The following is a 57,671-nucleotide window of genomic DNA, read 5'->3' on the forward strand; positions in this document are numbered from 1 at the left end:
GGGCTCGGGAGCGCGCCGGGCGGGCGGCGGGGCCGGTGGACGGGACCGCGGCCGGAACGGCGGAGGCGGGAGGAGCGGGCGGGCGCGCGGCCGGAGCGGCGGCAGCTGGAGGGCTCGATCGAGCGGACGGAGGAGTCGGCGACGCGGCGGGCGCGGATCCGCTCGGGTCGGCGGGTGACGCGGACCCGCGACCGGTGGGCGACGCGGACGTCGGGAGCCCCCGCGCGATCACGGCGGGCGGCGCCAGGAGGACGAAGGAGTCGTCGTCGGGGGCGGACGTCGGCGCGAGCACCTCGGCGAGCCGGCCGCCGATCATCGGCGCGGCCCGGGGCAGGCGCGGCGAGGCGAGCTCGGCGCAGTCGGGGCACCAGGAGGAGCGGCGCCGCTCCCGGCCGGGACGGTGGCGCTGCTCCTCGGGAGTGGCGACGAAGACGTGTCCGGCGTCGCAGAGCCAGCACAGGTACACGTCGGCCGCGGGCGGGATCTGGCTGAGCACGATGCCCTCGTTGTACTCGGGCCGGTACTGCCGCACCAGGACGGGGTAGGACGCCCAGGCCTCCCGGTAGGTGCCGACCGCGTAGGGGACGTCGGCGCCGCGCGAGAACCGCCGCCGCTGCCACCACCGCCCGATCGCCTCCGCCACCCTCCGCACGCTACGCGCGACCACCGACGCGGAAGCGGCGCCCGCATGCGCAGGCGGGATCTCGAGACGCCCTCCGGGCTGCTCCATCAGCATGCGCGGCGGAAGGGACTATCCGCCCGCGCGGCGTGCTCCCGGCCGACTGGGAGCGGCGGAGCCGTCCCTCGCCTAGTGTGCGGAGTCCTGCTCGTCGATGTCCGCGATCTCGGCCTCGTCCGGCTTGAAGGTCAGCGAGAACATGGCGATCGCGACGAGCACGACGATGAAGGCGACGCCGAACGAGATGAGCGCGACGACCGGCTCGCGGGTCGAGAGCATGACGACCAGGCCGACGAAGGCCGCCATCACCGCGGAGAAGCCGATGAGCTCGAGCGGGCGCAGGCGGTCCTTGCGGGTCGGCTGGAACGTGCGGGGCGTGAACTCGCCGGGGTCGCGCGCCGGGGCGGAGTCGGCCGCCGAGGCGCGGTCGGCGGGAGAGGCGGGGTCGGGCTGCTGGCCTTCGGCGGTCATCGGTCTCCTCCGGAGGTCGGTGTCGTGGGGGCGACGGGATCGTGTCCGGTGGCTGCGTCGGCGCCGGCGGCCCATTTGAGCGAGAACGCCGCGATGGCGAGGAAGACGGCGACCATCACGGCGTAGGCGCCGAGGAGGCCGACGGTGACGACGGGGTGGGGCGGGAGGAGTCCGAAGGCGGCGCCGAGCAGCATCGTGCCGACGCCGACGATCACGGAGTCGCGGGCGGCGAGGCCCTGACCGCGGCGGCCGCTCGAGAACTCGAGGAAGCCGGAGAGCAGCGCCCAGCCGGCGACGAGGGCGACGAAGGAGAGCAGGTTGGCGACCGGGAGCGCGACGAGCGCCGCGACTCCGGCGACCAGGGTGAGCACCGCGGAGCCGAGGGCGAGCGGGCGGGCCCGGCCGCTCCAGCTGCGGAGCCCGAGGGCGAGCGAGACGGCGCCGGTCGCGATCGCGAAGCCGCCGAAGACGGCGAGGCCGAAGGCGGGCCCGTGGTCGGGCGAGAAGGTGACGACGCAGCCGGCGACCGCCGCGATCACGGCGCGCGCGAGGGGCAGGGTCCACAGGCGGCGGTCGGAGTCGGCGGCGATGGCCACGGTCGAGCCTCTCTGGGATGGAGGGAGAAGGCGTCCGGGAGCGGACGGCTGGGCGCGCGACGGCACGGCGACGCGGACTCCAGCGATTTTACGCTCCCGCGGCTCCGCCCAGGCCCGGAGCGGGGCCGGGGGCGCAATCCGGGGCGAAGTCGCAGGCGGCTCAGCCGAGCCAGACCTCCTCCACCCGCGGGAACACGGCGTCGGCGGAGAAGCGCTCGCGGAAGCGCGCCCCGGCCTTCTCGACGACCTCGGCCCGGGCGTCCTCGTCGGTGATGAGCTCGGTCAGCGCGGCGGCGAGGCCCTCGACGTCTCCGGGCGCGACCACGCGGCCGCAGCCGTCGCCGAGGACCTCGGGGATGCCGCCGACCGCGGTCGAGACGACGGCCGCGTCGCGGGCGAGGGCCTCGAGGATGAAGATCGGCATCGCCTCGTCGCGCGAGGGCAGGACGGCGATGGACGCCTCGTCGAGCAGGGCGAGCAGGCGGGCGTTCTCGAGCGAGCCGAGGAACTCGATCCCCGGGACGCCGCGGTCGACGACCTCCGGCTCGCGGATCGGACCGGCGACCAGCAGGCGCCAGCCCTCCTTGCCCTCGACCTGCGCCCACGCCTTCTGCAGCACGTCGACGCCCTTGCGGTGGCTGACGACCCCGCCGAAGACGACGGTGCGGGTCTTCTCGCGCGGGGTGCCCTGCTCGAGCGCGTTGGGCACGAGGTGCACGCGCTCGGCGGGGACGTAGCGGCGGCAGATCGCCGAGGTCTCCTCCGAGAGCGAGATGATCTCGTCCGCGCTGCGCAGCACGTCCTTCACCAGGCGCGGGTGCGCGGCGGTGAAGGCGGCGAACTCGCTGCCGTGCAGGTGGGCGACCGTGCGCAGGCCCAGGCGGTGCGCGAGGCGGAGGAGGGACCCCTCGCGGAGGAACGAGCCGCGCTCCGAGAGGTGGACGACGATCACGGCGCTGGGCTCGCGTCGCGCGATCGCGACGATGCGGGCGGCGGCGCCGGCGGCCAGGCGGGCCGCGGCGACGTGCTCGCCCGGAGCGGTCCGGGAGGAGATCACCCGGACGTCCGAGCGCTCGAACGGCCAGCGCAGGTACCCGTTGACGACCTGCGTCATGCCTCCGGGGACCTCTCCGCTGCGGCCGACGTGGTACACCCGGGTCTTCGGGCCGGCAGGGACTGCCGCGGCGGCCGGGCGGCTGCGGGGCGGCACGGCGAGCAGCGCCTGGATGTCGTCGCGGACGCCGCGGAGGCGTCCGCGGGCGACGAGCAGCTTCTCGAGCAGCTCGCTCCGGCGGGCGACCACGGCGGAGAAGGTCTCGACGCCGGCGGCCGGGGTCGTCCGGGACATGTCGACCGTGACGTCGTGGATCCCGATGGTCTCGAAGTGGCGCGAGGCCTTCGTCGATCCGTCCATCTGCAGGCTCACCGGGGCCGCGCCCTCGGTGAACGCCATGATGATCACGTGCAGCCGGTCGCTCATCGCGACGCGGGCCGTGCGGTAGAGCTCGCGCAGCAGGATCTCGTGCTCGTCGTGGGTGTGCGCCGGATCCCAGTCGAGGATGTCCGCGTCGAGGTCGGCGGCGAGACGGCGGGAGCGCTCGGCGTCGACGGCGACCTGCGTGACCACGACGATGTCGAGGTCCTCGCGCTCGGCGAAGCCCTTGATCGCGGCCAGCCACTCCTGCTCGGGATAGGGGCGGGCGTCCACCTCGTGGTCCTCGCGGAGGGAGAGGACCAGCACACGCCGCTCCTCGTCGGGCTGCGCGGCGAACGCGGTCAGCTCCGCGTCGCTCGAGCCCTCGCCGTAGCCGAGGTCGGGCATGGCGGCGCCGACGCGCATGTAGCCGGCGGTCTTGTCGTCGCGCCAGCGGGTGTAGCTCGAGAGCGCCATCGAGGGCCACATGATCGCGCGGGGCAGCGGGGCGAAGTTGCGGGTGCCCACGCCGGCGCGGATCACGCGGCCGCCGCCGAGGCGCACCAGGGCGATGCCCGGGAGCATCACGAGGTGCTCCTTCATCCCGATCAGGGTCAGCTGGATCTCTCCCGGCTTGAACACCGAGTTCGCCCGGCCGGCGAGGGCCTCGCGGGCGAGCGCCGCGTACCAGCGCAGGAGCGAGCGGTACACCGTGTCGTCCGGGCCCAGGCGCAGGCCGTCGTCGTAGCCCCACGGCGAGTGGCCCACGTAGACGTGGAGCGGACCCGACTCGCGGAGCCAGTCGAGGAGCTGGCGGCGCAGGATGATGTCGCCGATGTTCTCGTACTGGCCGCGGCCGACGGCGAAGATCGATCGGGCAGGTGTCACGGGCGGGCCTTTCGGAGGGGTTCGCGTGGGGGTGACCGGTGCGGAGCGGGGATCGTCGCGGGTCTCCCCGGTCGATCCTCCTGCCGCGCTGCCGTCGTGGGCCGGGCCGGCCGGGCTCCGCAGGAGCGGGCTCGGGGCCGATGGCGCCCCGGGCAGACTAGCGCAGGCGGGCTCGGCGGCTCGAGGAGGAGTGCTCGCGTCAACAGCCGTTGGTGACCAGGAAGGCCTTGAGGAACGCGCCGGTCTGGTAGACGTACTGGTTCACCAGGTAGTCCAGGCCCATCGGCTCGCCCGAGGGCACCATCGAGAGCTCGCCGGAGTAGCAGCGCTCGATGATCATCTCGGCGCGCACGAGGTGGGAGGCGTTGGTGATCACGATGACGTGGTCCCAGCCGTACTGCTCGGCCATGTCGCGCAGCTGCCGGGCCTCTCCCTGGGTCGTGAGCGGGTCGGCGGAGTAGCAGAGGACGTCGCCGCCGGGCTCGTTGCACTTCTTGTACTTCTTGGCCTCGTAGGGAGCGTTCATCTCGCCGGGGCCGACCGAGAGCACCATCGTGTCCGTCGCCCCGGAGGTGATGATCCGGCGGGCGAACTCGACTCGTGCCCTCGTGGAGGGGCCCAGCACGAAGACCGCGTCCGCCTGCTCAGGGATCGGGTCGATCGGGGGCGTGACGTAGAGCGGGATCCCGGCGCCGAAGAGGGCGAGCACCACGAGGGGGACGAGCAGGAGCCGTTTGATCACGGTGCGAGCGCGGACCCGGGGGCATCTCGGGCGCTCCCGGGACGGCGGGGTGGACGGGCGGTCGCCGGTCGCGGTCGTGGCCGTGTCCATCGCGTCCTCCCTCTCGTCGGGACCGCCGCTCGCCCGCGGCGGGTGATCCGCGACGCGGGTGCGACGGCGATCACCAGTGGAGAGCCCATCATCGCAGTGTTTCGGCGAGGGGTCGGCCCGGTGAACGCCCGGTCAATTCTCTCGCCCAGCGGCCCGGCCCGGGGCCGTGTCCAGAGTCGCCGGGTAGGGTCGCCGTTCCTCGACCGAGCAGCACTCCCCCTCGTCCATTCCGCGGACGGGCATTCCCGGAGTCCCCTCCCGATCCGACATCCGCCCTCCGATCCGTCGTCGACAGCGCGTGTGACCGTTCCGTATACACGCATGCGCGGCGGTCCGCCAGTCCTTCAGCGGAATCGCTGATATAAGCCCGACCACCACGCCCGAATGGGGTACTACAACCTGAATCCGTCTCATCCAGCCATCAGTCGCAAGGCCCGTCTATAGCGTCGGGAGGACCAGCACCACCCCCTTGAGCAGCCCCATCGAACCGCCCCCGACGCCCCCTCGAAGACCCGGAGCCGATCGTGAATCCTCAGACGACGCCAGACCCGACCCGCCCTCGCCGACGACGCGCACGCCTCTCCCTCACCACCGCTCTGATCGCCGCTCTCGGCATCCTGGTCGCCCCCCTCACGGCGCCCGCCGCCTCCGCGGCCACTCTCGACCCGGGCGCCGGGCAGAGCACGCGGATCCAGGAGACGAACTCCTCGCTGACCTACAGCGGCTCGTGGCGCACGATGACGGGCGGCGACAGCGGCGGCGGGATCAAGTTCCTCAACAGCACCGGCTCCGTCTCGTTCAGCTTCCGCGGCACCGGCTTCAGCTGGGTCAGCCGCACCACCGCCTCCGCCGGCATCGCCACCGTCACGGTCGACGGCGCGAGCACCTCGGTCGACCGGTACACGAAGACCACGGCGTACCAGGTCCCGGTGTTCACGAAGAAGGACCTCGCCGACACCGTCCACACGGTCAAGATCGCCTGGAGCGGCACGGCCAACAGCTCCGCGAGCGACAAGAACCTGGTCATCGACGCGTTCGACATCACCCGCGCGACTCCCGCCACCGAGGAGCCGACCGACGAGACCGGCGGCGGCGAGGACGACGGCCCCGTGCTCGATCCTTCCGGAGCGACCAGCCTCCTCGTGCAGGAGACCGACCCCGCGCTGCAGTACACCGGCTCGTGGAGATCGATGGCGGGCGGCGACAGCGGCGGCGGGATGAAGTACCTGACCTCCGCCGGATCGGTGAAGTTCACCTTCGTCGGCACGTCGTGGCGCTGGATCAGCCGGAAGACCTCCTCCTCCGGCATCGCCGCGGTCTCGGTCGACGGCGGACCCGTCACCAAGGTCGACCGCTACAGCTCGACCGCGCAGTACCAGGTGCCGGTCTACGAGACGACCGACCTCGCCGAGGGCACGCACACCGTGACCATCTCCTACACGGGGACGAAGAACTCCAAGTCGACCGACAAGAACCTGATCATCGACGCGTTCGTCCTCGCCGAGGACGGCCTCGCGACCGACGCCGTGGAGCTCTCCCCCCTGACCGACGGCTACACCGTCGCCTGGGACGCGCCCTTCAGCTCGCGGGTCGTCTCGTACGACGTGCACCGCTCGAACGAGGACGGCTCCGGCGACACGGTCGTCGGCACCGTCGCCGACCCGGTGCGCCAGTACCGCGACGAGACCGCCGAGGCGGGACGCGCCTACACGTACACCGTCACGGCGACCGACGACGCCGGCCGCGACTCGCGGCTGAAGGAGTCGGCCACCACCTCGGCCGACATCCTCGCCTCCCGCGCCTCGCTGCTCGCGGCCTTCGACTGCCCCGCCGCCACCAAGACGGTGTCGACCTCGGCGCAGCTCGTCACGGCCCTGACCAACCCCTCCTCCGGCGACGTCATCCGCCTGGCCGACGGCGTCTACACCGGCAAGTTCGCCCTCCGCGGCACCGCCGCCCAGCCCGGCTCGATCTGGATCTGCGGCTCGCCCAACGCGGTCCTCACCTCCGGATCCACCTCGAGCGGCACCGCACTCATCCTGAACACGGTGAGCGACGTGCACCTCGTGGGCTTCTCGGTCCGCAGCTCCTTCCAGGGCATCCAGGTGCTCGCCAGCAAGGGCGTCCAGATGGCCGGCCTGACGGTGAGCGAGATCGGCTACGAGGCGGTCCACTTCCGCAGCCAGACCACCGACTCCCTGATCGTCGGCAGCACCATCCGCCGCACCGGCCTCGTCTCCGCCAAGTACGGCGAGGGCGTCTACGTCGGCACCTCCGACCGCAACTGGTGCGAGTACAACAGCTGCAACCCTGACCGCACGGCCCGCATCGCGGTCGTGGACAACGCGATCAGCGACACCGGCGCCGAGCCGATCGAGGCCAAGGAGGGCACCCTCGACGGCGACATCATCGGGAACACGGTCCTCGGCGGATCGCGGCTCGCCTCGGACGTCGTCTCGCTGATCCTGGTCTCGGGCAACAGCTGGCTTGCCGCGGGCAACTCCGCCGCGGGCACCACCACCTACGGCTACCAGGTGATCACCCGCGCCGACGGCTCGGGCAACGACAACACCATCAGCGGCAACCTCGCGCTGAAGACCAGCAACGCGGTGGTCTACCTCCACCAGCCGTCCAACTGGTCCACCAGCGGCAACACGCTGAGCTGCTCCAACTCCGGGAAGGACCTGATCGGGAACGTGGCCTGCACGCCGTGACCTGATCCGCTCCCCGCGCGCAGAACCGCCGCCGTCGTCCCCTCGACGGCGGCGGTTCTGCGTCTGCCCGCCTCCCGCCGACCACGCGGGAGTCGGCGGAGTCGCGCGCCAGTACGGCGACTTCTGCGGACTCGCGGGGTGAGCGGGCTCCCGGGAGCCGGTTCCGGCCACGGCGGGCGCTGGAGAGGGCTGGACGGGCCGGGCAGGTCCCGGGGAGTCGAGCGGGCCCGGACGGCGACGCCGCCTCCTGTCGAGTCCGCGGAAGTGGGCGGAGTCGCGCGCGAGTACTGCGACTTCTGCGGACTCGCGGGGTGAGCGGGCTCCCGGGAGCCGGTGAGGCACGTGATCAGGCCACGGCGGGCGCTGGAGACGCTGAGGAAGGACGGACCGGTCGGTCGGCCCCGGAGAGCCCGCGGGCCCGGACGGTGACGCCGCCTCCTGCCGAGTCCGCGGAGGTGGGCGGAGTCGCGCGCGAGTACCGCGAGTTCTGCGGGCTCGCGGAGTGAACGGGCTCGCGGAGGGGTGGAGGGGGCTGGAGTGCCGGCCAGGCGTCGGAGGGGCCGGCTGGGCCCGGAGAGAGGGCAGCCGGGCCCCCGCCGGGCACCGCGCAGTCCCCGGACGCGGAAGAGCGCACCGCGGCCGGGGCCGGGGTGCGCTCTTCCGCAGCGTGCGAGGACGCGATCAGACGATCGCGGGGGCCTTCTGCAGCTTGTGGCGGGCCAGGACGACTGCGCCGACCACGGGGGTGCCGGCGGTCTCGATCCAGTGCACGTCGGCGGCGGCCTGGGGCGAGTCGACCTTGCCCTCGATCAGGACGAGGACGGCTCCGTCGGCAACGCCGCGGAAGGTCGGCGACTGCTCGGTCGCGCCGAGGGTGCCGGTGACGATCAGGACGATGTCGTAGACCTTCTCGAGCTCCTCGACCAGCGCGCGGAGGGCGTCGGTCGGCATCGGCGTGCCGGCCTGGGCGCCGCCCGCGGGGAGCAGGTCGACGCGGTCGGTCGAGCGCTTGATGATCGCGTCGTCGAGCGAGGCGGCTCCGGCGAGCACCTCGCGCAGGCCCGGGCGTCCGCCCGAGGCGGAAGCGAGAGCCGAGCCCTCGGCGGTGCCGTCCACGATCACGACGGACGAGCCGAGCACGGCCAGCGCCTTGGCGAGCAGCACCGCGCTGGCGGTGTGCGGGGTCTTCTCGGACGCCGGGGCGATCGCGAAGGAGGAGTACGAGCGGGTGCGCGCGATGGCGGAGAGCTCGAACGCCACGGCCGAGTAGCGGGCCGGGATCTCGGTCGAGTTCAGCATCTCGTCGAGCTTGGTGGCCTTGACCGGGACGATGCCCAGCAGCGGCCGGTCGATCGCGGAGCGGACGTCGTCGCCGCTGCGGAGGCGGCGGTCGAGGGCGGTCATCACGATCGCCACTCCCACGCCGACCACGGCGCCGCCGAGGATGCCGAGCGCGAGCAGGACGAGGATGCCACCGGTGACCGGCAGCTCCGGCGGGAGCGCCTGGCTGAGCACCTGGAGCTGGATCTGCGGGACGGCGACGCCGTTCGTGGTGGTCGCCGGATCGGCGCCCTTCACGGCCGCGTCGAGCTGGGCGGCGATCGCGTTCGCGATGACCGCGGCCTGCTCGGGCGAGGGGTCGGTGGCCGAGATCGTGATGACCACGGACTCCGGCTCGGCGAGGACGGTCACGCGCTTGGCGAAGTCCTCGATGGGCTCGTCGATGCCGAGGCCGTCGATGACGCCCTGCAGGACGGTGTCCGAGGTGCCGAGGGCGACGGAGGTGACCGTGGCCTGGGAGGCGGCGCTGTTGGCCGCGACCCGGTCCGCGGTCGAGAGGACTCCGGACGAGGAGACCGCGACGTACACGCGTGCGTCCGCCTTGTACTGCGGGAGGAGGACGGCGTTGAGTACCAGGGCCGCCACGGCGCCGAGCAGAGCGAAGGCGACGATGTAGACCCACCTCCGGCCGATGCCGGCGAACAGTCCGTTCAAGGTCATGGTGTGTGGTGTCCCTTTCGTCGACTGCACCGGAGTGCAGGGGGTCTGACTGTAGCGTCGTGATGTGTCGTCCGCGTTGCGCGGAACCGGCCGCGAGGTTTCGCGCGGGAGCGGTGGATCAGAGGTGTGCCTGCAGGAAGGCGAGGATCGCCTTCTTGTTGTTCGGGGTGTTGTTCTGGAGCCCGTGGTGGCCGGAGCCGTCCACGCCGACCTCGGACGCCACTCCGGCGTCCTGCAGGGCGACCTGCATCGCGTCGGCCTGCTCGACCGGGACGAGCTCGTCCTCGGAGGTCAGCCAGATCTGCGGGGCGTCCGTGGAGTCGACCGAGGTGATCGGCGACGCGGGGATGCTCTGCGGGCAGGTCGTCGAGTCGATCTCGTCGCAGTCCAGGTAGGAGAGGATCTGCTCCTTCGCCTCGGGCACCGGCGTGCCCAGCGACATCCCGGTCTCGGTCATGTCGGCGACCGCCGAGAAGGCGACGACCGTCTTGACCCGCGAGCCCTCGGTGAGGGAGCCCTCGCCGAGCGTGCCCATGGTCGCTCCGATGATCGCTCCGGCGGAGCTGCCCATCACGCCGATGCGGGCGGGGTCGAGGCCGAAGCGCGTGACCTGCGCGGGCTCGCGCAGCCACTCCACGGCGGCCTGCGCGTCCTCGATCTGCCCGGGGTACCGGCTGTCCTGGAGGAGGCGGTAGTCGACGGAGACCGAGACGAAGCCGCGCTCGGCGTAGTACTCGCAGAGCTCGGTCATCCCGCCCTCGTCGCGGGCGCCGTCGACGAACCCTCCGCCGTGCAGCATCAGCAGCGCGGGGCGGTCGGTGCCGCCCGCGGTGGGGAGGCAGGCGTCGGCCTTCAGCGAGACGCCGTCGACCGAGCGGTACTCGATCGCCTTCTCCGTCGTGAAGCCGTCGGGCGTGCGGACGGGCTCGGGCTGCGAGGAGCAGCCGGCCAGCCCGAGGGCGACGGCCACGACGGCCGCCAGGACTCCGGCTCTGCGTGCTCGTGTCGTCTTCACTCGTGGGACTCCGCTCTCTTCTTCTCGTAACTGGGGGAGGTGCCGGGCTCATCGGCCGGGACCGCGACGGGATCGGAGACGACTCCGGGGCCGCGCGCAGGGACGGGCACGGGCTTGCGCCGCTTGCCGGGGCCGCCGAGGGCGGCCGGGGGGACGTAGATCCACTTGACCTTCGAGAGGTAGCGGGTCACGAAGAGCGAGAGGACGACCGCGAGCACCATCACGACCAGCAGCAGCGGCACCTCGAAGCCGCCGATCTCGGAGCGGTTCTCGGGGAGGATCACCCGCAGGATCGTGATGGCGATCACGATGAAGTAGAGGTGCAGCAGGTAGATGTGCAGGCTGCGCTCGCCGCAGATCGTGAAGAAGTTCAGGAATCGCACTCGGGAGAGGGCCCGCGACACGAGGATGCCCATCGCGACGGCGGCCATCTGGCCGGCGAGGGCGAGGAACGGAACCCAGCGGATCGGGAAGAGGAAGAGCACCGCGCTCAGCACGACGAAGACCGGAGTGACGTAGAGGAACGCGCGGCTCCCCTTCTGCTCGACGAAGTCGATGATCCTCTTCGAGTAGAGCGTGCCCACCAGGAAGAAGACGAACAGGGCGCCGATGCGATTCCAGCCCACGTTGGTCGTGTTGAGGAGACCGGTGGTGAACATCGTCCCCATCACCGCGGCGAGGGCGACCTGCACACGGTGGTCGACCTTGCGCAGGAGCCACGCGCCGAGCGTGAAGAGGACGAGGCCGTAGATGAACCAGTAGCTGCTGCTGGGCCAGAAGAACAGCAGGAGCAGGTTGAGCGGGTCGGTCGCGGGGAGCTCGCCGAGTCCGCCGTTCGCGAGCGGCACGACCAGGTAGAAGGCCATGCGGATCACGGACCAGACCACGTAGAGCCAGAGCAGCGGGTAAAGCCTGCGACGCCAGAGGTCGGGGAAGCTCCAGGTGCGGATGCGCGAGCCGAAGAGGCCGGACACCAGGAAGAAGAGGGGCATCGGGAAGAGCTCGAACACGACCTTGATGCGGCCGAGAGTGTTCTCGACCCCGATGTCGCCGAGGTACAACGACGTGTGGTAGTACACGACCATCAGGATGGCGGCACCCTTGGCGAAATCCACCCATTCGCGGCGGGCCCCGCCCGCAGGCTTCAGCAGCTTCATTCTCTCCCCCTTGTGCCCGGTCGTACCGCTCGTGAATTCCATCCGAGGTGAACAAGGCTCAGAGAAGGACGCAGGCTCGGTCGCAGAATGCGACCGAGGATCAAGACTAAGGGTGTACCGTCTGCGCCGCACATTCGTCGGAATAGTGACGAGGACTCGATTGCCGGGAAGCGCACTCCGGCCTCTCCGCTCACCGAGGAGACGACGGTCACCGGCGTCCGTTCCCGGCGCTCATCGCCGCACGGTAGAGCGCGGGCGCCGCGGCGGCGAGCCCGAAGAGGACGGAGCGCTTCAGGTCGCGCCGGCGCACGAGCGCGACCAGGTGCCGGAGCCCCGCCTCGTCGTGCGCGGCCCGCCAGAGCCGGTCGGCCTCCTCGGGGCTGTGCGCGCCCGAGGTGGCGTCCTTGAAGCGGGAGAGCAGGGAGAAGCGCGCGCGGTAGTAGGAGTAGTCCTGCGAGTCGAGGAGGCGCGGGTCGAGCCCGCGGGCCGTCCGCTCGATCACAGCGGCGAGCCCGGCGAGCGAGTCGGCGCGCTTCGCGCCCGAGCGGATGATCGAGCCGGAGCGGAGGCGGTACTCGTAGACGGAGTCGGGGACGACGACGACCTCGTCGGCCGCGGCGAGCAGCTGCGCGACCTGCGCCTGGTCCGAGTGCTGGCGGATCCGCGTGAAGTCGATGCCGTCGAACAGCTCGCGGCGGAACAGCTTGTTCCAGAGGTGCCCGGTCAGCTCCCCGACCAGGAGCGCGGTGAAGGCGCCCCGGCCCGAGAGCGCGAGCGGGCCGCGCAGGGAGCCGACGGGCGTGGATCCGGTGGCGTCGACCGTGACCGCCTGGGCGACCACAACGTCGGCGCGGCCCGCCTCCCCCGCCGCGAGCATGGCCTCGACCGCGGTCTCCGGCCACTCGTCGTCGGCGTCGACCAGCCAGACCCACTCGCCGGCGGCCTCGCCGACGGCGCGCTCGCGAGCGGCGGCGACGCCCTGGTTCTCGTCCTGGCGGAGGTAGCGGATCCGCTCGTGCTCCTCGGCGAACGCGCGGCCGATCGCCTCGGTCCCGTCGGTCGAGGCGTCGTCGACCACGAGGATCTCGAGCTCGGCGTGGGTCTGCCGCAGCAGGCGCTCCAGGGCGGAGGCGAGGTGCGCCTCCTCCTGGTGCGCCGGGACCACCACCGAGACGAGGGTCACTTCTGCCCCACGACCCGGCGGAGCACCGTCTCGAGGTCGCGGCCGCTGGACTCCAGCGAGAAGCGGTCGAGCCAACGGTCGATGCCGGTGATCTCGAGCTCGCTCGCGCGGATCAGCGCGTCGGCGAGGTCGGAGGCGGAGGGGGTGAGCGCGAGCTCGCCGGTCAGGCCGGGGACGATCGCGTCCGCGACTCCGAGCGCGCCGGACACGGCGACCGAGGGGACGCCGGCGGCGGCCGCCTCGACCAGCACGTTGCCGAAGCCCTCGCGCAGCGACGGGAGCAGCACGACGGCGTTCTCGTCGAAGTGGTGGAACCAGTCCTCGACCCAGCCCATGTCCTGGAAGTCCACGCCGCGCGCGGTCGCCTCCGCCTTCATGCTGCCGAGCAGCGGGCCGCCGCCGAAGGAGACGACCTTCGCGGGGATGCCGCGGCGCTCCAGCTCCTCGGCCGCGAGGATCGCGAGCTCGGGACGCTTCTGGACGACGAGGCGGCAGGGCAGCACGATCTGCAGGCCCGCCGCGGTGCCGGGGGTGCGCGAGACCTGGCGGGAGCGGTCGACCTTGGCGGTCGCCGGGTTCGGCACGACGGTGCAGCGCTCGCCCGAGACGCCGAAGCCGGCGACGAGCTCGCCCGCGACGGGGTGCGAGATCGCGATGACGTGGTCGGCGCGGCGGTAGAGCGTCTTGGCGAGCCCGAGCTGCACCTTCTGGGTCCTCGAGAAGCCCGGGATGCCGAGCGAGACGAGGTTGCGCTCGCTCACGATGGTCTTCGGGCGGTCCGCCTTCGCGGTCATCTCGGCCGAGGCCAGGAGCACGATGTTCGGGTAGCCCTGCAGGGCGACCGCGACGTCGGGGGTGCGGCGGCGGAACAGCTCCTTGAGCATCCGCGCCTTGCCGACGTGGCCCTTGCCCTCGCCGATGCGGTGCAGCACCGCGCCCTCGGGGAGGTACTCGTCGGTGCCCTTCACCGACGTGGTGACGACGTCGACGTGGTGGCCCTGCTCGAGGAGCCAGCCCATCCAGGTGCGGGCGACGAACTCGGCCCCGCCGCCGTGCAGCGACGTGACGACGAACATGATCCGCATGCGCGGTCCCTTCTCCTGCGCCGCGCTCATCGCACGACCTCCGCGCCGAGGCCGCGGGTGTTGAGCGCCGAGAGGCGGCGCACCTCGGGCATGGCCGCGTCGATGGTGGCGCGCACGCCGCCGTCGCCCGGCTCCGCGAGGATGCGGTCGATCACCGGGAGGACGCGGTCGGCGAAGCCGGGGACCGGCTCGACGCACAGCTGCGGCAGGCCGATGAGGCGCATGATGCCCTCGACCTTGCCCTGGGTGGCGAGGGTGATCGCGGGGACGCCGAGCGAGAGCGACATGATCGCGAGGTGCATCCGCCCGGTGACGGTCAGCAGGGCGTCCTCGGCGAGGCCGCGGATCTCGGCGGGCATGAGCACGCGGTCGACGACGGTGACGCCCTCGGTTCCCACGCGCTCGGCGACCGCGCGGACGGCCACCTTGTCGTCGCCGATGGGGCGGGAGACGTGCGGGAGGAGCACGACGTGAACGCCGGCCGCGCGCAGGCGGTCGACGATGCGCTCGTACTCCGGCACCTGGTCGACCATGCCGGCGACGAGGGCGCTCGCGTTCACGAGCGCGAAGGGGACGCCCTCGGGCAGTCCCAGCCCCTCGCGGAAGCTGCGGTCGCGGGTGCGCGCCGAGAAGACGATGTCCGTGACCTCCTCGACGCGCTGCACGCCGATGCTCCGGGCGCGCTCCGCCGAGAGCGGGTCGCGGAGCATCGGGACGACGCCGGCGCGGGAGGCGGCGATCAGGGAGCGGCGGGCGGCGAGGCGGGCCGCCGCGTTCCAGGAGAAGCCGAGGACGCGCGTGGGCACCCCTGCCTCGGCGGCGGCCTGCGCGAGCAGGGAGCGGCGGACCGAGCCGCGGAGGCTGTACTTGCCGTCCATCATGTCGGCGCCGACGACCGAGACCGAGCGGGCGCGGCGGATCAGCGCGGCGTAGGCGCGGAGATCGGCGGCGTGCGCGTCGCCCACTCCGTAGACCAGGTGCGGGAGCTCGACGACCTCGACCCGGTCGGCCTGCTCCTCGGGGATCACGACGTCGCCGGCGTAGCGCTGGACGACCACGACGGGGCCGGTGGTGTTCTCGAGGAACGCCTCCAGCATGGCCTGGTCGCCGATGTTGCCGCTGCCGGGAGCGGCGATCACGAGGTGAGACTCGGGCTCGGGTCGGAGGTCCGCGAGGGCGGCGCGGAGCACCGCCGCGTCGCGTCGGGCGGGCAGGCGGGTCGTCGTGACGAAGTCCTTCTTCCAGGACTTGACGACGCCGAGCTTGAGTTTCATCGATCTCTTTCGGTGGGAGGAACGGCGGCGGGAGGCCGCTCGGAGTCGGGGATGCCGGCCGTGACGGCTCCGTCGACCAGCGCGCTGTCGCCGGTGGGGCTGATGGCATCGACCGTGGCCGGGGCCGGAGCGGCGGCCGGGCGGCTGCGGCGGAAGTGGCGGCGCAGGTCGGCGAGGCTGAGGATCTGGCGGCGGAACGCGGGGAGGATCAGCATCCAGAGCCCGACCCCGACCAGGACGGCGGCGCCGCCCACGAGGAGGCGGAGGACGGGCTGGTCGGCGGCGATCCAGACGGTGGAGAAGTAGGCGCCCACCGTGATCGAGCCGAACGTGATGCCGCTGCGGAGGCCGTTGGTGAACATCTCGCGGACGGGGGCATCGGAGGTGCGGCCGATCCAGATCAGCGCGGTCGGCCAGGTGAGGGCGAGCGAGCCGGCGTACGCGACCGCGACGCCCGTCACTCCCCAGTTGGAGCCGAGCAGGATCAGGACGACCATCAGCGGGCGGGTCGCCAGGCTGTACCAGACGCTCTGGCGCACGAGGCCCTTGGCGAGGAACACCCAGTTGGAGCAGTACGCCGTGGCCTGGAAGAACCCGGCCACGAGCAGGATCTGGAAGATCGGGACCGAGGCGAGCCAGCGCTCCCCCACCAGGATCCGGATGACCGAGTCGGACTGGGAGCCGAGGACGGCGAGCACGAGGCCCATCGCCGTCAGCATCGCCGACTGGCCGAAGAGGATGAACGTGCGGAACCGCTCGCGCTCGTCCTGCAGCTTGGACAGCACGGGCAGTGCCACGCGCTGCACCGGAGAGTTCAACTGCTGCAGCGGCAGCATCATCAGCTGGAACGCGCGGTTGTAGAGGCCGAGGTCGACCGGGCCGAAGCGCGCGCCGATGATGACGGAGTCGACGTTCTTGCTCACGTAGGTCAGCGCCTGGGTCGCGAAGACCCCGCCTCCGTAGCGGAGGAAGTGGCCCATCGCCTCGCCGCGGCGGTAGCGGCCGGGACGCCAGCCCGTGATGAAGACCAGCATCAGCACGCTGATGAGCGGCTGCACGATCTGGCTCCCGGCCAGCGCCCAGTAGCCGGCGCCGCCGAGCGCCATCAGCACGCCGACCACGAGGCCCAGCACCTGGGCGACGATGTCGACCAGGGTGATCTTCACGAAGCGGAGGTGACGGGCGAGGTCGGCGCGGAACTGCGTCGAGATTCCGTTGAGGAGGAACGTCGAGGAGAGCACGACGGTCAGCAGCTGGAGCCGGTCGTCGCCGTAGAGGGCGGCGATCGGCCAGGAGGCCGCGATGACCACCAGGGTGAGGGTGAGGCCGATGCCCGAGTTCATCCAGAACAGGTTGCTCTTCTGGCCCGGCGTGATCTCCTTCGCCTGGATGGCGGCGGAGGAGAGGCCGAAGTCGCGGAAGATCTCGCCGATGCCGATGATCGCCGTGACCATCGCGAGCAGGCCGTAGTCGGCCGGCGAGAGCAGGCGCGCGAGGATGACGATGCCGCCCAGCTGGACGGCGATGCGGATCGCCTGCCCGCCGATGGTGACGGCGGCGCCGCGGCTCGCCGAGCGGCTGAGGCTCGGTGACGGCTTCTGCGTGGTCCCGGTCATCGGGTCGAGCCCTTCTTGGTGGCGATCGCGCCCTCGTAGGCCTTCTTGAGCTGGAGTCCGAGCACGTCCCAGTCCCGACCGGAGAGGGCGGGGAGCCCCTCCGGCGGACGGGTCCGCGTGCGCTCGAGGGCGGAGGTGATCAGCTCGGGCGTGAGCTCGCCGTCGTATTCGATCACCCAGTCGCTGCCGACCTCCTCGGCCAGGGCCGTGTTGGTGGGCGTGCGCGGCACCAGGATCGGCCGGCCGAGCGAGAGGGCGACCAGGATCGAGCCGGAGTTGTGCATCTCGCGGTAGGGCAGGACGATCAGCTCGGCCCGGCCGATCTCGTCGACCATCTCGGCGTCGTCGACCCGGCGGAGCGTGGTGCGCACCCGGGTGTCGCGGGCGGCCCGCTCCTCGACCAGCTCGCGCTGGCCCGTGCTGGGGCTGCCGACAACGTGCAGGGAGAGGGAGTCGTCCTCCACGCCGCGGAACACGTCCATCAGCTCGACGACGCCCTTGTACGGGCGGATGATGCCGAAGTAGAGGACGCGGCCGTGCTCGCGCTCGGGCAGCGGGTGCTGCGCGAACTGGTCGCGGTAGTGGCCGTGCAGCACGGTGACGGCGGGCGCCCGGCCGGGAGCGACGGTCGTCGGGTTCAGGCGGACGAACAGGTCGGTCGCGCGGTCGACCCGGGCCAGCGAGCGGCGCTCGGCGGCGGGACCGAGCTCGTGCGGGTGCAGGTTGTGCACCGTCCGCACGAGCGGGATGCGCTGGAGCGCGAGGCGCACCAGCAGCACGTCGAGGGCGCGGCGGCGCAGGAAGCGGTGCAGCGGGCTGCGGCCGCGGATCATCAGCTCGGGCCAGTGCACGTGCAGCACGTCGTAGTCGGCGAGCAGGGCGCTGCGCCAGGAGAAGAACAGCAGCTCGACGCCGGGCGCGAGGCCGTCGACGATCGAGTCGACGTACTGCGTGGTCGAGTCCGGCGGCGCGAGCGACTGCTGGACGACGAGCGCGGCCGGCGACGAGTCGTTCCGGCGGGAGCGGCGGCTCACCGGTCGCCCCGCATCCCGACGGCCATCGGCGCGTCGAAGATCCGCGCCCCGAGAGGCTGGCGCATCCGGATGCCCTTGGAGAAGTCGGGGACGTGCACCGGGTTCAGGCAGATGATGACGAGGAAGCCCAGGAGCAGGTGGCTGGGGCGGACCGCGTCGATGGCGTTGTAGCCGGCGAGGCAGACCATGAAGCCGAGCAGGCCGGCCGCGGGGCCGACGTCGCGACGGCTGAGCGTGGCGCCGAACATCGCGGCCACCATGATCACGAAGAGCAGCAGGCCGGGGATGCCGACGCTGATCAGCAGCTGCAGGAACGAGTTCTCGATGACGACGTCCGAGAACCGCCTGCCGCTGATGCCGGACGTCGCCGCTCCGGAGCCGAGCCAGTGCGTGAGCTCGGCCGCCTTCAGCGACACGGTCACCGCGAGGTCGCGGGCGCCGGCCGAGATGGAGGCGTCGAGGTTGTTGTTGCGGGCGGTGACGGGCTCGAAGTTCAGGACTCCGACACCCGCGACGAGCCCGGCGATCAGGATCGAGCCGGGCCGGAGCAGCGAGCGGTTCGGGTTGAGGAAGCCCACGGCGACGAGCGCGACGATGACCGCGACGGCGATGGCCGCCATCGGTCCGCGCGAGACGGTCGCGACGACGCCGCCCGAGGCCAGGATGCCCAGCAGCAGGTCCGACTTGCGGGAGCCCTGGAGCCAGGAGCCGAACGCGAGACCGGCGCCCACCGTGAGGAAGGTGCCGGCGAGCAGCGGGTGGCCGAAGGTGATCTCGGCGCGGTAGAGCGACCAGTGCTGGTCCTGCTCGTAGCCGAGGGCGCCGTAGACGGCACCGAGGATCGGGGAGCTCTGCGCGACCAGCTCGAGGGCGGCGTAGAGGGCGAGCAGCCCCGAGAGGATCACCCACGTCTTGCGCAGCAGCACGGCCTCGCGCTGGGCGTCGAAGACGAGCATCGGCACGCCCACGCAGATCGCGAAGCTGAACATCCACGAGACGCCCTCGGTCGCGTAGGAGCTGCGCACCGTCGCCAGGGCCGACCAGAGCATGAGGGCGATGAACGCGAGGATCACCACGGCCCGCCACGGGGAGAGCACGAGCTCGCGGGTCCACGCCTTGACGGGGGCGCGCCACAGCTCGGGAGCGAGCCCGCGCCGGATCGCCCAGATCACGAGGATGACCGCCCAGAGCGTCATGCGGAACGTCAGGGTCGAGGGGGTGAGCGGCGTCGGGACGAGCGCGAAGAACGCGAGCGCCATCGCCGGCAGCCAGTGCGCGGGGACCCTCAGCAGCACGTAGGCGCCGACGATGCCGCCGACTCCGGCGGCGATCACCAGGAGGCCGGTGGCCGGCTCCCGGGTCGAGAAGATGTACCCCATCCCGAGGACGATCACCAGGGCGACCGAGAAGAGCGCGCCGACGAGGAGTCGTCGCGGGAGGATGTCGATCACGTCAGGGAGTCCTTCTGGCGTCGGAGCGGAGTGGTGGAGGAGGGGGCGGGCGGTGCGGCGCTCACGGGAGTGGTCCCGTCGGCCTCGATGAGGATCGCGATGCCCTCGCGAGCCGCCTCTCGGCGGCTGGGACGCCTGCGATGCCGTGCCCTCCTCCTCCACTGCTCGACCCTGGCGCCGACCCCCGGGGAGGAGGGGTCGCGTCGATCCTGCCGCGGATCAGGCGGGGCCCTCCTGGAGCCAGCGGCGGAAGGTCCCGACCGAGTCCTTGTTGGTGAACTCCGGTACGACGTGACCATTATCGAATTCGGCGCCGCTGTGGTACGCGATCGTCGCCTCCCTGGCGACGGGGAGCGCCAGGCGACGCAGGCGTCCGCCGTGGAGCTCGGCGGGAGCGAGCTTGTCGGCCGTGCCGGCGCTGACGCGCAGACGCATGCCCTTCCACGCGTCCTGCGGCAGCCGGGCGGGGTTGGTCGCGCGCATCAGCGCCCGGTCTCCCCCGTACACGGCGAGAACGCGGTTCGACGGACTGGTATCGCGCGCCGCGAGGTCCTCGACGTCGAAGACGCTGCTGGCGTGGTACGCCCCGTAGATGTTCGGCACCATCTTCTTCGCGTAGGCCCAGCACATCATCGCTCCGCCGCCGGAGTTCGAGCGGAGGAAGCTCGCGCGGACGTCCCAGAGGTTCTGCACCCAGGCCGTGGCGGCCGTCTGCACGGCGAGCGCCGTGGGGTTGGTGTAGTTGCTCGGACCGCCGAAGTCCGGACAGATGCTGACGAAGCCCAGGTCGACGAGTGGATCGGCCGAGTACCTGTAGGCGAAGTAGAGCGACGTGTAGTCGCTGCCGCTGGCGTGGTAGAACCAGGCGACCGGCACCGAGGAGCCTGATTTCGGCTTCGCCGAGTGCGGGACGAAGAGGCGGGTGGAGTCGCCGCCGATCTTCACATCGATGATCTCGTAAGGCTTCCTGCCGTTCTTCGAGAACGCGGTGTCGAGGCGCGAGACCTCGCCCGGAAGCTTCGGGATCACGCTGTAGTTCGGCGCGGCGAGCGCCGGGGTCGCTACGAGAGCGGAGGCGGTCGCGGCGGCTCCGACAGCGGAGGCGGCGAGCAGGAGGCGGCGCGAGAGGCCGCGCGGGGTGTCAGTCATATCGAGAATCCTTCGGAGCTTTCGCCATCAGTGTCGAGTCGGCCGACCATTCCGAATTCGACGCACATGAAGTGACGTCCGGCCCCCCAACCCATTCGAGAGTGTACGGGCCGCGGATGACGCGTGGATGTCGTTCTCATCACGTCTGGTCGCTCGGGCGGGGATCAGCGGGAGGAGGGGAAGAGTCGGCGGGAGAGGCCCGAGGACTTCTCGGCCGTCTCGTGCACCACGAAGGGCACGGCGGAATCGGCGGAGACGACCCGCCTCGCCGCGGCGAGTTCGAGCGTCTCGCGGGAGAGGCCCTCGATGTCGACGGTGACCGCGAGGCCGGAGTCGGCCAGGCGGGTGGCGATCTGCACCTGGTGGTCGTCGACGTGCTCGCCGAACGAGGCGCGGCGCGGAACCAGGATCGGCACCCGGCCCTGCTCGATGGCGCTGAGCGCGGTGCCCACTCCCCCGTGCGCGATGACGACGTCGGCCGCCTTCATCGCGGCGTTGAGCTCGTCGTGCGGCACGGAGTGGCGGCCGTCGATCCCGAGCCCGGAGACGTCGTTCGCTCCGGTCTGCCAGAGCACCTCCACGCCCTCGAGCAGCGGCGCGAGCGCGGCGAAGAAGCGGGGGAACGGGTAGCCGTCCTGCGTGCCGACCGAGACCACGGCGCGGCGGATCGGCTGCGGGACGACGTCCTCGACGCGGTAGGTGTCGAAGATCGAGCCGCCGAAGCTCCAGCGGTCGTCGGCCCAGGAGCGGTACTGGGTGTAGGTCGAGACGGCGGGGACCCGGGCGAGGATCCGACCGGTCATCGACGGGCCGAGCACGCGGGCGGCGCTCTCGATGTAGTGCGCGGGGATGCCGCGCGAGGCCGCGAGCGGCAGGAAGGAGAGGGCGGGGCTGGCTCCGGTGCTGAAGACGGCGTCGAAGGACCCGCGGGCCAGCAGGGAGCGGCCGATCATCGCATTGCGGAGCACCGGCACCACGGCGCGGGGCGGCGGATCGGCGAGGTGGGTCACGCGCCGGTCGGCGAGGAGGGTGCGGCTGAGGGCGCTGTCGACCGTCGCCCAGTGCTGCTCCTCCGGGTCGACTCCGAGGAGCCCCGAGAGGGCGAACATCTCCTTGAGATGCCCGCCGCCGGAGCAGACGAAGAGATACGAAGCCATACGCGCCTTCACTGGTGATGATCGAGATAACAGGCGTGTGGATGATCGATCGTCCGCCGAGAACGACCCCCCGGTCCCTGGTGCAGAAGTCGCCCGATCATAGCAGGGAGGGTCTCCGAGGGGCACTTCTCTGAGAGAACTGTTCACCTCGCCGGAAAGCGATAGGGGCTCATTCGACAGGCGATATCCGCTCACTTCTCCGGAGGGTGGAAAGCGATATCCGCTCGACTCGGGGATGACCGGGAACGCCCATCGAGCGCTCGATACCGGACTGGCCGATTCCCGTCGATCACCTGCACCGCACGGGCCGCGCGCGTAGCGTCGGACCACCGGCGCAGAGGCCGGTCGACCCAGGAGGAGCGCCATGAGCGACAACGAGCAGAACAGCCCCGTGATGGACGGAGCCGAGGACGCCAGCAACGACGAGAAGCTCGGCGGCCTGATCGACCAGGTCGAGCACGACCACGGAGCCGAGGGCGCCGGCGCGATGGCCGACGCGCTCCGCGACCGCGCCGACGAGACCGACACCGAGATCACCGAGGAGTCGGACGCGTCCGGCCCGGTCGAGGACAGCGGCACCGCCCAGGTCTGAGCGACGGGGCCCGGAGGACGACTCCGGGCCCCGCTCCCTGATCGCTGGGGAGAGCGGTGGGCCCTCCGGATCGCTCGTCAGAGCGGCCCGGCGAGCGCCGCCCGATGTGCACCGGAGCGGCTCGGTGAGCGCCGCCCCACCCCCAAAGCCCTGTTTGACGGTGCGGGAGCCGCCGGTCACCATGGCCGCATGTCCTCTCTCGACGAGCTGCGCGCCACCGCGCATCCGATCCGCCTCCGCCTGCTGTCCCTGGTGACGGGAGCGGCGATGAGCGCCGCGGAGGCCGCCCGCGAGCTGCAGCTGTCGCAGGCGACGGCGAGCTACCACTTCCGCGTGCTGGAGCGCGCCGGGCTCGTGGCCGTCGTCGAGACCGTGCGCCTGCGGGGCGGCGAGGCGAAGAGGTACCGGCACGAGGCCTCCGGAAGGCCCTTCGACGTGACCGCGTCAGTGGACGCCGGGCCGGAGGAGGAGCGGGACCTGCACCTCGAGGCCCTGATCGAGGAGCTCCGGCGGCGCTCGTCGAGCCGGGCGGACGGTCCTCAGCTCTCGACGGACGCGGAGCTCTGGGTCGACCCCGAGGTCTGGCGGCGGGTGGTGCGGCACGTCGGGGAGGCGTCCGCGCTGCTGCACGCGGCGGCCCGGCCGCCGAGGACCCCCGGGACCGCGCCGGTGTCGATGACGACCGCGATGTTCCCGCTCCGCCGGCCGTGACCCGCGACGGGCGCGGGCCGCTGGCGCACGGTCCTCTCGCGCACGGCCCCTTCCGCTGGCTCCTCGCCGCCCGCACGACCGGCGTCCTCGGCAACGCCGTCGCTCCGATCGCCCTGGCCTTCGCCGTGCTGGACCTGACGGGCTCGCCGACGGACCTCGGACTCGTCGTCGCCGCGCGCTCCCTCGCCAACGTCGCCGTCCTGCTGCTCGGCGGCGTCCTCGCCGACCGGCTCCCCCGCTCCGTGATCCTCGTCGGCACCGCGCTCGCGGCAGCAGCCACTCAGGCCGCGGTCGCCGTGACGGTGATCACGGGGACGGCGACCGTCGCGGCCCTGGTCGTGCTCAGCGTGCTCAACGGCGCCGTCGCGGCGATGAGCCTGCCCGCCGCGGCCGCCCTCGTCCCCGAGACGGTGCCGGTCGGCGAGCTCCGCCCGGCCAACGCCCTGCTCCGCCTGGGCCTGAACGCCGGGAGCATCGTCGGCGCCTCAGGCGGGGCCGCGCTCGTCGCACTGGTGGGTCCCGGGTGGGGGCTGGCGGTCGACGCCGCAGGCTTCGCCCTGGCCGCGGTCCTCTACTCCCGTGTGCGGCTGCCGCGGACGGTCCGCTCGGGCCCGGGCGCCTCCGTCCTCGCCGACCTCCGCGAGGGGTGGCGGGAGTTCACGAGCCGGCGCTGGGTGTGGATCGTCGTGGCGCAGTTCACCGCCGTCAACGCCGCGTTCGTCGGCGCGACCACGGTCCTCGGCCCGGTCGTCGCCGACCGGTCCTTCGGCCGAGCGGCATGGGGACTCGTGATCGCCGCGCAGACCGTCGGCCTGGTGATCGGGGCCGTGATCGCGCTGCGCTGGCGGCCCCGCCGTGCGCTGGGGGCGGGCGTCGCCCTCATGGCGGTGACGGCCGTCCCGGTCGCCGCCCTCGGAGCCGTCCCGGCGCTCCCCGCCCTCCTCCTCGCCTTCGCCCTCGGCGGAGTCGCGCTCGAGATCTTCGCCATCGCCTGGGACCAGTCGCTGCAGACCCATGTCCCCCGCGAGGCGCTCGCCCGGGTCTACTCCTACGACATGGTCGGCTCCTTCCTCGCCGTGCCGCTCGGGGAGGCGCTCGTGGGCCCGCTCGCCGACCTCGTCGGGCTCGACCGCACCCTGCTCGGCTGCGCCGCGGTCGTCCTCGTCGCCTCGCTCCTCGCGGCCTCCAGCAGGAGCGTCCGCGGGGTGGGCACGGACCGTCCGCGGCCGCAGACGCTCTAGCGCGTCACGGGAGGCGCGGGTGCGGAGGAAGGGGCGCACCACCCGGAGCCCGGGGGGAAGCAGCTCCAGGACGCCGTCCCAGGTGGCGGGGACGTCGGGGAAGCCGTGCACGAGCACGAGCGGAGTGCCGTCCTCCGGTCCCTCGTCGAGGTAGTGGACGTCGGTGAAGCGCGTGGACAGGACGCGCGCACCCGTCCCCTCCTGCTCCGGCCCGTCCGAACGGGAGTGCCGCGGCCCGCTCACGGGCGGTAGAGGGAGTCGACGGGGACCTCGCGGCTCGAGCCGTCCCGGGTGGTGATCGTGACCGTGCCTGCGGGCCCGGCGGCGAGACCGTCGGACGAGGGCCACCAGGCGGTCCAGGAGCCGCCCTCGAGGGTCGCGACGACCGGCTCGACACCGGCCTCGTTCAGCACCACCGATTCCACGTCCGCGCCCGCGAAGCCGACCGCGTAGATCAGAGCGGCGTCCCCCTCTCCGAAGGTTCCGGCCGAGCTGAGCTGGACGGCGTCCGCGGCGAGGGGGCCGACCGGTGCGGCGTCCGCCACCTCCCACATCCCCGCGCCGTTCCCGGCGCTGAGGCAGTAGTAGCGGGAGTCGTCGAAGCGGTAGATCATCGAGGCGGCGTCGCCGCGCGCGTCGAGGTGCGAGACCTCCGCCGGCCCTGCCTCGCCGTTGGGGCTCTGCAGGTTCGTCGCGCACCACTGCGTCGCCGACTGCCCGAGCTCGGAGCTCGGCAGGATGCGCTCGGGGATCGCGGTCCAGGAGGCGAGCACCGCGCGGTTCAGCCCGACGGAGCCGGTGCCGGGGATGAGACCCGGGACCACGACGACCACCGCGGCTGCGGCTGCGGCGGTCAGGAGCACGGTCGCCGCGCCGGCGACGGCCCAGTCGCGGGGGCGGAAGAAACGGGGAGCGGCCGCGTCCTCGCTGACCAGGATCTCGCCGAGGAGCGCGTCCCGACGTGCGGCCTCGCCAGCGGTGAGGGGGGTGCGGGGCTCGGCGTCGTGGGCGCGGAGCAGGTCGAGGAGCTGGTCGGTCATGAGAGGGTCCGTTCTGCCGTGCCAGGAGAGGAGGGTGGAGTCGAGGGGGGCGAGCAGCGCCGCCAGCCGCCGCTTCGCGCGGCTGAGCCGCATCGCGTAGGCGGCCCGGGAGCAGCCGAGCACCTGCGCCGCCTCGGCCTGCGGGAGGTCCTCCCACACGTGGAGGGCCAGAGCCTCCTGCTCGGCGAGGGGCAGCCGCTTCCACGCGCTCGCCAGGTCGAGGCGGTCGCCGACCGACGGGTCGGCCTGCTCCTCCGGGGCGAGGGTCCCGATCCGCACGGCCAGCGCCTGCCGGCGGTTCTCGCCGCGGGCGGCGTTGAGGATCGCGTGCCGGGCGGTGCCGAACAGCCAGGGCCGCACGTTCTCCGGCAGGTCCTGCCGGCGACGCCAGGCGGCGAGGAAGGTCTCGCCGACGATGTCGTCGACCGTCGCGGCGGGAGCGCGGCGGCGGACGAAGCGGAGCAGGTCGTCGAAGTGGGCGCGGTACAGCTCGGAGAAGTCGTCTCGGGAGCGGATGCTCATGGTTCCCCTTTCGCGGAGTCACAGGTACATGTCCGGCTGCGGCGGCGCTGCAACATCCGTGTCGGCGGGAGTCCCGCTGGGGCGGTGGCCGCGGCGTCCTGCGCGGCGCTCCGTGTCCGGGCAGGATCCACCGCGCGGAGGAGGTCCTGCGAGCGGCAGGCGGCGATCCGCATCGACCGCACGCCGGAGAGGAGGGGCCCTCGGCGGGTGGCGGGCTGTCGGCGGGAGCAGCGGACGCGCGGTCATCCCCGAGGCGCACCGGACGCTACTCCCGAACGACGCACGGACTCCTCCGGCCCGGGACTCTGGCAGAACGCCGCCGAGCCTCTGCTCCCGGCGCCCGTCCCGCCCCAGGAGACCCTCGTGAACCGCGCCCTCGCCCTCGCCGCCGCCTCAGCCCTCGTCGTCGTCGACGTCGTCGCCGCCGACCAGCGCGCCGCTGACGCCCGATGACCGGCTCCGGGAAGCCGGCCGGCGATCAGGCTCCGCTCCGCCTCACGCTCGTGCACGTCGACTTCTGGTCGGCCGTCAAGCTCTCGTTCCTGCTCGGCCTCGCGCTCGCGGTGCTCGGCCTCGTCGCCGTCCTGGTCGCCCATCCGCTGCTCGTGCACTCGGACCTCTTCACCCAGGCCGACACGCTCCTCGGGCAGGTCGTCGGCGATCAGGTCGACCTCGACGCGATCCTCTCGCTGCCGAACGTGCTGGGCTTCGCGCTCGTCGGAGCCGTGCTGAACACCGTCGTCGCCACCGCCCCGGGCGGGGTGGGGGCGCTGCTCTTCGGATCCGCCGCCGCCCTCGCGGGCGGGCTCCCGGTCGGCCTCGCCCGGGAGTGAGGGGCTCCGCTCCGACTAGGCCGCGAGCCCTCCCTCGGGAACCGGGGACGGACGGTCGTCACCGAGGAGCGGCGCCTGCTCGGGCTCGGCGGCGACGACCATGTCGCGGCCGGACGCGGGGGTGAGGAGCTCGCGCAGCCAGAGGCGGTTCACGGCGTGCAGACGGGGACGATCGAAGCGGTACTCCAGCACCGCGTTCGGCTGCACGAGGATCGCGTGCGAGCGCGGCTCCGACTCCTGCAGCGTCCTCCAGGTCAAGCGGAACGGCTGCCCCTGCTCCATCCGCGCGCGCACGGCGATCCGCACGTTCGCGAGCGTCCGGTCCTCGAACTCGATCCGGCGCCGCCAGGCGCCGAAGATCAGCACTCCCACGGGGGCTCTCCTCATCGTGTCGGTCGAGCAGCCCGCACAACGGCGGGGGCGGCGGGCGCGAGGCTCGCAGGGCCGGACCGCCATCGGACGGTCCGGTCGTGGGGACCGGAGTAGAGGTGGGTCCGAGGCTGGTCCCTTCCCGGAGGTGCGCGGACGGAGTGCGCTCCCGCGTCAGTCGGCGAAGATGGCGCCGACCGGCTCGCGCTTCTCGGCCTGGAAGCGGTCCTCGGCGCGGCCGAGAGCCCAGTAGGCCGAGAGCGAGAGCGCCCGGCGCTCCACGCCCCACTCGTCCTGCAGGAGGGTGCGCAGCTGCTTCATCGCCGTGCGCTCGCCGTGCGCGAAGACCTCGAGCACGCCCTCGGGCCTCGGCTCGGCCCGCACGGCCACGACCAGCGCCCGGCCGGCCTCGAGACCGCCGCGGTGCAGCCAGCGCACCTCCACTCCGGCCGGAGCGGGAAGATCGAGCTCGTCGGCGGCCGAGTCGACCTCGATCAGGACCAGGCCGCGCGCGTGCGCGGACATCCCCTCGAGGGCGGAGGCGATCGCCGGCAGAGCGGAGTCGTCGCCGAGCAGCAGGTGCACGACCTCGGGGTCGGCGCTCGGCGACCAGGCGCCGCCGGGCGCGGAGAGGGCGATCCGGTCGCCGGGAGCCGCGGCGAGCGCCCACGGTCCCGCCACCCCTTCGTCGCCGTGCACGACGAAGTCGACGGCGATCGAGCGCCGCTCGAGGTCGACCGAGCGGACGGTGTAGGTGCGGCGCACGGGCAGCTGCTCGGGGGCGACGCTCGCCCGGAGCGCGTCGAGGTCGAAGGGCGGCTGGAGGTCGGAGCCGCGCGGCGGGAGCAGGAGCTTCACGTAGCGGTCGGTCGCGGCGAGGCGCTCGGGGTCGGACTCGGCGAGGAACGCGTCGAGCCCGTCGCCGCCGAGGTGCACGCGGACCAGGTGGCCGGTGAGGCGCTCGGTGCGCAGCACGGTGAGCACGTGCTGGCTGCGGGCACGGCGCGGGCGGTCGGGGGACGGGGCGGCGTCGGTCATCCGTCCAGCATGCCCGGTCGTGCTCGGTGCGGGCCGAGTGCAGGCCGCTCGCGGGCGGGCGGGCGCCGAGGGGTCACGAACGGTCGCTTCGGGAGGGAGGAAGGGACCGTTCGTGACGCATCGGAGCAGGCCGATGCGAGGCCGGGACGTCGCGGCGGTGCCGAGCGCGAGGCGGCGGCGCGGGCGCGCGTACGGACGAACGGTCGTCGAAGGGTCACGAACGGTCGCTTCGGAAGGGAGGAAGGGACCGTTCGTGACGCATCGGAGCAGGCCGCGGCGAGGCCGGGACGTCGCGGCGGCGCCGAGCGCGAGGCGGCGGCGCGGGCGCGCGTGCGGACGAGCGGGCGTCGAGGGGTCACGAACGGTTGCTTCCGACGGGTGGAGGGGACCGTTCTCGACGCATCGGAGCGGGCCGGGGGCACGGCCGGGACATCCTGCGCCCAGCGCGAGGCGGCGGCGCGGGCGCGCGTGCGGACGAACGGGCGCCGAGGGGTCACGGCCGGTCGCTTCGGGAGGACGGAAGGAGCCGTTCGTGCCGCATCGGAGCAGGCCGAGGGCACGGACGGGGCATTGCGGCGGGGATCCGCGCGAGGCGGCGGCGCGGGCGGGCGCTGATCCGTCGCTCACGGCCTGCGGAGGAGCGCAGGACGGGCCGTCCGCGACGGATCGGAGCGGGCCGGGCGCGACTGGGCGCCGCATGCGGAGCGAGCGCGGGCCTGCCGGAGGGCGCCGGGCGTCGATCCGTCACGAACGGCCCGTGCGGGAGGACGGATCGGAGCGGGCGGCCGGAGGCCGGGCCGACGGAGCGGAGCGGACAGCAGCGCCCGTCGGCGGAGCGGGCGGCGCCGGGGCCGGTCAGCGACGGGTGGGAGCGGGCCGCCGGAGGCCCGGACCGACGGAGCGGAGCGGACAGCAGCGCCCGTCGGCGGAGCGGGCGGCGCCGCGGCCGGCGGAGCGGAGCGGACAGCAGCGCACGTCGGCGGGGCGGGCGGCCGGTGGCGCGAGGTGCGCTCGCGCGGGGCGCGGCGGCGGGGGCGCGCCTACTCTCGCGGAATGACTGCGACGGCTCCGCGACTCCGGCACGACCGACTGGTCGCCCCCGATGTGCTGCGCGGAGTGGCGGTGGCGGCCATGCTCGTCGCGCACGCGATGCCGCTCGTGCCGAGCGCGCGCACGGGGGTCGTCGGGTTCCTGGCGTGGAACGTCAACGATCTCGCGTCACCGCTGTTCGCGCTGGTGATGGGGATGTCGGCGGCCCTGGTGCTCGCGCGGCCCGGTGCCTCCCCCGGGCGGGTGCTGCTGCGGAACGCGATCCGCGGCGCGGTGCTCGTGGCGCTCGGCGTCTGGCTCGAGACCTGGGGCAGCTGGATCGCGATCGTGCTGCAGTACCTCGGCGTCGTGCTCGTGCTCGGCACGCCGCTGCTGCTCGTCCGCTCCCGGACGATCGCCGCGCTGGCCGCTGTGCTCGCGCTCGCCGCGGGGCCCGTGAACGCCGCGGTCGCCGCCGCCGCATCCAGCTCTCCGCTCGCCCTCTGGCTCTTCACCGGGCCGAGCTACCGCGCGACCAACCTGCTCCCCTTCTTCCTCCTCGGAGCCCTGCTGCTGCGGCACGGCGCGCAGCGCGACCGGCTGCTGCCGGTGCTCGCGGCGGTCGCGGTCGTCGCGTACCCGGTGCGGCCGCTGGTCGCGCTCCTGCTCGGCGTGGAGTCGCCCTCCGGCAGCCTCCCGGACACCCTGCACGACCTCGGGCTCGTGCTCCTGGCCTACGTCGCGGTGGTGCTGCTGACCACGTCGCGCTCCACCGCTGTCCAGCGGCTGCTGGTGCCGCTCCGGGCGATCGGCACGCTCGCGCTCTCGGTCTACGTGCTGCAGGTGGCTCTCGTCGCGGCGCTCGCGCGGGCGGGCCTCGGCTACTCCGCCGACACTCCGCTCGCCGCTCTCGCCCTCGTGCTCGGGCTGTGCGCGGCCGCCGTGCTGTGGTGGCGGTTCCTCGGTGCGGGTCCCGTCGAGCGGCTGACGGCGCGGCTCACCGGGCTCGTGCCGCGCTGAGCCGCCCGGCCGCCCGGCTGGGTCCGCGGCGAGGACCTGAGCCCGCTGCGGTCCGCGGCGAGCTCGCCTGAGCTCGCGTCGGTCCGCGGCGAGCTCGCCTGAGCTCGCGTCGGACCGCGGCGACCCCGGCTGAGCCCCCGACACCCGACGGCCCGCGCACGGGCCGCCGGGCGTCCCCTCCCTCAGCGCGCGAGCGCCGACGCCTCCTTCGCGAGGGCCGGCCCGTGCGCCGCGAGCACCAGGTCGCGCACCGCGGTGGCCGGGAGCGACGCGGCTCCGGCCGGCAGCAGGTCCGCGTCCGAGGCCAGCACGAGCGGGGTGTCGGCCGATGAGGACGGCAGCCTCCCGTGCGTGCCGCGCACGAGCGACGCGTCCAGCGGCACCAGGTTCATCGCGTAGCGCAGCCCCAGCGCCTTCTTGGCGAGGTTGCCCGCCGCCTTCGCCTTCACCAGCGGGTCGGCCGGGTCGAAGAAGAGCTCGGCCGGGTCGTAGCCGGGCTTGCGGTGGATGTCGACGCCGCGGGCGAAGTCGGGCGCGCGGTCGTCGTCGAGCCAGTAGTAGTAGGTGAACCACGCCCCCGGCCGGGCGACCACGACGAACTCGCCCGAGCGCTCGTGGTCGAGGCCGTAGCGGGCCTGCGCCTCCCGGTCGAGCACCTCGTCGACGCCGTCGAGCCCCTCGAGGATCGAGCGCACCCGCGGCAGGTCCGCCGCGTCCTGCACGTAGACGTGGGCGACCTGGTGGTCGGCGACGGCGAACGCGCGCGACGTCCACGGGTCCAGCTGCTCCCGGCCGTCCTGCACGTAGACCTCGAGCAGGCCCTCGCGGCGGAGCGCCCGGTTCACGTCGACCGGAGTGTCGGCGTCGGCGATCCCGTACTCGGCGACCACGATCACCGACGCGCCCAGCGCCTCCGCGTCGTCGAGCAGCGGAGCGAGCACCACGTCGAGCTCCGACGCGGCCCGGCGCGCCTCGGGCGAGTCCGGTCCGAAGCGCTGGAGGTCGTAGTCGAGGTGCGGCAGGTACGCCGTGGTCAGCTCGGGCGGGCCGGAGCCGTCGCCCGCCAGCACATGCCGGGTCGCGTCGACCATCCACTGGGTCGAGCGGAGCGACGCGGTCGGCCCCCAGTACTGGAACAGCGGGAAGGCGCCGAAGCGCGAGACCAGCTCGTCGTGCAGCGCCGGCGGGCGCACGTACGCGTCCGGCGACTTGCGGCCGTCGGCGTGGTAGATCGGGCGCGGAGTGACGGTGACGTCGGTCGTCGCCCCCATCGCATACCACCAGCCGATGTTGGCCGCGCGGTACGGCTCCCCGCTCAGCCGGCGCGCGGTCTCCCAGACCTTCTCCCCCGTGACCAGGCGGTTGTGCTGGCGCCACAGGTGCACCTCGCCGAGGTCGCGGAAGTACCAGCCGTTGCCGACGATCCCGTGCTGCGCGGGCATCGAGCCGGTGAGCATGGTCGACTGCACGCTGCAGGTGACCGCGGGCAGGACCGTGTCCAGCGGCAGGCGCCCGCCCCCTCGGGCCAGCCGCGAGAGGCGGGGCATGTCGGCGAGCGCCGTCGAGGTCAGCCCGACCACGTCGAGCAGCAGCACGGGCCTCACAGCGCCGCCGCCTGCGGGAGGAGGGGCGCCAGCAGCGCCTCTCGGGAGGCGGGCGTGAGCAGGTGCGCGGCCGCCCAGGCGAGCTCGGCGCCGATGCCCGTCGAGAGGTCGCTCGGGGCGTCGGCGAGCACCGACCAGGTGTAGGTCTCGACGTCGAGGTGGATCTCGTCGTACGGCCAGGCGGCGTCGACCGCCGAGACCGCCTCCGCCAGGACGGCCGTGGTCGCCGAGAGCGGCGCCTCCGGCCGGTGGTGCAGCGGCACGTGGAAGTGCACGCGCCACGGGCCGGTGCCGGGGAGCGTGTCCAGCGCCTCGGGCAGGTCGTCGACGCGGAGCACTCCGTCGATCCCGTTCTCGCGGGTCTGGTGCAGGTAGCGCTTCTCGACGAACGGGGTGAGCGCGGCGCGGCCCGAGGGGTCCTCCAGGTGGAGCGCGGCCGAGGCCTGCACCTTGACCACGCGCAGGCCCGCGTCGCGGATGCGGCGCACGGCCGAGACCGGATCGGCGAAGGAGACGGCGAGGTGGCAGGTGTCGAGGCACACGCCCACGTACGCCGGGTCGACCACTCCGATCCGCGGGTGCAGCCAGTCGACGACGTCGTCCACGGTGTCGAGGATGCAGCCGGGCTCGGGCTCGATCGCCAGGCGGATCGCGTGGCCGGTGGAGCGGCGCAGGTCGCGCAGCTCCTCGACGAGCCGGGCGAGGTTCCGGCAGGCGGCCTCGTCCTGCTCCCGCCCCCAGCCCTCGCGCCAGCCCAGCGGCAGCGTCGAGATGCTGCCGTCGGCGCCGGCGGGCAGCAGGTCGGCCAGGATCCGCGCGCAGTCGATCGTGTACTGCAGGCGCTCCGGCGTGGTCCAGTCGGGGCGGTAGACGTCGAGCTTCACGACCTCGGCGTGGAACGCGGCGTACGGGAACGCGTTGAGCGTGCGCACCTCCAGGCCGTTGCGCTGCAGGGCCGCGCGGAGGACGGCGCGGTCCTCGGCGCTGGCGACCAGGCGGGCCGCGAGGTCGCGCGGGATCCACAGGCCGACTCCGACCAGGGCGAGCCCGGCGGCCACGCGCGCGGGTCCGGCGTAGACGTCGAGCTGGCGGACGACTCCGGCCAGGTCCTCGGCGGGATGGACGTTGGTGCAGTAGGAGAGGTGCATCACACGACCTCCGCCACGCGCGGCGCGCCCCGGAGCACGGAGTTGCCCTCGAAGGTGCGGCCGGCCGACTCCTGCACGTCGAAGCCCGCGACGGGCGAGAGGTCCAGGCGTCCGCTCTGCCCGTAGAACTCGACCGGGTTCTGCCAGAGCAGCCGGTCCACGTCGCCCGCGCTGAAGCCGGCGACGAGGAGGAGGCGGCCGGTCTTCGCGGTCGTGAGCGGGTCGGAGCGGCCCCAGTCGGCGGCGGAGTTGACCAGCACGCGGTCCAGCCCGATCCGCTCGACCAGCGTCACCAGGCGGGTCTCGTCCATCTTCGTGTCGGGGTAGATGGAGAAGCCCATCCAGCAGCCGGAGTCGCGGACCGCGTCGACGGTGACCTCGTTGAGGTGGTCGACGAGGACCCGCCCAGGCTCGAGCCCCGAGTCGGCGACGACCTCGAGGGTGCGGCGGGTGCCCGACTCCTTGTCGCGGTGCGGGGTGTGCACCATCGCGGGGAGGCCGTGCTCGCCGGCGAGCTCGAGCTGCTGGCGGAAGACCTGGTCCTCCTCGGGGGTGAGCGAGTCGTAGCCGGTCTCGCCGACCGCGACGACGCCGTCCTTGGCGAGGTAGCGGTCGAGCTCGGGCAGGACGGCCCGGCAGCGCGGGTCGTTCGCCTCCTTCGGGTTGAGCCCGATGGTGCAGTGGTGGCGGATGCCGAACTGCGCGGCGCGGAAGCGCTCCCAGCCGATCAGGGCGTCGAAGTAGTCCGTGAACGAGCCGACGTTCGTGCGCGGCTGGCCGAGCCAGAAGGAGGGTTCGACGACCGCGCGGACGCCGGCGTCGAACATCGCCTGGTAGTCGTCGGTGGTGCGGGAGGTCATGTGGATGTGCGGGTCGAAGATGCGCATCGTCGCGCCTTTCTCATCGGTGGTGGTGCCCCGCGGTCGGGGCGGCGTTCGGGGGCGGTCAGCTCGGCAGGAGCACCGCCAGATCGTCCGGGAGCGGGCGCCCGGCCGCGCGGCGCTCGTCCGCGAAGCGGCCGGCCATCGCGCGCAGCTCGGCGTCGCTGCGCTCCTCCAGCCCGGCGACCGCCGCGAGCGGGACGCCGAGGAAGACGAGCTTGAGCACCCCGTGCCGCCAGGCGTGCGCATCGAGGTGGCGGCGGGCGAAGGAGCCCATCGCCGCGGCGACGAGCCGGGTGTCGTTAGCGCGCAGGGCGTCGGCGGTCAGCTCGAGGCCGGCGAGGGTCGTCGCCCGTCCCGGGTCGCCGAGGGCGTTCAGCCCGGCCAGCACTCCGCGGCGCTCGGCGCCGTCCCCGCCGCGGTAGAGGCGGAGGAGGAGAGCGGCCAGGTCGTCGTCGCCGAGCGCCTGCGCCGCGGCCTGCACCAGGGCGGCGCGGGCCGCGTCGTCGTGCGTGCCGTGGACGAGGCCGTGCGGGTCCTCGGCGGGCCGGAGCGGCTCGCGTCCGGCCTCGCGGCCCGCGGCGGGGAAGAAGCGCTCGATCCGCGTCGGGCGCTCGAGGACGGCGGCGCGGGCGGCCGCGGTCCACGGGTGCTCGGCGTGCGAGGAGGCGCCGCCGAGCGCCTCCTCCATCGCCGCGAGGCTCGCCACGGCCAGGCGGGGCACGTCGTGCGAGTGCCGGGGCAGCTCGACGGCGGCGATCCCGCGGTAGCCGATCTCGGCGAGGGTCGCGAAGGCGGCCGCGAGGTCGAGCGATCCGGTGCCGAGCTCGAGGTGCTCGTGCCGCTCCGGGAGCATGTCGTCGACCTGCACGTTCAGCAGCAGGTCCCCGGCGCTGCGGAGGGCTCCGACCACGCCGTCCGGCTCCACCACGACGCAGTGGCCGAGGTCGACCGTCAGCCCGACCGACTCCGGGTCGCCGAGCTCGCGGCGCAGCAGCAGCGCGTCGGCCACCGTCTCCACCAGCATCCCCGGCTCGGGCTCGACGGCCAGCCGCACGCCGTGGCGCTCGGCCGTCGCGACGACGCCGCGGATCCGCTCGACGAGCAGCCGCCAGGCCGCGGCCGCATCCGCGCCCGCCGGCACGACCCCCGACCAGAGGGAGACGGCGTCGGCGCCCAGCAGCGCGGCGATCTCGATCGCGCGCTCGAGGAAGCGGACCCGGGGGCCGGCCTCCTCGTCGACCAGCGTGGGGCGGTGCTTCGCGAACGGGTCGAGCAGGTACCGCGCGCCCGTCTCGACGACCACGCGCAGGCCCAGCTCGTCGAGCCGTGACCGGAGCGCCAGCGTCCGCTCGCGCCAGTCGGCCGCGAAGGGATCGAGGTGCGGGTGCCCGAGGGTGAGCGCGACGGCGCGGTACCCCGCGGCGTGGATCACCGTGAGCGCGTCGTCGAGGGTGTGGTCGGCGAAGCCGTTGGTGCCGTAGCCGAGGACGGGTCCGGTGGCGCTCATGTGATGTCCGCCGTCCGCGGGCGGCGGAGCAGGAGGGAGCCGAGCGCGTCGAGCACGAGCAGCGCCGCCCCCAGCTCGGGACGCTTCAGACCGGCGAGCGCGGCCTGCAGCGGGATCATCCCGGTGATGCCCGCGCGGGTCGCCGTCCGCGCGGCCGCGGCCGTCGGCGTCCGCACGGCCTGCAGCTGCGCGGTGAGCACGAGCAGGAGCCAGCGCCCGAGGCCCGCCGCGACGACCGCGGCGGGGGCGGCCCGGCGCTCGGCCAGAGCGCCGGCCGCGGTGGACAGCGCGATCGCCGCGGTGCCGGCCGAGACCGCACCCGCCGCGACCGGGGTGGTGCCGTGCACCTCGCCGCGCGAGAGCACGGTGACGCCGAGCGTGTGCGCGGCCACAGCGGCGGAGGCGGGGGCCGCCGCGCGCACGCCGTCGACGCCCGCGCCGAGCAGCACGTCGAGACCGCGGCAGGCCGCCATCACGACCGGGCCCAGCGGAGTCGGCTTCGCGAGCAGGTCGTACGACCAGATCCCGGCCGCGAGCGGCAGCGAGAGCGCGAGCGAGCGCCGCCCGTCCACGACGGCCGCCACGACGATCCCCGCCGCGGTCAGCGCGGCCGCCGTGCCCAGCGCCGCCGAGCGCCGGATGCGCCCCGAGGGGATCGGCCGCTCGGGCCGCTCCCGGGCGTCGAGCTCGGCGTCCGCGTAGTCGTTGAGCGCCATGCCCGCCGAGTAGAGCAGCGCCGAGGACAGCGGGAGCGCGACCGTGCGCGCTCCCACTCCGCGGCCCGCCCACGCTCCGCCCGCGACGGTGTCGCCGATCACGGTCAGCGCGGCCTTCGCGCGGACCAGCTCGAGGTAGTCGCGCAGCTCAGCCATCGCTCCGCGTCCCGCTCGTCACCGGGGTGCGGCGCTCGGCGACGAGGGCGCCGGTGCGGGCGGACCAGGCCACCAGCTCGGCCGTCTGCTCGGCGAAGCCGTGCACGTCGCTGCCCCACGGGTCCTTGAAGAAGAAGCCGAGCTCGCCGACGGGACCCGAGACGCCGGCCTCGTCCGCGAGCGCCAGCAGGCGGGCGAGGTCGATGATCAGCGGCGCCGCGAGGGCCGAGTCGTACGCCGACCAGATCGTCTGCACCGTGATCCGCGAGCCGAGGAAGCCCTCGGCGTGCACGTGGTCCCAGGCGGTCTTGACGTCGCCGAGGTCCGGGACGTTGTCGATGTGGAGCGGAGTGACGACGTCGTCGCCGAGGAGGCTGCGCAGTCCGCGGTTCTTCGAGACGAGCTTCGAGCGCACCGCCTCCGGGTCGGCGAGGGTCTGCCCGTCGCCGCCGCCGAGGAGGTTCGCGCCCGCCCACGAGAGCACGCGCATCCCGCGCGCCGTGAACATCGGCGCGAGCACGCTGCGGAGCAGGGTCTCCCCCGTCTTGCCGTCCTGGCCGGCGATCGGGATCCCGGCCTCGGCGGCCCACTCCTCCAGGGCCGGCAGAGCCAGCGCGGTCGAGGGAGTGAAGCAGGCGTAGGCCGCGCCCGCGACGACGGCCGAGAGGGCGGCGATCGAGCTCGGCGGCAGGAGGCGCTCGCCCGGACGCGCCAGGGCGGCGCGCAGAGCGGCGAGGTCGTGGAACTCGGGACGGTCGGCCGGCAGCACCTCGGTCGAGGCGACGTCGATCACGACGACCCGGGCGAGGCCGTGGCGCTCGCGGAAGGCGACGATGTCGGCGGCCCGGCGGTCGATCTCCTCCTGCTGCGACGCGGCGTCGGCGGGGGCGAGGCGGATCTCGGCGTCGGTCGCGTCGATCCGGTCGGCCACCTCGGCGACGACCGAGGTCGGGAACATGCCGCCGGCCGCGAGGCCCGTGGCCTTCTCGAGCAGCGGGGTCGGCGAGACGTCGTGGCCGCCGATGACGATGTCGGCGAACCCGGCGAGCGGGACGTCCTCGAAGGCGGGGGTCGCGGTGGCGCAGCCCGAGCTGGGCGCGGCTCCGGCGGCGATGGCGTGCAGGCCCACGGCGGCCGTGGTGGCGACGCTGCCCCGGGCCCCGATCAGCCAGAGGCCGATGCGCCCACTCGATCGGGGGGCGCCTGTGGTGGTGGTGTCGGACGAGGTCATCGTTCTCTCCTGTCTGGAAGGGCTGGCTGAGCGGCGATCGTCGGGGCGCACCCGGGCGATCGGAGTGGGGAGGGGCCGCGGCCGGGCGCGCGTCGCGCCTCCGGCCGGCCGTGTTGCGCAGGACCCGCACGCAGGGCCCGCCGAGATTGCGCAACCGTGCGTCGACTGGTTTCCTCAGGTGTGCTGTCCCCCGAACCCGTCCTCCGGGCCGAGAGAAGGAGCTGAGCGTGGCCGAGCGCGCCGGTACCGCGACCGGCGACATGCTGAGGCTGTTCGCCGACGGTCGACCGCGCACCCGCGCCGAGCTGGTCGAGGAGACGGGTCTCGCGCGGACCGCGGTGATGACGCGCCTGGAGCAGTTCTTCGAGCTCGGACTGATCGCGCACCTCGACCGCGCTCCGTCGACCGGCGGCCGTCCGTCCGCGCGTCTCGTCTTCGACCCGGCCGTCCGCTCGCTCCTGGCCATCGACCTGGGCGCGGCGCACTCGACCATCGCGCTGACCGACTTCGACGGCCGCATCATCGCCGAGCGCCGCGAGGAGCTCGACATCGCGCAGGGCCCCGTGGCGGTGCTCGGGCACGCGCTCGACGTCTGCGACGGGATCCTCGCCGCGGCCGGGGTCGACCGCTCCGCCCTCGCGGGCATCGGGGTCGGCGTGCCCGGCCCGGTGGAGCACGCGAGCGGCCGCCCGGTGCGCCCGCCGATCATGCCCGGCTGGGACGGCTTCGACATCCCCGCCTTCGTGCGCCGGCGCTACGACACCACGGTGCTCGTCGACAACGACGTGAACCTGCTGGCGCTCGGCGAGCGGGCCTCGCGCTTCCCGCACGCCCTCGACCTGATGTTCGTGAAGGTCGGCACCGGCATCGGCGCGGGCATCGTCTCGTCCGGGCTGCTCCAGCGCGGAGCCCTCGGCTCCGCCGGTGATCTCGGCCACGTCCAGGTGCCGCGCACGGCCCCGGCCGCGGCGGGAGGTCAGGAGGGGGACCTCGAGGCGGTCGCGGGCGGCTCCGCTCTGGCCGCCGGGCTCGCCCGGGCGGGCCGCGACGTGCAGTCGGTGCGCGAGCTGATCGACCTGCTGAAGGCGCGCGATCCCGAGGCCGTCGAGGCGGCGCGGATCGCGGGACTGCAGCTCGGCGAGGTGCTGGCCACCTGCGTGAGCCTGCTGAACCCCTCCGTCATCGTGCTGGGCGGCGCGGTCGCCCTCGCCAGCCCGGAGATCCTGACGGCCGTGCGCTCGGTGATCGACGAGCGCTCCCTCCCCCTCGCGACGCAGCGGCTCGACGTCGTGACCGCCGAGCTGGGCGGCAGCGGGGGCGTGCGCGGTGCCGCGCTGATGCTGCGCGGGCACCTGCTCAGCCCCGCCGTGGTGGACGGCTTCCTCGAGCAGCTGCGCGCCGAGGGGCGGGCGGTCCGCTAGAGCGGCGGCCGCGCGCCCGGAGGCGGCGGGCCGCGCCGGCGCGATCCCCCGCGGACCGCGTCGGCCGCACCCGGTCAGGAGCGGACCTCCGCGCGGTCGGCGTCCTCCGGCTGGGCGCCGAGAGCGGCGGCGACGGCGGCGTCGATGCGCGCCTGCTCCCCCGCGGCCCGGCGGCGGCGGCGGACGACGGTCAGCACGATGAGCCCGATGAGCAGGGCGAGGAGGAGCACGGCGCTCCACGGCACGGCCGCGGCCGAGGTCTCGGCGGTGGCGACCGGCACGTCGGGAACGACGACGGCGGAGTCGGCCTGCGCGGCCTGGTCGGCGGTGACGACGGTGCCCGAGAGCGCGGCGCGGGCGGTCGCGACGAAGAGCGGCCAGACTCCGGCGACGGTCACGGTGCGCGAGACGGAGGTTCCGGGGAGGAGCTCGGGCAGCGGCTCCGGGTCGGTCGCGGACACCGGCGCGAGGCCGAAGAGGCCGGCGACGCTGATCTCGGCGCCCGGCGCGATGCGGGTGTTGCCCGCGTTGGTCACGGTGTAGTCGACGGTCGCGGAGCCGGGGGCGAAGGGGTTCCAGCCGCCCTCGTACGAGACGGCGAGGCCGTCGATCGACAGGCGCGGGGCGAGCTCGCCGCCGACGCGGAGGTACATGCGCGAGCCCAGGCGCCGGTCGACCGAGACTCCGGTCTCGCCCTGCACCAGGATCGAGGACACGACGCCCGCGGCGTAGTCGCCCGGGGTCACGTCGTCGGGGACGACGACCTCGAACGGGACCTGCACGCTCTCGCCGGCGGGCACGGTGACCTCGGGCTCGGGGAACGCGATCCAGCTGCCCAGCTGCGTCGAGGGCTCCGCGGCGGGGAGCAGGTCGAGCTGGCCGGCCTCGGTGATGAAGCCGTCGGAGCCGTAGACGCGGAACGTCTGCTCCTCGTCGTCGTAGTTGGAGACGATCAGGGCGTCGCTGAGGCGTCCGCCGGGATCGAGGGCGTACGCGTAGTTCGGCCGCTCGCTGCCCTGCTCGGTGTCGGCGGGGCGCACCCCCCAGGTGACCGGCGTGGAGGCGGGGTCCGCCTCCTGGGCACCCGCCTGAGCCGAGAGGCCGCCGGCTGCGAGGAGCGTCATCAGCAGCAGGGCGGCGGTGGTGCGGGAGGTGCGTGGCATGAGCGACATCGATCAGGCTTCCGTTGCAAGGGGGGATGCCTCCCCGCGGGACGCCGCTCCGGTACGCGGCACGCCGAGCGGGGCGGACCGGAGTGGCGTCTCGCGGGGAGACGGGGGGAGGGTGGGGCGGCCCGGAGGTCGCCCCACCGGTGCTAGCCGAGCGCGGTGAGCGTCAGCGTCGCGGTGTAGGTGCCGGTTCCGACCGAGAGCGGGAGCTTCAGGTCGAGGTCGGCGCCCAGGACCGAGGATCCGGTCGGGTGCTGCGCCGCGGCGGAGCCGAGGACGCGGGGCGTGGCGAGGCCGTTGCCCGAGTCGAACCCGGAGGGGACGGCTGCGCCGGCGACGGCACCGCCCGTGTTCTCCAGGACCTCGGGGGTCCAGCCGAGGTGCTTGCCCGAGAACGTCTTCTCGCCGGAGCGGAAGTCGCTCAGCTGGCCGGTGACCGACCAGGCCGGGCCGTTGAGGCGGGTGTCGGTCACGCGGACCGGCACGAGCTCACCGGAGGCGGCGAAGTGGTCGCCCTGCTCCTCGGCGACGCCGAGGTTCACCAGGTTGCTGGTGCCCTCGAGCGTCCAGGTCAGCTCGCCCTTGTTGGCCTCGGGGACGATGACGGCCACGGCCTGGTCGCCGGCCGCCGCAGCGCCCGCCGCCGTTCCCGTGAAGGTGCCGTCGACTCCGGCGGCGGTGTTGCCCGCGCCGAAGTTGACCGCCGGCGCGTTGTCGGCGAGCGCGATGCGCCCGCCGACCGTCGAGCCCGCGAGCTGGACGTTGCCGGAGTTGCCCGAGAGCGTGAGGTTCCCGCCCACCGTGTTGCCGAGGGCCGAGGCCGAGCCGTCCTCGTTCGCGCCCAGGAGGACGCCGCGCGAGGAGCCGGTGACGGCGAGCGAGCCGCCGACGATGGCGCCCTGCACGTTCACGCCGAAGTCGCTGCCGGCGAAGGTGGCGTCGCCGCCGACGCTGGTGCGGTCGACGTCGACGTAGTTCGCCGCGTCGGTGCTGACCGAGCCGTCGACCGAGAGGTCGCTGAACTCGACGTCGATCCCGCCGGCCTCGACCATGCCGCCGACCGTGAGGTCGCGCAGGTAGAGGAAGCCGTTGCGGCTGCCGTCCGAGAACGACACGACGTCTCCGCCGACGCTGGTGCCGTCGATCGAGATGCCGTACGCGTCGGTACCGATGACGTCGCCGCCGATGGTCGCCGAGGTGGCGTCCAGCCAGGCGTCGTCGCCGACGATGACGTTGCCGGTGACGGTCACGTTGCCGAGCACGCAGGTCTGGCCCGCGCCGACGTTGAGATCTCCGGTGATCGTCTGGTTCCCGAGCTCGGTGGTGCAGTCCGTCGTCGCCGCGAAGGCGGACGGTGCGGCGACCATCGCGAGGGAGGCGGCCGCGAGGACCGCCGTGGGCGTCTTCCACTTCATGGGGGTTCTCCTCGGTGCGCTCGTGCGCGTCGTGCTGGTGATGGTGCTGTCGGTGCGGCGCGCGCGGCGCGGGGTGCGCTCAGCCACGGAGCGCAGCGATCGCGGAGTAGCTGCGGGAAGCGGCCTCGAGGGAGTTCCCCGTGCTCGGCGGCGTCGCCAGCGTGGGAGCGGTGTCCTGCTCCCAGACGCCGAAGCGCTGGCCGCGGTCGCGCAGCTCCGAGAGGAACGCCTGGTAGGGCAGGTTGCCCGCACCGAACTCGACGATGTCGTAGCCGTTGGTGTTGGCGTTGTTCGTCTTGCCGTCCTTGAGGTGCAGGATCGGGTAGCGGCGCGGGTTGCGCTTGATGTAGTCGAGCGGCTCGAAGCCCGGGTAGAGCTTCTTGCCGACGTACGCCCAGTAGACGTCCATCTCGAGGTACACGTGACGCGGGTCGGTGTTGTCGTAGAAGAGGTCGTACAGGCGGGTCTTGGGGTCGTCCGTGGCGAACCCGAACTCACCGGCGTGGTTGTGCTGGTAGAGCTTCATGCCCGCGGCCGAGACCTGCTGGCCCCACTTGTTCCACTCCTCCGCCGCGGCGAGGTAGCCCGCCTTGGTGTTGACGTTGGTGGGCGCGTTGCCGGTGCCGAGGTGCGGCGTGCCGAGGATCTGCGCGATCTCGATCTGCTTGCCCAGCTCCGAGCGGAGGAGGTTGGTGCCGACGTGCGAGCCGACGGCGCGGAGGCCGTTGTCGTCGAGCAGCTGGCGGATCTGCTGCGGGGTGATCGCTCCGACGTTGCCCTGGGTGTACCCGGCGAACTCGATCTCGCTGTAGCCGATGCGGCCGAGCTCCTCGAAGACGGCCCGGAAGCCGAGCGACGAGACCTTGTCGCGGACGCTGAAGAGCTGGATGCCGATGCGGTTGATCGGGACCAGGCGCGTGGATCCGGACGAGGGCGCGGGGGCGGCCGTGGCGGGTGCCGCGAGGGCTCCCGCTCCGACGCCGACCGCGACGGTCGATGCGGCCAGGGCCGTCATCAGCGAGCGCCGGCTCATCGGCTTGGCCGTGATGGATGCGTGGTGGTGGTGCATCATTTCTCCTTCGAAATGGCAGATGGTGCAGGGGGTGGGGGCCGGCCGGCCCGGTCGAGCCGGCCGGCCCCTGCGCGGGGGCTACTGCTGGACGGTGAGGTTCAGCAGCGCCGACGCGGCGTTGGTGTCCGCCGTGGCGGTGTGGGTGACGGTCAGCTTGTAGCTGCCCGCCGCGAGCTTCGGGAGCGTCACCACGACGTGCCCGTTCTCGTCGAGGGTCCCGGTGAGCATCGCGACGGTGGAGAGGTTCCTCTTCACCATCACGCTCACCTGACCGGTGCCGGCGACACCCGTCGAGGACTTCGCGTCGACCGTGACCTGCGCGCTGGCGCCCGGCTTGACCGGGTTGGGCGAGACGGTCGCGGTGAGCTCCGAGGCGGCCTTCGAGACGATCAGGCGGGCGGTGCCCTCCGAGGCCTTGAAGGTGGCGTCCGAGCCGTACGCCGCACGGAGGGTATGGGTGCCGGCGCCGAGGGTCTTCGGCAGGGCGAAGGTCGCCTTGCCGTCCTTCAGCGTCGCGCGGCCCAGCTCGGTGGCGCCCTCGTAGAGGACGACCTCTCCGCCGGGGTTCCCACCCTGACCGGTGACCGTGACGGTCGCCTCGCCGGGTGCCCCGAAGGTCACGCGGGGAGCCGAGAGCGCCACAGTGGTGGTCGACGCGGCGGTCGGGGCGTTCGCCGCGGCCAGGTCGATCGTGAACTTCACCGTGCCGACCGCCGAGACGTTGCCGCCGGTGTCGGTGGCGCGGTACTGGATCGTCCGGGCGCCGTTCGTGGTGAACGGGACCGTGTACGCGCCGTTGACGGCGCGGACCGTGGTCCACGTCGTGCCGTTGTCGGCGGAGTACTGGACGGTGGAGAGCGCTCCGTTGTCCGTGGCGGTGAGGCCGAGGGTCACGGGCTTGTTGTAGACGCCGCCGACGCCCGCAGGCGCTGCCGGGTCGAGGGTCGCCGCGACGGTCGGAGCCGTCTTGTCACCGGCGCCGGCACCCTGGAAGGTGAGGGAGTCGAGCGACAGGCCGTTGGGCGAGGTCACGTAGAGCGAGCCGGTGCCGCGGGGGACGTTGGTGCCGAAGGGGACGAGGACGTCCTTCCAGCCGGCTCCCGCGGGGATGGTCGCTGTTCCGAAGGGCGCTGCGTCGGCAGCGTTCCAGCGGAGGTCGACGGTGCCCTCACCGGTGGCGCGGACCACGACGCCGGTCAGGTTGGCGAAGTTCACCGGGTCCCAGCGCAGGAAGGATCCCGCACCGAGTCCGCTGACGGCGTTGCCGCCGCTGGCGGTGGTGTCCGCGTAGGGCAGGACGCCCTCACGGGCGGCGTGCTCCGCCTCCTGCGTCTTCGGGTTCAGCCGCAGCGTCGCCTCAGCCGCAGCCGGGGGCAGGCCGTTGAAGCCGCCGTCCGTGTAGGTCACGACGACGGTGCCGTACAGCAGCGCGCCGGGGCCGTGCTCGGGCGAGTCCTTGGACGTCGGGAACGCCCCCTTGGCACCGGTGCCGGTGACCTCGGGGTGGGCGTGCTCGTCGTGGCCGAGGCCGTAGGTCCAGCCCACGCGGCTGCTGACGATCTGGTCGCCGTCCTCAGCGTCCTTGCCGGTCACCTGATAGGGGATCGCGTCGCCCCAGCTGAAGAACGAGCCGTTGCCGGGCGTCTGGATCTGGATCTGCGGCGCCTGGTTGCCGACCGAGATGACCCGCGAGGTCAGGCTGAACTTGCCCTTGGCGTCGGTGACGCGCAGACGGGCCGTGAACTGTCCGAGCTCGGTGTAGGTCTTCTTGACGGTCACTCCGGTGGCGTCGAAGGTGCCGTCGCCGTCGAAGTCCCAGTCGTAGGTGAGCGCGTCGCCCTCGGGGTCGGTCGATCCCTTGGCGTCGAACGTGACCTCGAGCGGGGTCTGCGAGGCGGACAGGGGGGTCGCGGTGAAGCGGGCCTGCGGCGCCTTGTTGCCCTCGGCGTAGTCGATCCGGTACAGGCCCGCGTCGGGGTTGGCGCGGAAGAATCCGTCGCCGTACTCGATCACGTACATCGACCCGTCGGGGCCGAACTCCATGTCCATCGGGTTGTCGTGGATCGGCTGCGCGGCCTGGCTGAGCGCCGCGTTGGGGAGGAAGTCCTCGATGTGCGTGACCGCGCGGTCCTCATCGAGCGTGAACGCCGCGATGTAGTCCTGCGAGAACTCGCCGAAGAAGGTCTTCTTGTCCCAGTACTCCGGGAACTTCGACGTCGAGGTGTTGTCCGCGTCGAAGTGGTACACCGGTCCGCCCATGGGGCCCTGGCCGGTGCTGGTCCCGAAGTTGACGAGCTCGTCGAACGGCTGGTCGCCGGGGTTGTCGCCGTAGTAAACGGTCGCCGCCTTGGCGTCCGGGATGTCGACGAGGCCGGTGTTCCAGCGCGAGTTGTTCTTCAGGTTCTCCGGATCGAAGAAGCCGCGGGGCGTCGACGTCTCGAAGTTCCACTCGTTGTACGGCGCGTTGGGTCCGTGGACGTAGGGCCAGCCGGAGTTGTGCGGCTCGTCCAGTCCGGTCGCGTTCCACTCGACGAGGCCCATCGGGCCGCGGACGCCGTCGGCCGCAGCGGCCTTCGTGGCGTCGGGGCCGTAGTCGCCCCAGGAGAGGGTGTTCGTCTCGGCGTCGACGTCGATCTTGAACGGGTTGCGGACGCCCATCACGAAGATCTCGGGGCGGGTCTTCTCGGTTCCCACCGGGAAGAGGTTGCCGTCGGGGATCGTGTACGAGCCGTCCTCCTGCACGGTGATCCGGAGGATCTTGCCGCGGAGGTCGTTCGTGTTGCCGGCGCCGCGACGCGAGTCGAAGCCCGGGTTCATGCGGGGCGCGTCGTTGTTCGGCGCGAAGCCCGCGGCACCCGGAGCGCTCGCCGGCGTGTTGTCGCCGGTGGAGAGGTACAGGTTGCCGTCGGCGTCCCAGTCGAAGTCGGCACCCACGTGGCAGCACTGCCCGCGCTGGGTCTCGATGTCGATGATCTTCTGCTCGCTCGCGAGGTCGAGGCCCGAGCCGGTCCACTTGAACCGGGAGAGGCGGTTGATGCCCTTCCACTGGTCCCAGTAGCTGTCGGTCGCGCCCTCGGGCAGCATGTTCGGAGCCGCACCGGTCGGGGTGTTCCCGGGGGGCGCGTAGACGAGGTAGACCCACTTGTTCTCGGCGAAGTCGGGGTCGATGCCGACGGACTGCAGCCCGTCCTCCGAGTTCTGGTACACGGGGATCGTGTTGACGACACGGGTGGTGCCGGTCTTGGGGTCGGTGTGGCGGATCTCGCCGTTCCGAGCGGTGTGGAGGACCGACTTGTCCGGGAGGACGGCCAGGTCGAGGGGCTCGCCGACGTTCTTCGTCAGCAGGACCTTCTCGTAGTTGCTCCAGTCGAGAGCGGATGCTCCGCCCTCGGAACCGTGGTCCACTCCGTCGTGGGCCGAGGCGGGCAGGCCGAGGGCGGTGAGTCCGGAGACCGTCACCATCCCGGCGATGCCGAGTGCGAGAAGACGCCTGATGCTTCTTCTCGAGGATCGCTTACCATTCATGCGTGATGTGATTCCTTCAATGAGGTGTTCATCGCAGAGGCCGGGTCCGTCGCTGTCCGCACGACTGAGCGGATCCGGTCTCCTCCTGTCCGGCCCTGGGGCCGGTGTCTTGCACTCCTCCTCCTCTCGCGGATGCCGGTGGCGTTGCGCTGCGGGTCGTCAGTGATCCCGGGGCGGCGCCGAGGTGGGGGCCGGCGCGGGATGGTTCCCGCGCCGACCCGGGCTGGTGGGGCCGATCAGGACTCGAAGGCCGAGGGCAGGTACTCGGAGACGTTGTCCTTGGTGACGACCGGCGCGAAGAGCTGGATCTGGCGCGGGACGCCGAGCGAGCTGGTGTCGGCCATCGACTTGTTCTGCTCGACGAGACGGGCGAGCTTGATGCCGTCCGCGGCCTGGGTCGAGGGGTAGACGACCGTGGCCTTGACGACGGAGTCGTCGGCCTCGATCGCGCGCATCACGTTGGCCGAGCCGGCGCCGCCGACGAAGAGGAACTCGTCGCGTCCGGCGGTGTCGATCGCCGCGAGGACGCCGACGCCCTGGTCGTCGTCGTGGTTCCAGATGGCGTCGATCTTCGGCGCGGCCTGGAGGAGGTTGGCCGCGGCCTGCTCTCCGCCCTGGACGGTGAAGTCGGCGGCGACGCGGTTGTCCACGTCGAGTCCGCAGCCCTCGAGCGCGTCCGAGAAGCCCTGGCTGCGCTCCTGGGTCAGCGGGAGGGAGTCGATGCCGGCGATCTCGGCGACGACGGCGTCGGGGTTGTCGCCGAGCTCCTCGCAGATGTAGGTGCCGGCGCTGACGCCCATGCCGTAGTTGTCGCCGAGGATGGTCGACCGGGCGGCGAAGGGGCTGGAGAACTCGCGGTCCACGTTGATGACGGTGATGCCCGCCTCCATCGCCTGGGTGGCGACCTGCGTGAGCGCCGCTCCGTCGATCGGCAGGAGCACGATCGCGTCGACGCCGTCGTTGATGAAGGTCTCGACCTGGCTGATCTGGAGGTTGACGTCGTTGGTCCCCTCCGCGGTGCGGAGCTCCACGTCGTCGTACTTCTCGGCCTCGGCGATGGCGGCGCGGCTGACCGCGCCCATCCAGCCGTGGTCGGCGGCGGGAGCGGTGAAGCCGATGACGACGTTGTCGCCGGAGGCGTCGTTGTCCGAGGCGGCCACGGCGGCGGCGGTCCCGCCGGAGGCGGCGTTGCCGGTCTCGACCGGGGCGTTCGAGATGCAGCCGGTGAGCATCAGCGCGACGGCGCCGAAGGCGACGCCGGCCGAGCCGAGTCGGGCGGTGCGGGAGAGGCGGCTGCGGGTGAAGGGGCGTGCGGGCATGGAAGTGATCTCCTTCGATCGATCCGAGGGGTCCGAGGGCACACGTGTCCTGCGGAGAGGTGACCTGAGTGGTCGGGTGGGTTGCTGTGTGTGGAGGAGCGGGGCCGGAGCCCCGGGGTCAGGACTTCCTGCCGCGGGCGGCGAACCGCTGCTGCAGCAGGACGGCGGCGACGATGATCGCGCCCTTCGCGACGGCCTGAGTCGAGGTCGACATGTTGTTCTGCGTGAACACGTTGGTCAGGGTCGTGAAGATGAGGACGCCGAACACGGTGCCGACGATGGTGCCGCGGCCGCCGGCCAGCAGCGTGCCTCCGACGACGACCGCCGCGATGGCGTCGAGCTCGTAGAGGAGGCCGTTGGTCGAGCTGCCGGCGGTGGTGCGGGCGAGCATCATGACGGCGGCGATGCCGGCGGTGAGCCCGGCGAGGCCGTAGACGTACATGGTGTGGCGGCGGACCTTGATGCCGGCGAGGCGGGCCGCCTCGGGGTTGCCGCCGACCGCGATGGTGCGGCGGCCGAAGGTGGTGCGGTTGAGCAGGATCCAGCCGGCGACGGCGACGACCACGAAGATCAGCACGAGCACCGGGATGCCGAGCACGTCGGCGCGGAAGAAGTCGAGGAACGGCGTGACCGTGACGACCTGCGTCTGGCGGTTCGAGATCAGCTCGGCGAAGCCGCGGGCGGCGACGAGCATCGCCAGGGTCGCCATGAAGGCGACGACCCGGCCGTAGGCGATCAGCGCGCCGTTGATCAGGCCGCAGACGAGGCCGACGACGACCGCGGTGAGCACGATCACCAGCCAGGAGGTGTTGGCCGCGTAGTACTGGGTCGAGACCGTGCTCGCCCAGACCGTCGCGAGCCCCATCACGGAGCCGACCGAGAGGTCGATGCCGCCGGAGGTGATGACGAAGGTCATGCCGATGCTCAGCACGCCGATGACGGCGGCGAGGCGGAGGATCGTGAGCACGTTGTCGACGCTGGCGAAGCGCTCCCCCGCGGTCGCGAATCCGACGATGCAGAGGATCACCAGCGCGAGCAGCAGCCCGACGTTGCGGCCGAGGGAGCCCTGCATGAGGCGGGCCATCCCGGAGCGGGAGTCCTTCGAGGGCACGCCCCCGGAGGAGCCTCCCGTCGCGGCCGACGCGTGACGGGCGGCGTCCTCCTGCGGACCGCCGATCGACGGCGACGCGGTGTCGAGCTGTCCGCTCACGCTGCACTTCCTTCCATGACGAGATCGAGCACGCGGTGCTCGTCGATCGAATCGGCCGGGCCCTCGTGGACCACGGCGCCGTCGGAGATCACGAGCACTCGGTCGGAGAGTCCGAGGACCTCGCCGATCTCGCTGGAGACCACGAGCACGGCGGCGCCGTTGGTCGCGAGGTCCCTGATCAGGGTGTAGATCTCGGCCCGTGCGCCGACGTCGACCCCGCGGGTCGGCTCGTCGAGCAGCAGGACGCGGCAGCCGCGCACGAGCCAGCGGGCGAGGAGCGCCTTCTGCTGGTTGCCTCCGGAGAGGGTGCGGGCGTCGCGGTCGACCCCGGAGGGCCGCAGGTCGAGGGAGACCGCCTGCTCGGCCGCCGCCGCGCGCTCGGAGCGCTCGTCGAGGAAGCCGCGCTTGGCGAAGCGGTCGAAGGTCGAGAGGGTGATGTTGCGGTAGACCGGCTCGTCCAGGAGCAGGCCCTGGCTCTTGCGCTCCTCCGGGCAGAGGCCGATGCCGGCGTCGACCGCCGAGGTGACGGATCCGGCGCGCAGGCGCTTGCCCGCCACGCTGACCGTCCCGGTGCTGGCGCGGCGCGCCCCGTAGATGGTCTCGAGGATCTCGGAGCGGCCGGAGCCGACCAGCCCCGCGAGGCCGACGACCTCGCCGGCGCGGATCTCGAGGGAGACGTCCGAGAAGGAGCCCTGCAGGCCCAGCTTCTCGACCTTCAGCAGCGTCTCGGCCTCGACGTCGAGCTCCTGGCGGTCCGGGAAGACGTACTCGACGGCGCGGCCGGTCATCAGGGTGATGAGCTGCGAGGTGGGGGTGTCGGCGACCGCGAGGTTCTGCGCGACGGTGGCGCCGTCCTTGATCACGGTGATCCGGTCGCCGATGGCGCGGATCTCGTCGAGGCGGTGCGAGATGTAGACGATGGCGACGCCGGAGGCGGTGAGCTGGCGCACCACGTGGAAGAGGTTCTCCACCTCCTCGGAGTCGAGCACCGCGGAGGGCTCGTCCATGATGATGACCCGCGCGTCGTGCGAGAGGGCGCGGGCCATCTGCACGATCTGCTTGCCGGCGGCGGAGAGCGTGCCGACCTCGCGGTTCGGCGAGATCTCGGAGTGGCCGAGGCGCTCCATCAGCTCGCGGGTGATCCTCGTCGCCTTCGCCCGGGCGGTGAAGCCGCCGCGGGAGAGCTCGTGGCCGAGGAAGATGTTCTCGGCGACGGAGAGGCCGTCGACGACGTCGAGCTCCTGGTACATCGTCGCGATGCCCAGGGCGAGGGCCGCCGTCGGGGACGGGATCGTGACGACGTTCCCGTCGACGAGGATCTCGCCCTCGGTGGGCTGGTGGGCCCCGGCGAGGGTCTTGATGAGGGTGGACTTGCCGGCGCCGTTCTGGCCGAGGAGGCAGTGCACCTCACCGGGTCGGACATCGAGGTCGACGCCGTCGAGAGCACGGGCGCCGGGGAAGACCTTCACGATGCCGCGCATCTGCAGAAGCAGCTGCTGAGACTCGTCGGAGGTGCGGGGAAGAGGCTGTGCAGCAGTGCTGCGGGGGTCTGCGGTGACCATGCGGATGAAGCTACTTCCACTTACGTCGCGGGTCAAGCAAAAGTTCTGAACCGATTCGAAGGCGGTTCGGGTGATCGCCCAGTCGCCCGGAGGGCTTCCTGCTACCGCGTCAGGGCAGGGATCCGCGGGATTACGCGACATCTGACGGCGGCTGTTGAGACATTCCGTCCGTGATAGAGCGCTCTCCGAACCCTATGAACGTGCTCATGTCCGTGCAGCCCGGGCGCGTCGCCCCGGGGGCGGCCTCGCCGAGCGCGGTAGCGCCCGCGCCCCGACCCGTGGCAGGGTCGTACGGCCGACGAAAGGACGACGATGTCGAACGACCGAGCCCTGCGCGTCGCGATGGTGGGGACCGCCTTCATGGGCCGCACCCACTCGCACGCCTGGCGCACCGCCTCCCGCTTCTTCCCCCTCCCCCTCCGCCCCGAGCTCGCCGTGCTCGTGGGGAGCAACCCCGACTCGACCGCCGAGCGCGCCGAGCGGCTGGGCTGGAGCGAGGCCTCCACCGACTGGCGGGCCGTCATCGCCCGCGACGACATCGACCTCGTCGACATCTGCACCCCGGGCGACACCCACGCCGAGATCGCCATCGCGGCCCTCGAGGCCGGCAAGCACGTGCTGTGCGAGAAGCCCCTCGCCAACTCCGTCGAGGAGGCGGAGCGGATGGTCGCCGCGGCCGCCGCCTCCGGGAAGGTGGCGATGTGCGGCTTCAGCTACCGCCGCACCCCGGCCCTCGCCCTCGCCAAGCGCTTCATCGAGGAGGGCCGCCTCGGCGACATCCGCCACGTGCGCGCCCAGTACCTGCAGGACTGGCTGTCCGACTCCGAGGCGCCGCTGACCTGGCGCCTGCAGAAGGAGCGCGCCGGCTCGGGCGCCCTCGGCGACATCGGCGCGCACAGCATCGACACCGCCCAGTGGCTGACCGGCCGCGGCATCACCTCGGTCTCGGCGACGCTGCGCACCTTCACCACCGAGCGCCCCGTGCTCAGCGAGCAGGTCGGCCTCGGCGGCCGCGCCGGTGCCGACGCCCCGCGCGGCGCCGTGACCGTCGACGACGCCGCGGCCTTCACCGCCTCCTTCGAGGGCGGCGCCCTGGGCGTCTTCGAGGCGACCCGCGTCGCGACCGGCCGCCGCAACGCCAACCGGATCGAGGTGAACGGCGAGCTCGGCTCGATCGCGTTCGACTTCGAGCGGATGAACGAGCTCGAGTACTACGACGCCCGCGATCCCGAGGAGGCGCAGGGCTTCCGGCGCATCCAGGTCACCGAGCCGGCGCACCCGTACATGTCCGCCTGGTGGCCGACCGGGCACGGCATCGGCTACGAGCACCTCTTCACGCACCAGGTCGTCGACCTCGTCGAGGCGATCGCCGGCGGCACCCCCGTCGCGCCCACGTTCGCCGACGCCCTCGACGTGCAGCGCGTCCTCGACGCGGTCGCCACCAGCGCGGGCGCGTCGTCCGTCTCCACGCCGGTCGCCCGCTGACCCGACCGTCCCCTCCCCGCGAGATGCCGCTCCGGTACGCCTCCCCCGGCGTGTCGCGTGCCGAAGCGGCGTCTCACGGAAGGGGGCGGCGGGCGCGGGGAGTCACAGTCGGCGCCGCGCGCCGATCCTGCGCCATAATGCGCCTATGAGCAAGAAGATTGACGCCGCGCATCGCGCGCTGGTAGACGCCCTCGACAAGCACGCCCGACTCGTCTCGGACAAGGAGTCGAAGCCGCGGAAGGTCGAACGGGCCGGAGCCGAGCTCCGCGCCGCGACGAAGGCGTACGCCGCGCTCGTGTCCGCGCGCACCGGCGCCGCGAGCCCCTTCGCCGACCTGGCCGACCCCCGCCTGGACAAGCCGACCATCGCGTCGCTCCGGGCCGAGCGCGACGCGATCGCGAAGAGGATCGCCAAGCACGAGGCGTCGGCGGGCGAGGACGGCGCGCTCGCGAGCTGAGCGGCCGCCACGGCGCGGTCAGGCGGTGAGCGCGCGCCTCCGCTGCCTCCGAGTCGCCGTGTTACGCGCGGGTTCCGCGCGGGTCCGAACGCCTTCGTAAGGTGATCCCCGGGATCCGCGCAGTCGCGGCGCCGAGCGACCGGAGGCCGGTCGCAGCGCCGGCGGTGACCAGCACCGCTCGGTCGGCGCCGAGTGCCCGGATCCTCTCCACGGAAGGATCCCCACAGCCATGACCCTGCGCACCCGACTCCTCGCGACCTCCGCGATCGCCGCCTCCGCCGCCCTCCTCCTCGCCGGCTGCTCCGGCGCGGGCGGCGGCGACGACACCGTCCGCATCGGCGTGGTCGGCGCGAGCGACCCCTACTGGGCCACCTACGAGAAGGCCGCCGCCGACGCCGGGATCGACGTCGAGATCGTCGACTTCAGCGACTACAACCAGCCCAACCCCGCCCTCACCGAGGGCGAGATCGACCTCAACCAGTTCCAGCACATCGCCTACCTGGCGCAGTACAACACCTCGGCCGACGCCGACCTCGTGCCGATCGGCGCGACCGCGATCTACCCGCTCGGCCTCTACTCCTCGCAGTACGACGACGTCGCGGACATCCCCGCCGGCTCCACCGTCGCGATCCCCAACGACGAGACCAACCAGGCGCGCGCGCTGCTGGTGCTGCAGTCGGCCGGGCTCGTCGAGCTGAAGGACGGCGGCGGAGTGCTCTCGAACGTCGACGACGTCGAGTCCTCCTCGAAGGTGGAGGTCACCGCGCTGGAGGCCTCCCTCACCCCGACGTCGCTCCCGGACGTGGCCGCCGCGATCATCAACAACGACTTCATCGAGAACGCGGGCCTGAAGGCCTCGGACGCGATCGCCCAGGACGACCCGAGCGACCCCGCCTCCCTGCTCTACACGAACATCTTCGCCGCCCGGGCCGACGACGCCGAGAACGAGACCTACACGAAGCTCGTCTCGATCTACCAGGACAGCCAGGACGTGCTCGACGGCGTCTCGGAGCAGTCCGGCGGCACCGCGGTCTTCCTGAAGACCCCGGCCTCCGAGCTGGAGACCTCGCTCGAGTCCGCCGAGACCGACATCTCCGCCGCCTCCTGACTCCGGCACCCGCGGCACCGCGCCGGTCGGGTCCTCCGCTCGCGGAGCTCCCCTCCGGCGCGGTCCCGCGCCTCCCCCGCAACAGAAAGGGCGCCCCGTGCCGCTCATCCGCATGACCGACGTGCGCAAGGTGTACCCCGGCGCAGGGCGCGGCGCCGCCCCGACCGCGGCCGTCGACGGCGTGAGCCTCGAGATCGAGGCGGGCGACGTATACGGCGTGATCGGCTACTCCGGCGCCGGCAAGAGCACGCTCGCGCGCCTCGTCAACGCTCTGGAGCCCGCGACCAGCGGCAGCATCGAGATCGACGGCCGCGAGACCGTGGGCCTGCCCGAGCGCGAGCTGCGCCGGCTGCGCCTGGGGATCGGGATGATCTTCCAGCAGTTCAACCTGTTCGGCTCGAAGACCGTGGGGCAGAACGTCGCCTACCCGCTGCAGGTCGCGGGCGTCCCGCGGGCGGAGCAGCGCGCCCGCGTCGACGAGATGCTCCGCTTCGTCGGCCTGAGCGACAAGGCGCGCAGCCACCCGGAGCAGCTCTCGGGCGGGCAGAAGCAGCGCGTCGGCATCGCCCGCGCCCTCGCCGCCTCCCCGCGCATCCTGCTGGCCGACGAGGCCACCAGCGCGCTCGACCCGGACACCACCGGCGAGGTGCTCGCCCTCCTCCGCCGCATCAATGAGGAGCTGGGCGTCACCATCGTCGTGATCACCCACGAGATGGACGTGGTCCAGCAGCTCGCGACGAAGGTCGCGGTGATGGAGTCGGGCCGCATCGTGGAGCGCGGGCCCGTCTTCGACGTGTTCTCGGCCCCGCGCGAGCCGGTCACCCGCCGCTTCGTCTCCACGGTCGTCCGCTCGGTGCCCTCGCCCGCGGAGGCGGCCGTGCTGCGCGCGCGCCACCGCGGTCGGCTGGTCACGCTCTCGTTCTCGGACGACTCCGCCTCCCAGGGCGACGTCTTCGCCGAGGTCGCGGCCGCCGGTGTGCCGCTCGAGCTCGTCTACGGCGGCATCACCGACGTCCGCGGGCGGGCCTTCGGCCACCTCACGGTCGCCCTCGACGCGCCGGACGGCGTCGTCGACTCCCTCCTCGCCCGCCTCGGCGGACGCGTCGCCCTCACGGAGGTGCCCCGATGAACGAGCTGATCCCGCTCCTGCCCAAGCTCGTCCAGGCGACCGGCGAGACGCTCTACATCGTCGCGCTGAGCCTCCTCTTCGGCGGGCTCGGCGGACTGCTGATCGGACTGGGCCTCGCGCTCACCCGCGGCGGCGCCCTCTACGCGAACCGGATGGTCCACGGACTGCTCAACGTGATCGTGAACGTGTTCCGGCCGATCCCGTTCATCATCTTCATCGCCGCGGCCCAGCCGCTGGCCCGGCTGGTGGTCGGCTCCGGCATCGGCACGGACGCCATCGTCTTCACCCTCTCGCTCGGCGCCGCCTTCGGCATCGGGCGGATCGTGGAGCAGAACCTGCTGACCGTGCAGCCCGGCGTGATCGAGGCGGCGCGGTCGGTCGGAGCGAGCCGGTTCCGGATCGTCCGCACGGTGCTGCTGCCGGAGGCGCTCGGTCCGCTGATCCTCGGCTACACGTTCGTGTTCGTCGCCGTGATCGACATGTCGGCGGTCGCCGGATACATCGGCGCCGGCGGGCTCGGCAACTTCGCGATCCAGTACGGCTACCGGCAGTTCGAGCCGGTCGTCACCTGGGCCGCGGTGCTCGTGATCATCGTGATCGTGCAGCTGGTGCAGCTGCTCGGCAACGTGCTGGCCCGCCGCGTCCTGCGCCGCTGAGGCCGCCCCCGCACGGCTGCGAAACGCCACCCCGGTACGCGACACGCGGGTGTCGCTGTACCGGAGTGGCGTCTCGCGGAGTGCCGTCCGCAGAGGCGGGAGCCGTCAGTAGCGCGGCTTGCGCTCCGGGCGCTCGCTCGAGCGGCTCGGGCCGCTGGGGCGTGCGCCGCGGTCGGCGCCGGCGCGGCTCGGACGGCGGTCCGGCTTCAGCTCGATCAGCTGCCCGCTGATGCGGGTGTCGGCGAGGCGGTCGAGCACGTCCTGGGGCAGGTCGGCCGGCAGCTCCACGATCGAGAAGTCCGGGCGGATGTCGATGTGCCCGAAGTCGCCCCGGTTGAGGCCGCCCTCGTTCGCGAGCGCGCCCACGATCTGGCGGGGCTCGACGCGCTGGCGGCGGCCGACCTCGATCCGGTACGAGGCGAGGTTGCTGTTCGCCGGGCGCTGACGGCGCTCGGGACGCTCGCCGCGGTCGCCGCCGCGGTCGAAGCGGTCGCCGCGCTCGGGGCGGTCGCCCCGGTCGGGCCGGGAGTCGCGGTCCTCGCGCTCGCGACGGGCGAAGCGGGGGTCGTCGGGCGAGAGCAGCAGCGGCTCCTCGCCCTGCGCGACGATGGCCAGCGCGGCGGCGACGTCCGACTCGACCACGTCGTGGTGCTCGACGTAGTGGCCGATGATGTCGCGGAAGCGCTGCAGGCGCTCGGTGTCGGCGAGCGCCGCGGTGATCGCGTCGTCGAAGCGCGAGAGGCGGGTGACGTTGACGTCCTCGACGCTCGGCATCCGCATCTCGGTCAGCGGCTGGCGGGTGGCCTTCTCGATGGCGGCGAGGAGGCGGCGCTCGCGCGGCGTGACGAAGCTGATCGCCGCTCCGCTGCGCCCCGCGCGGCCGGTGCGGCCGATGCGGTGGACGTACGACTCGGTGTCGATCGGGATGTCGTAGTTGACGACGTGGCTGATGCGCTCGACGTCGAGGCCGCGGGCGGCGACGTCGGTCGCGACGAGGATGTCGAGCTTGCCGGACTTCAGCTGCTCGACGGTGCGCTCGCGCTGGGCCTGGGCCACGTCTCCGCTGATCGCCGCCGCGGTGTAGCCGCGGGCGCGCAGCTTCTCGGCCAGCGTCTCCGTCTCGCTCTTCGTGCGGACGAACACGATCATGCCCTCGAAGTTCTCGACCTCGAGGATGCGGGTGAGGGCGTCGACCTTCTGCGGGTACGACACCATCAGGTAGCGCTGGGTGGTGTTGACGGAGGTCGTGGTCTTGTTCTTGACCGTGATCTCCTCCGGCTCCTTCAGGTACTTGCCGGAGATGCGGCGGATCTGCGCGGGCATCGTCGCCGAGAACAGCGCGATCTGCTTCTCGACGGGGGTGTCGGCGAGGATCGTCTCGACGTCCTCCGCGAAGCCCATCTTGAGCATCTCGTCGGCCTCGTCGAGCACCAGGAACTTCAGCTGCGAGAGGTCGAGGGTGCCCTTCTCGAGGTGGTCCATGATGCGGCCGGGCGTGCCGACGACGACGTGGACGCCGCGGCGGAGCGCGGAGAGCTGGGTGCCGTAGCCCTGGCCGCCGTAGACGGGGAGGACGTGGACGCCGCGGAGGCCGGACGCGTAGCGCTCGAACGCCTCGCAGACCTGCAGCGCGAGCTCGCGGGTCGGGGCCAGCACGAGGGCCTGCGGCGTCTTCTGCGAGACGTCGAGGCGCGAGAGGATCGGCAGCGCGAACGCCGCGGTCTTGCCGGTGCCGGTCTGGGCGACGCCGAGGACGTCGCGGCCGGAGAGCAGGGACGGGATCGTCGCGGCCTGGATGGCCGAGGGCGTCTCGTAGCCGACCTCCTTGAGGGCCTTGAGGACCGGGTCGGAGAGACCGAGGTCGGAGAAGGTGAGCGTGGGGGCGCTCTCGGAAGCGGTGTCGGCTTCAGGGGCGGAATCGGGGGTATCGGTGGACGCCATGGTGCAACGGTAGTGCTCCGGCGGCACCGCCGTCCGAGGGAACCCCGAACGCTCGGGCGATCCCGACCCTCCGGAGGCGCCTCGAGCGCCCGTCACGGGGTGAAGTCGAGCAGCACCTTGCTCGAGCGCGAGGCGTCGCGGGCGAGCTCGAAGGCCTCGAGCGCGCGCTCCACCGGCACCACCTGCGTGACCACCGGCGCCACCGCGAGGCTCCCGTCGGCGAGCGCCGCCAGCACCTCGTCGATCTCGTCGACGAAGCGGAAGGAGCCGATCAGGCGCAGCTCCCGGGTGATCGCGAGCGAGATCTGGGCCGGCTGCTCGCCCGAGGGGAGGAGTCCCACCATCACGACGGTGCCGCCGCGGGCGGCGCTCCGGACGGCCGAACCGAGGCCGCGCGGGCTGCCCGAGGACTCGAAGACGACGTCGGCGGCGACCTCGGCGATCGCGGCTGCGTCGGTCGCGCGGATCGTCCGGGTCGCGCCGACCGCGCGGGCGATCGCGAGCGGCTCCTCGGCCAGGTCGACCGCGACGATCTCGGCCGCCCCCGCCCGCTTCAGCACGGCGACGATCAGCGCCCCGATCGGGCCGCTGCCGATCACCAGCGCGCGCCGTCCCGCCACCTCCCCCGCGCGCGAGACCGCGTGCCAGGCGACGCTCGCCGGCTCCGCGAGCGCCGCCTCCCGGAGCCCGAGACCGGCGGGCAGCTCGCGGAGCATGCGCGCCGGCAGCACCGCGTGGCGGGCGAACGCGCCCTGGGTGTGCGGCATCCGCGCGGCGCTGCCCAGGTAGGTGCCCTCGGTCGCGAGGTTGGGGCGCCCGTCGGGCCACTCGCCGCGAGCGGTCGC

General features: G+C 73.0%; 45 protein-coding genes and 1 pseudogene (1 of these 46 running past the window's edge). 12 read left to right on the plus strand and 34 right to left on the minus strand.

Annotation, left to right across the window (positions count from 1 at the left end):
- From C5B98_RS17320 to C5B98_RS12910, 5 genes and pseudogenes are all read right to left on the minus strand, one after another.
- A pseudogene (locus tag C5B98_RS17320) lies at positions 1-643 on the minus strand (hypothetical protein); the annotation flags it as partial.
- Between the two features lie 165 nt (positions 644-808).
- Positions 809-1,150 (minus strand): hypothetical protein, encoded by a 342-nt coding sequence (locus C5B98_RS17325; protein WP_258059918.1) that lies wholly within the window; start codon positions 1,148-1,150, stop codon positions 809-811.
- The gene (locus tag C5B98_RS12900) at positions 1,147-1,746 is read right to left on the minus strand and encodes a DUF308 domain-containing protein (RefSeq protein WP_104225185.1); all 600 of its coding nucleotides are present in this window, start codon (positions 1,744-1,746) and stop codon (positions 1,147-1,149) included. The genes C5B98_RS17325 and C5B98_RS12900 overlap by 4 nt, the downstream gene beginning before the upstream one ends.
- Positions 1,747-1,906: 160 nt before the next feature.
- Entirely contained in the window at positions 1,907-4,048 is a 2,142-nt protein-coding gene (locus C5B98_RS12905; protein WP_104327902.1) for a glycosyltransferase family 4 protein, read from the minus strand.
- Between the two features lie 199 nt (positions 4,049-4,247).
- Complete coding sequence (locus tag C5B98_RS12910; protein WP_181065540.1) at positions 4,248-4,790, minus strand: YdcF family protein; 543 nt, start codon at positions 4,788-4,790, stop codon at positions 4,248-4,250.
- 614 nt (positions 4,791-5,404) lie between these two features.
- Here C5B98_RS12910 and C5B98_RS12915 point away from each other — a divergent pair.
- A complete protein-coding gene (locus C5B98_RS12915; RefSeq protein WP_104226624.1) occupies positions 5,405-7,594 on the plus strand; it encodes a hypothetical protein in 2,190 nt (729 codons plus the stop codon).
- A 681-nt stretch (positions 7,595-8,275) separates the two neighbouring features.
- On the opposite strand, the gene C5B98_RS12920 is transcribed toward C5B98_RS12915, so the two are convergent.
- The 11 genes from C5B98_RS12920 to C5B98_RS12970 form a co-directional block, all read right to left on the minus strand.
- Positions 8,276-9,595: a Wzz/FepE/Etk N-terminal domain-containing protein gene (locus tag C5B98_RS12920; RefSeq protein WP_104222485.1), complete on the minus strand. Its 1,320-nt coding sequence runs from the start codon at positions 9,593-9,595 to the stop codon at positions 8,276-8,278.
- 118 nt (positions 9,596-9,713) lie between these two features.
- Complete coding sequence (locus C5B98_RS12925; RefSeq protein WP_104247646.1) at positions 9,714-10,610, minus strand: alpha/beta hydrolase; 897 nt, start codon at positions 10,608-10,610, stop codon at positions 9,714-9,716.
- Positions 10,607-11,767 carry an acyltransferase family protein gene (locus C5B98_RS12930; protein WP_181065541.1) on the minus strand — a complete coding sequence of 387 codons (1,161 nt, stop codon included), beginning with the start codon at positions 11,765-11,767 and terminating at the stop codon, positions 10,607-10,609. The genes C5B98_RS12925 and C5B98_RS12930 overlap by 4 nt, the downstream gene beginning before the upstream one ends.
- 208 nt (positions 11,768-11,975) lie before the next feature.
- On the minus strand, positions 11,976-12,950 hold the full coding sequence (locus C5B98_RS12935; RefSeq protein ID WP_104339940.1) for a glycosyltransferase family 2 protein: 975 nt from the start codon (positions 12,948-12,950) through the stop codon (positions 11,976-11,978).
- Positions 12,947-14,065 carry a glycosyltransferase gene (locus C5B98_RS12940; protein ID WP_104222481.1) on the minus strand — a complete coding sequence of 373 codons (1,119 nt, stop codon included), beginning with the start codon at positions 14,063-14,065 and terminating at the stop codon, positions 12,947-12,949. Before C5B98_RS12940 ends, C5B98_RS12935 begins: the two co-directional genes overlap by 4 nt.
- The gene (locus C5B98_RS12945) at positions 14,062-15,309 is read right to left on the minus strand and encodes a polysaccharide pyruvyl transferase family protein (RefSeq protein ID WP_104222480.1); all 1,248 of its coding nucleotides are present in this window, start codon (positions 15,307-15,309) and stop codon (positions 14,062-14,064) included. Before C5B98_RS12945 ends, C5B98_RS12940 begins: the two co-directional genes overlap by 4 nt.
- The gene (locus C5B98_RS12950) at positions 15,306-16,925 is read right to left on the minus strand and encodes a lipopolysaccharide biosynthesis protein (protein WP_104222479.1); all 1,620 of its coding nucleotides are present in this window, start codon (positions 16,923-16,925) and stop codon (positions 15,306-15,308) included. The genes C5B98_RS12945 and C5B98_RS12950 overlap by 4 nt, the downstream gene beginning before the upstream one ends.
- Positions 16,922-17,959, minus strand: coding sequence for a glycosyltransferase (locus C5B98_RS12955; protein ID WP_104222478.1), 1,038 nt, complete (start codon positions 17,957-17,959; stop codon positions 16,922-16,924). Before C5B98_RS12955 ends, C5B98_RS12950 begins: the two co-directional genes overlap by 4 nt.
- Complete coding sequence (locus tag C5B98_RS12960) at positions 17,956-19,410, minus strand: O-antigen ligase (protein WP_104222477.1); 1,455 nt, start codon at positions 19,408-19,410, stop codon at positions 17,956-17,958. The genes C5B98_RS12955 and C5B98_RS12960 overlap by 4 nt, the downstream gene beginning before the upstream one ends.
- A gap of 219 nt (positions 19,411-19,629) precedes the next feature.
- The gene (locus tag C5B98_RS12965) at positions 19,630-20,559 is read right to left on the minus strand and encodes a S9 family peptidase (RefSeq protein ID WP_104222476.1); all 930 of its coding nucleotides are present in this window, start codon (positions 20,557-20,559) and stop codon (positions 19,630-19,632) included.
- Between the two features lie 164 nt (positions 20,560-20,723).
- Positions 20,724-21,716, minus strand: a complete 993-nt coding sequence (locus C5B98_RS12970; RefSeq protein ID WP_104260670.1) for a glycosyltransferase — start codon at positions 21,714-21,716, stop codon at positions 20,724-20,726.
- A gap of 364 nt (positions 21,717-22,080) precedes the next feature.
- On the opposite strand from C5B98_RS12970, the gene C5B98_RS12975 reads away from it, so the two are divergent.
- From C5B98_RS12975 to C5B98_RS12985, 3 genes are all read left to right on the plus strand, one after another.
- Positions 22,081-22,308, plus strand: a complete 228-nt coding sequence (locus tag C5B98_RS12975) for a hypothetical protein (RefSeq protein WP_104222474.1) — start codon at positions 22,081-22,083, stop codon at positions 22,306-22,308.
- A gap of 189 nt (positions 22,309-22,497) precedes the next feature.
- Positions 22,498-23,019 carry a helix-turn-helix domain-containing protein gene (locus tag C5B98_RS12980; protein WP_104222473.1) on the plus strand — a complete coding sequence of 174 codons (522 nt, stop codon included), beginning with the start codon at positions 22,498-22,500 and terminating at the stop codon, positions 23,017-23,019.
- Positions 23,016-24,260: an MFS transporter gene (locus C5B98_RS12985; protein ID WP_258062160.1), complete on the plus strand. Its 1,245-nt coding sequence runs from the start codon at positions 23,016-23,018 to the stop codon at positions 24,258-24,260. The genes C5B98_RS12980 and C5B98_RS12985 overlap by 4 nt, the downstream gene beginning before the upstream one ends.
- 239 nt (positions 24,261-24,499) lie before the next feature.
- Here the strand turns inward: C5B98_RS12985 and C5B98_RS17060 are convergent, their stop codons facing one another.
- Positions 24,500-25,822 (minus strand): RNA polymerase sigma factor, encoded by a 1,323-nt coding sequence (locus C5B98_RS17060; RefSeq protein WP_181065542.1) that lies wholly within the window; start codon positions 25,820-25,822, stop codon positions 24,500-24,502.
- Positions 25,823-26,271: 449 nt separating this feature from the next.
- Between C5B98_RS17060 and C5B98_RS12995 the strand changes: the two genes are divergently transcribed.
- Entirely contained in the window at positions 26,272-26,655 is a 384-nt protein-coding gene (locus tag C5B98_RS12995; protein ID WP_104222472.1) for a DUF3566 domain-containing protein, read from the plus strand.
- A gap of 15 nt (positions 26,656-26,670) precedes the next feature.
- Here C5B98_RS12995 and C5B98_RS13000 read toward each other — a convergent pair whose 3' ends face one another.
- Together C5B98_RS13000 and C5B98_RS13005 are read right to left on the minus strand one after the other, a co-directional pair.
- Positions 26,671-27,027, minus strand: a complete 357-nt coding sequence (locus C5B98_RS13000; protein ID WP_104222471.1) for a hypothetical protein — start codon at positions 27,025-27,027, stop codon at positions 26,671-26,673.
- Positions 27,028-27,198: 171 nt separating this feature from the next.
- Entirely contained in the window at positions 27,199-28,062 is an 864-nt protein-coding gene (locus tag C5B98_RS13005) for a siderophore-interacting protein (RefSeq protein ID WP_104222470.1), read from the minus strand.
- A 1,053-nt stretch (positions 28,063-29,115) separates the two neighbouring features.
- On the opposite strand from C5B98_RS13005, the gene C5B98_RS13010 reads away from it, so the two are divergent.
- Positions 29,116-30,111, plus strand: a complete 996-nt coding sequence (locus C5B98_RS13010; protein ID WP_104327905.1) for a DUF418 domain-containing protein — start codon at positions 29,116-29,118, stop codon at positions 30,109-30,111.
- Positions 30,112-30,293: 182 nt separating this feature from the next.
- On the opposite strand, the gene C5B98_RS13015 is transcribed toward C5B98_RS13010, so the two are convergent.
- From C5B98_RS13015 to C5B98_RS13040, 6 genes are read right to left on the minus strand one after another with little or no spacing between them, the layout of a single operon-like run.
- Positions 30,294-31,715 carry an alkaline phosphatase family protein gene (locus C5B98_RS13015; RefSeq protein ID WP_104233534.1) on the minus strand — a complete coding sequence of 474 codons (1,422 nt, stop codon included), beginning with the start codon at positions 31,713-31,715 and terminating at the stop codon, positions 30,294-30,296.
- Entirely contained in the window at positions 31,712-32,863 is a 1,152-nt protein-coding gene (eboE, locus tag C5B98_RS13020; protein WP_104222467.1) for a metabolite traffic protein EboE, read from the minus strand. Before eboE ends, C5B98_RS13015 begins: the two co-directional genes overlap by 4 nt.
- Positions 32,863-33,750, minus strand: a complete 888-nt coding sequence (locus C5B98_RS13025; protein ID WP_104222466.1) for a TatD family hydrolase — start codon at positions 33,748-33,750, stop codon at positions 32,863-32,865. Before C5B98_RS13025 ends, eboE begins: the two co-directional genes overlap by 1 nt.
- Before the next feature lie 58 nt (positions 33,751-33,808).
- Positions 33,809-35,254 (minus strand): EboA domain-containing protein, encoded by a 1,446-nt coding sequence (locus tag C5B98_RS17330; RefSeq protein ID WP_104327906.1) that lies wholly within the window; start codon positions 35,252-35,254, stop codon positions 33,809-33,811.
- Positions 35,251-36,126, minus strand: a complete 876-nt coding sequence (locus C5B98_RS13035) for an SCO3242 family prenyltransferase (protein WP_219814446.1) — start codon at positions 36,124-36,126, stop codon at positions 35,251-35,253. Before C5B98_RS13035 ends, C5B98_RS17330 begins: the two co-directional genes overlap by 4 nt.
- Positions 36,119-37,357: an inositol-3-phosphate synthase gene (locus tag C5B98_RS13040; RefSeq protein WP_104327907.1), complete on the minus strand. Its 1,239-nt coding sequence runs from the start codon at positions 37,355-37,357 to the stop codon at positions 36,119-36,121. Before C5B98_RS13040 ends, C5B98_RS13035 begins: the two co-directional genes overlap by 8 nt.
- 227 nt (positions 37,358-37,584) lie before the next feature.
- On the opposite strand from C5B98_RS13040, the gene C5B98_RS13045 reads away from it, so the two are divergent.
- Complete coding sequence (locus C5B98_RS13045) at positions 37,585-38,778, plus strand: ROK family protein (protein WP_244229502.1); 1,194 nt, start codon at positions 37,585-37,587, stop codon at positions 38,776-38,778.
- A 74-nt stretch (positions 38,779-38,852) separates the two neighbouring features.
- Here the strand turns inward: C5B98_RS13045 and C5B98_RS13050 are convergent, their stop codons facing one another.
- The 7 genes from C5B98_RS13050 to C5B98_RS13080 all read right to left on the minus strand — a co-directional run bounded on the left by C5B98_RS13050 (position 38,853) and on the right by C5B98_RS13080 (position 49,969).
- Positions 38,853-39,941, minus strand: coding sequence for a hypothetical protein (locus C5B98_RS13050; RefSeq protein WP_146076959.1), 1,089 nt, complete (start codon positions 39,939-39,941; stop codon positions 38,853-38,855).
- Between the two features lie 152 nt (positions 39,942-40,093).
- Positions 40,094-41,362 carry a hypothetical protein gene (locus C5B98_RS13055; protein ID WP_104226600.1) on the minus strand — a complete coding sequence of 423 codons (1,269 nt, stop codon included), beginning with the start codon at positions 41,360-41,362 and terminating at the stop codon, positions 40,094-40,096.
- Between the two features lie 79 nt (positions 41,363-41,441).
- The gene (locus tag C5B98_RS13060) at positions 41,442-42,431 is read right to left on the minus strand and encodes a sugar phosphate isomerase/epimerase (RefSeq protein ID WP_219813837.1); all 990 of its coding nucleotides are present in this window, start codon (positions 42,429-42,431) and stop codon (positions 41,442-41,444) included.
- A gap of 81 nt (positions 42,432-42,512) precedes the next feature.
- Complete coding sequence (locus tag C5B98_RS13065; RefSeq protein ID WP_146076960.1) at positions 42,513-45,959, minus strand: PQQ-dependent sugar dehydrogenase; 3,447 nt, start codon at positions 45,957-45,959, stop codon at positions 42,513-42,515.
- Between the two features lie 236 nt (positions 45,960-46,195).
- Complete coding sequence (locus tag C5B98_RS13070) at positions 46,196-47,278, minus strand: substrate-binding domain-containing protein (RefSeq protein ID WP_104222461.1); 1,083 nt, start codon at positions 47,276-47,278, stop codon at positions 46,196-46,198.
- Positions 47,279-47,396: 118 nt separating this feature from the next.
- Positions 47,397-48,362 (minus strand): ABC transporter permease, encoded by a 966-nt coding sequence (locus C5B98_RS13075; protein WP_104222491.1) that lies wholly within the window; start codon positions 48,360-48,362, stop codon positions 47,397-47,399.
- Positions 48,363-48,484: 122 nt separating this feature from the next.
- Positions 48,485-49,969 carry a sugar ABC transporter ATP-binding protein gene (locus C5B98_RS13080; RefSeq protein WP_219812904.1) on the minus strand — a complete coding sequence of 495 codons (1,485 nt, stop codon included), beginning with the start codon at positions 49,967-49,969 and terminating at the stop codon, positions 48,485-48,487.
- Between the two features lie 393 nt (positions 49,970-50,362).
- Here C5B98_RS13080 and C5B98_RS13085 point away from each other — a divergent pair, with 393 nt between their 5' ends.
- The 5 genes from C5B98_RS13085 to C5B98_RS13105 all read left to right on the plus strand — a co-directional run bounded on the left by C5B98_RS13085 (position 50,363) and on the right by C5B98_RS13105 (position 54,885).
- Positions 50,363-51,535 carry a Gfo/Idh/MocA family protein gene (locus C5B98_RS13085; RefSeq protein ID WP_104324691.1) on the plus strand — a complete coding sequence of 391 codons (1,173 nt, stop codon included), beginning with the start codon at positions 50,363-50,365 and terminating at the stop codon, positions 51,533-51,535.
- Positions 51,536-51,680: 145 nt separating this feature from the next.
- Positions 51,681-51,992, plus strand: coding sequence for a hypothetical protein (locus tag C5B98_RS13090; protein WP_104233529.1), 312 nt, complete (start codon positions 51,681-51,683; stop codon positions 51,990-51,992).
- Between the two features lie 229 nt (positions 51,993-52,221).
- Positions 52,222-53,100 (plus strand): MetQ/NlpA family ABC transporter substrate-binding protein, encoded by an 879-nt coding sequence (locus tag C5B98_RS13095; RefSeq protein ID WP_104237943.1) that lies wholly within the window; start codon positions 52,222-52,224, stop codon positions 53,098-53,100.
- A 97-nt stretch (positions 53,101-53,197) separates the two neighbouring features.
- Positions 53,198-54,229 carry a methionine ABC transporter ATP-binding protein gene (locus C5B98_RS13100; RefSeq protein WP_258063519.1) on the plus strand — a complete coding sequence of 344 codons (1,032 nt, stop codon included), beginning with the start codon at positions 53,198-53,200 and terminating at the stop codon, positions 54,227-54,229.
- Positions 54,226-54,885: a methionine ABC transporter permease gene (locus C5B98_RS13105; RefSeq protein WP_104226596.1), complete on the plus strand. Its 660-nt coding sequence runs from the start codon at positions 54,226-54,228 to the stop codon at positions 54,883-54,885. Before C5B98_RS13100 ends, C5B98_RS13105 begins: the two co-directional genes overlap by 4 nt.
- Before the next feature lie 105 nt (positions 54,886-54,990).
- On the opposite strand, the gene C5B98_RS13110 is transcribed toward C5B98_RS13105, so the two are convergent.
- Together C5B98_RS13110 and C5B98_RS13115 are read right to left on the minus strand one after the other, a co-directional pair.
- Entirely contained in the window at positions 54,991-56,826 is a 1,836-nt protein-coding gene (locus C5B98_RS13110; RefSeq protein WP_104237941.1) for a DEAD/DEAH box helicase, read from the minus strand.
- Between the two features lie 92 nt (positions 56,827-56,918).
- A protein-coding gene (locus C5B98_RS13115; RefSeq protein WP_104324690.1) for an L-idonate 5-dehydrogenase crosses the window boundary here: on the minus strand, positions 56,919-57,671 show its 3' portion. Its footprint extends 288 nt past the window's final position; the window shows 753 of its 1,041 coding nt (coding positions 289-1,041); its start codon lies off the right edge, out of view; its stop codon occupies positions 56,919-56,921.

The organism is Rathayibacter sp. AY1A5 (genome assembly GCF_002930875.1).
Lineage (GTDB): Bacteria > Actinomycetota > Actinomycetes > Actinomycetales > Microbacteriaceae > Rathayibacter.

Coding starts and splice junctions, on each gene's coding strand:
- C5B98_RS17325 (WP_258059918.1), bottom strand. CDS start 1,150: ATGACCGCCGAAGGCCAGCAGCCCGACCCCGCCTCTCCCGCCGACCGC.
- C5B98_RS12920 (WP_104222485.1), bottom strand. CDS start 9,595: ATGACCTTGAACGGACTGTTCGCCGGCATCGGCCGGAGGTGGGTCTAC.
- C5B98_RS12930 (WP_181065541.1), bottom strand. CDS start 11,767: ATGAAGCTGCTGAAGCCTGCGGGCGGGGCCCGCCGCGAATGGGTGGAT.
- C5B98_RS12940 (WP_104222481.1), bottom strand. CDS start 14,065: ATGAGCGCGGCGCAGGAGAAGGGACCGCGCATGCGGATCATGTTCGTC.
- C5B98_RS12945 (WP_104222480.1), bottom strand. CDS start 15,309: ATGAAACTCAAGCTCGGCGTCGTCAAGTCCTGGAAGAAGGACTTCGTC.
- C5B98_RS12950 (WP_104222479.1), bottom strand. CDS start 16,925: ATGACCGGGACCACGCAGAAGCCGTCACCGAGCCTCAGCCGCTCGGCG.
- C5B98_RS12965 (WP_104222476.1), bottom strand. CDS start 20,559: ATGACTGACACCCCGCGCGGCCTCTCGCGCCGCCTCCTGCTCGCCGCC.
- C5B98_RS12970 (WP_104260670.1), bottom strand. CDS start 21,716: ATGGCTTCGTATCTCTTCGTCTGCTCCGGCGGCGGGCATCTCAAGGAG.
- C5B98_RS12975 (WP_104222474.1), top strand. CDS start 22,081: ATGAGCGACAACGAGCAGAACAGCCCCGTGATGGACGGAGCCGAGGAC.
- C5B98_RS12980 (WP_104222473.1), top strand. CDS start 22,498: ATGTCCTCTCTCGACGAGCTGCGCGCCACCGCGCATCCGATCCGCCTC.
- C5B98_RS17060 (WP_181065542.1), bottom strand. CDS start 25,822: ATGAGCATCCGCTCCCGAGACGACTTCTCCGAGCTGTACCGCGCCCAC.
- C5B98_RS12995 (WP_104222472.1), top strand. CDS start 26,272: ATGACCGGCTCCGGGAAGCCGGCCGGCGATCAGGCTCCGCTCCGCCTC.
- C5B98_RS13005 (WP_104222470.1), bottom strand. CDS start 28,062: ATGACCGACGCCGCCCCGTCCCCCGACCGCCCGCGCCGTGCCCGCAGC.
- C5B98_RS13010 (WP_104327905.1), top strand. CDS start 29,116: ATGACTGCGACGGCTCCGCGACTCCGGCACGACCGACTGGTCGCCCCC.
- eboE (WP_104222467.1), bottom strand. CDS start 32,863: ATGCACCTCTCCTACTGCACCAACGTCCATCCCGCCGAGGACCTGGCC.
- C5B98_RS13025 (WP_104222466.1), bottom strand. CDS start 33,750: ATGCGCATCTTCGACCCGCACATCCACATGACCTCCCGCACCACCGAC.
- C5B98_RS17330 (WP_104327906.1), bottom strand. CDS start 35,254: ATGAGCGCCACCGGACCCGTCCTCGGCTACGGCACCAACGGCTTCGCC.
- C5B98_RS13035 (WP_219814446.1), bottom strand. CDS start 36,126: ATGGCTGAGCTGCGCGACTACCTCGAGCTGGTCCGCGCGAAGGCCGCG.
- C5B98_RS13040 (WP_104327907.1), bottom strand. CDS start 37,357: ATGACCTCGTCCGACACCACCACCACAGGCGCCCCCCGATCGAGTGGG.
- C5B98_RS13050 (WP_146076959.1), bottom strand. CDS start 39,941: ATGCCACGCACCTCCCGCACCACCGCCGCCCTGCTGCTGATGACGCTC.
- C5B98_RS13055 (WP_104226600.1), bottom strand. CDS start 41,362: ATGAAGTGGAAGACGCCCACGGCGGTCCTCGCGGCCGCCTCCCTCGCG.
- C5B98_RS13060 (WP_219813837.1), bottom strand. CDS start 42,431: ATGCACCACCACCACGCATCCATCACGGCCAAGCCGATGAGCCGGCGC.
- C5B98_RS13065 (WP_146076960.1), bottom strand. CDS start 45,959: ATGAATGGTAAGCGATCCTCGAGAAGAAGCATCAGGCGTCTTCTCGCA.
- C5B98_RS13070 (WP_104222461.1), bottom strand. CDS start 47,278: ATGCCCGCACGCCCCTTCACCCGCAGCCGCCTCTCCCGCACCGCCCGA.
- C5B98_RS13075 (WP_104222491.1), bottom strand. CDS start 48,362: ATGGCCCGCCTCATGCAGGGCTCCCTCGGCCGCAACGTCGGGCTGCTG.
- C5B98_RS13080 (WP_219812904.1), bottom strand. CDS start 49,969: ATGCGCGGCATCGTGAAGGTCTTCCCCGGCGCCCGTGCTCTCGACGGC.
- C5B98_RS13085 (WP_104324691.1), top strand. CDS start 50,363: ATGTCGAACGACCGAGCCCTGCGCGTCGCGATGGTGGGGACCGCCTTC.
- C5B98_RS13090 (WP_104233529.1), top strand. CDS start 51,681: ATGAGCAAGAAGATTGACGCCGCGCATCGCGCGCTGGTAGACGCCCTC.
- C5B98_RS13095 (WP_104237943.1), top strand. CDS start 52,222: ATGACCCTGCGCACCCGACTCCTCGCGACCTCCGCGATCGCCGCCTCC.
- C5B98_RS13105 (WP_104226596.1), top strand. CDS start 54,226: ATGAACGAGCTGATCCCGCTCCTGCCCAAGCTCGTCCAGGCGACCGGC.
- C5B98_RS13110 (WP_104237941.1), bottom strand. CDS start 56,826: ATGGCGTCCACCGATACCCCCGATTCCGCCCCTGAAGCCGACACCGCT.